Source organism: Streptomyces sp. NPDC054872 (genome assembly GCF_053610705.1).
The window spans coordinates 1-57002 of record NZ_JBSGYY010000001.1; the positions used below are offsets into that span (position 1 = coordinate 1).

Below are 57002 nucleotides of genomic sequence, written 5' to 3' on the forward strand. Positions count from 1 at the left end.
ACCTGGACCCGCGCGGTAGCCTCGGTGACGTCCAAGCCGGCCACCGTGGTCTCGGCGACGTCCGCCACATCACCGCCGACTCCTCGCGGCTGCGGGCCGAACTGGGGTGGCGGCCACGGGTCGGTTTCGCGGCGGGGATGCGGGAGTTCGCGCGGGCGGGGCTGCGCGGGGAGTGAGCACGGTACGTGGTCCGCAGTAAGTGGTCCGCGGTACGTGCCGAGCGGGCCGCGCCGGCCGGTTCACCCCTCCGGTGCCGGCAGCGTCACCTCGAAGCGGCAGCCGCCCGCGACATTGCGTACGGCCGCCCTGCCCTGGTGGGCCTCCACGATGCCGCGGACGATCGCGAGGCCGAGGCCCGCGCCTGCCGGGGGTGTGCGGGACTGGCTGCCGCGCCAGCCGGTGTCGAAGACACGCGACAGGTCCTCCTCGGGGATGCCGCCGCAGCCGTCCGTCACGGACAGGACCACGCCGTCCGGGGAGCGCTCAGCGGCCACCGCGACGGTCCCGTCGGCCGGAGTGCGGCGGATCGCGTTGATCAGGAGGTTGCCCAGGACGCGGCTCATCTCCTTGCTGTCGACCTCCACCGGGACGGCCTCGACGCTGTCGCCGACGAGCCGCACCCGGTGCTCGCGCGCCAGCGGGTCGACGCCCGCGAGCGCGTCGCCCACCAGGTCGTAGACCGAGATGCGCGATGTCGAGAGGGCCAGCGCGCCCGCGTGGATGCGAGAGAGCTCGAAGAGGTCTCCGACCATGGAGTTGAGGCGTTCGACCTCGGTGCGGATCTGGCGCAGGTAGCGGTCAGGCTCTGCGGCGACGCCGTCCTCCAGAGCCTCGGACATGGCCCGCAGGCCGGCCAGCGGGGTGCGCAGGTCGTGCGAGATCCAGGCGACCAGTTCGCGCCGGGAACGCTCCAACGCACGCTCGCGCTCCCGCGATTCGGCGAGCTTGGCGCTGGTCGCCTCCAATTCCCTTGTCAGCGCGGACAGTTCGGCACTGCCGGGTTCCGGCGGGGCCGCGAAGCTCCCGCCGTCGCCGAAGGAACGGGCCGCCAGGGTCAGGGCCTTGCTGCGGGCGACGATCCAGCGGCCGAGGAGCAGCGCGGTGGCGAGCGAGACCACGGCGGCCATCGCCACGACGATGGTGACCACGGTCAGGTCGTGCGGCGACAGGAACATCTCCCAGGCCACCGCGAGCGTCCCGGCCAGCATCGCGAGCACGGCGACGGCCGCCACGACGGTCATCGCCACCACGAGGGAACGGTGCCGCAGCAGGCGCAGCGTCAGGGCGCCCAGAAGTCCGGCGCTCGCGGCCCCCAGGAAGGCGAAGAGGGCGATGAGGAGGATGTCGCGCATGCGGGTCAGCCTTCGGCTCGGGGCGGTACGGGGTCTCGCCGGGGGGCGTGGGCCGGGGGCGGGTTCCGGACCGCCGGATCACCGGCACCGGCACCGGCACCGGCACCGTGCGGAGTTTCGCCGTCGGGTACGTCGAGGCGGTACCCCAGGCCCCACACCGTCTGGATCAGCCGCGGCCTGGCCGGGTCGTCCTCGACCTTGCCCCGCAGCCTGCGTACGTGGACCGTGACGGTGGACAGGTCACCGAACTCCCAGCCCCACACTTCCCGCATCAGCTCTTCCCGCCCGAACGCCTGCCCTGGATGGCGCAGCAGGAAGGACAGGAGGTCGAACTCCCTTATGGTGAGGGGAAGTTCGACGCCACCCTTGGTCGCTCGACGTGCCGCCGGGTCCACCCGGAGGCCTGCCGCGCCCAGCGTGGCGACACCCTCGGGAGCGCGCGCGGCGGCGCGGCTGCGGCGCAGCACCGACTCCACCCGCAGGACCAGTTCGCGCGGACTGAACGGCTTGGTGACGTAGTCGTCGGCCCCCACCTCCAGGCCCAGGATCCGGTCGTCCTCGTCGCCCCGGGCGGTGAGCATGATGACCGGCACCGGTCCCTTGTCGCGCAGGCGGCGGCACACCTCCAGACCGTCCATGCCGGGCAGCATCAGGTCGAGCACGACGAGGTCGGGCCGGACGATTCCGGCGCGTTCCAGCGCGCCGGGGCCGTCCTCGGCGCGGTCGACCGTGTAGCCGCCGCGCTCCAGATAGCCCGCGACGACCTCGGCGACGGTCGGGTCGTCGTCCACGACGAGCACTCGAAGCGGGCCGGGAGTCGCGGCCCCGGCGCCCACGGCGTTCCCGGCGGGCGGGTGGTCCTGCGGTGGTGGTGGCTGCATGCCGCAAGCCTCGCACTCGCAGCGCGTGGACCGGCCGGTCAGAGCTGCTTCCGGTTGCCGACGTCCCCGTTTCGTAAGAACCTCAAGTCCCATTTGTCCGGTTCGGATTCATAGGGTGAGTCACATGACCCCCTCCCCCTCCGCGGAACCCGATGTACCCGACGTACCCGGCCCCTCCGGCCCGCCCGGCCCCCACTCCCCTCGGGTGGACGTCGTCCTGCCCTGTCTCGACGAGGCCGCGGCGTTGCCCTGGGTCCTGGAACGCGTTCCCGCGGGCTGGCGGGCCATCGTCGTAGACAACGGCTCCACCGACGGTTCGGCGGACGTCGCCCGCTCCCTGGGCGCCACGGTCGTACGGGAGCCGCAGCGCGGCTTCGGGGCCGCCTGCCACGCGGGCCTCATGGCGTCCGACGCGGACGTGGTGTGTTTCTGCGACTGCGACGCCTCCCTGGATCCGGGGCTGCTGAGGCCCTTCGTACGCAGGGTGACGGACGGGACGGCCGACCTGGTCGTGGGACGGCGGCGCCCCCAGGGCCGCGGCGTCTGGCCGCCGCACGCGCGCGCGGGCAACCTGGCGCTCGCCCGGATGCTGCGGCGGCGTACCGGCGTACGGCTGCACGACCTGGGCCCGATGCGGGCGGCGCGGCGCGAGGAACTGCTCGGGCTGGGCCTGACCGACCGCCGCAGCGGATACCCGCTGCAGATGGTCGTGCGCGCGGCCGACGCAGGCTGGCGGATCGAGGAACGGGACGTCCCGTACCTGCCGCGCGAGGGCAAGTCGAAGGTCACCGGGACATGGCGCGGGACGTGGCACGCGGTACACGACATGCGAGCGGTACTCGCGGAACCACCACGACCGACCCCCACCGGAAACGGCCGATGCACGCCAGGCGGTGCCAAATGACCACGCACGGCACCACCCTCCTCGTCATCGCCAAAGAACCGCTCCCCGGACGCGTGAAGACCCGGCTCACCCCGCCCTACAGCCCCGATGAAGCCGCCCAGCTGGCCGCGGCCTCGCTTGCCGACACTCTTGGTGTCGTGCTCGCGGCGCCCGCACACCGGCGTGTCCTGGTGCTTGCCGGGCGGCCGGGGCCCTGGGTTCCCGCCGGGATCGAGGTGGTCCCGCAGTGCGCGGGGGGACTGGACGAACGACTCGCCGCGGCGTTCGCGGGGTGCGTCGGGCCCGCCCTCCTGATCGGCATGGACACCCCCCAGGTCACGCCGGGCCTGCTCGCCCCCGCCCTCGGCCCCGACGCCTGGCACGACTGCGACGCCTGGTTCGGCCCCGCGGTCGACGGTGGATTCTGGGCGCTCGGCCTGGCCGATCCCGACCCACGGCTGCTGCGCGGCGTCCCCATGTCGAGGCCCGACACCGGCACCCTGCAACGGGCCCGGCTCACCGGCGCCGGACTGAGGGTGCGCGACCTGCCCCCGCTGCGCGACGTCGACACGGCCGACGACGCCGGGAAGGTCGCCGCGGCCGCGCCCGGCAGCCGGTTCGCCGCCACGCTCGCCCGCCTGGCCGCGGCCGCCGGGCACCCGGGCCCGGGCGGTGGCCGATGAGCACAGCGCCACCGGCCACCGGCCTTCGCGACACGGCGCCCCCGCCCGCGGCCGCGCCCTGGCGCGCGGATCCGTACACCAATGCCCTGCGCAACGGCCACGGCCCGCTGTTCCTGCGCCGCAGCGACGGCTGGTTGCTGCCCCTCGACGTCGAACGCTGGTGCGCGAGTGCCGACGCGGCGGACCTCTCCGCGTTGCGCCGCTGCGAGGGCAGCGTCCTGGACATCGGCTGCGGCCCCGGCCGCCTGGTGGCCGGGGCCGCGGCCCTGGGCCACCGTGTCCTGGGCGTCGACGTCAGCCAGGCGGCCGTCGACCACACGCTCCGGCTCGGCGGCACCGCACTGCTCCGCTCCGTCTTCGACGCGCTCCCCGGCGAAGGCCGCTGGGGTACCGCCCTGCTCATGGACGGCAATGTGGGGATCGGCGGAAACCCTGACGCACTGCTCGCGCGAGTAGACCAACTCCTCATCCCCGGCGGCCTGTTGATCGCCGAGACCGCGCCGGTGGACGTCGACGAGCGGGTGGAGGTGCACGTCGACGACGGGCGCGGCACCCCGGGCGACTCCTTCCCCTGGGCCCGTCTCGGCACCCCCGCCCTGCTGCGCCACGCCCGTCCACTCGGCTGGAGCCCGGCCGCTCAGTGGACCACCGAGGGCCGTTCCTTCCTGGCGCTGCGCCGCGCTCGCCGCACCTGAAGCACCCGGCACAGAGCCGATCCCGTGAACAGCGCGGCCGTGACGATCAGCCACCGCGTCAGGAAGACACCGGCGGGGAGCCCGGTGGAGGACTCGTAGCGCTCCACCTGCCCGGCGACGAGCGGAAACCAGACGAGCAGAAGCAGCCCGGACAGGAACGCCGGAACGCGTACGAAGGTGATCCACTCCCTGCACCCCCGCCGCCCCACGGCGGCCCGCAGGGCACGGTCGGCGAGCGTGTACGCGGGCACGAACAGCAGATCGTGCACCAGGGCCGCGCCGACGAACCAGACGGCGACCAGCAGCCAGTCGCCGTCCAGGAGCCGCACCCCCGCGTACCCCGCGAGCGCGAACGAGGCAAGGAGCACGAGGAGTTGGAGAGGCCCCTCGCCGTACCACCGCCGGAGCCGATGCGTCAGAGCGGTCATCACAGCTCCCCGAAGGTCAGACGGGACACCCATTTGGTGTTGAGCACGCCGGGCGCGGCCGGAACGATGATCCGCGCCGGATAGCCGTGGTCCGGCGACAGATCCTCGCCGTTCACCCGGAGCGCGAGGAGGGAGCGCGGGTCGCGGACCTGGTTGTCGCGCAACGCGGCCTTGCGAAAGGCCCCGTGCCGCTGCAGGGACTCCACGAACACGCCCGGAGGGTCCTCCTCGAACCCGGCAAGGGCCGCGAGGTCGCGCAGCCGCACCCCACGCCACCACTGGTCCGACGTCGACCAGCCCTCCACGCAGGCGATGGGCAAGGCGGCACTGTGCAGCGGCAGTTGGAGCAGATCGTCGCGAGAAAGTCTGACCTCACCCCGTGGTCCGCCGACGACCAGACGCCACAGCTCACCCGTGTCCCGCTGCCCCACCCCCACCTTCGCGGCGGTCTTGTTGATCTGGAAGCCGTTCGGCCCGCTCCCCGGATCACCGCCGCCGTGCGGGGCGAACAGGGCGGTGTGGCGCAGGGGCCCGTCCACGTTCTGCCCCGCCGTCGTCACGAACAGCAGGGCGGAACCCGCGCCGACCATGCCGAGCGCTCCCCGCCGCGTCACGGTGGGTTCGGCGGGCGCTGGCGCGACGAGTCCCTCCGCGTCGGCGGGCTCGGGGCGCGGGTCCCGCAGCTGCTCGCGCCACCCCCGCTCCCGCAGCACCCGTACGACCTGGGGCAGGCGCAGCACGACATGGGCCACGAACGCGCCGAAGAACACCCAGGCGCCGTAGAAGTGGAGGGGGTAGAACGACCCGGGGAAGAGGTACTCCAGCTGGACGTTGAGTACGCCCGTGACGAACTCGAACAGCGCGCCGCCGACCAGCAGGAGCAGCGAGACCCGCTCAAGGGCGTGCCCCACGGATCGCGCCGGGGGCAGCGCGAAGAGCTTCGGGATCACCGACCACAGTTTCGCGAGCAGCACCGGGATGAGCGTGATGCCGACCGTGACGTGCAGGCCCTGATTGAGGCGGTAGAGCCAGTGCGGGTCAGTCGGCCAGTCGAAGAGGTAGAAGCCGAGGAGACCCTTGTCGGGTGTCTTGTCGTTGACGGGCGACAGGTTCGGGTTGTAAGCCGCGTACGACAGCAGGCCGGTCACGAACAGCACGGTGACACCGGCAAGCAGGACGACGCCGAGCACCGAGGTGAGCCAGGGCCCGCGCAGCGGGCTGCGCCAGAAACCGGGGTCGGCGGGAGAGGGGACGCGTTGTCCTGTGGGCATGGAGCGACCGTATGCCGGACCGTGTGCTCGAACCGGCCCGCGACTCATGACGAAACGCTGACGTCGTGCCGCGGGGCCCGTTCACTCCCGCCTCCTGCGCCTACGGTGCAGACGTGAGCACCACAGAACGCACCGGCCGCCGCCGTGACCTGGCCGCTGCCGGGATCGCGGCGCTGCTCGTCGCAGCGGCCGTCGTCATCGGCACGTCGATCGAGCACGCGGACGGCACCCTGCACCTCAATTGGCCGCCCCTGTACGCCCGATGGGATCCGCACATCGGGCCCGGCACACCCGCCGCGCTCGCCGTCGCCGTCGCGGTGATCGCGTACGCCCCCGTTCTCGCCGCCCGGCTCTCCTGGCGGGCGCTGCTCCTGACCGCGTGGACCGCCTCGACGGCCTGGATCTGGTCGCTCGCGCTGATCGACGGCTGGCACCGGGGCGTAGCCCGGCGGCTCACCACCAAGTACGAATACCTCCAGGTCATCGACCGCTTCGAGGACATCCCCGGAACGCTGCGGGACTTCACCCGGCACATCCTCATCGACTCCCCCGGCCACTGGCCCGCCCACACCGCGGGCCATCCGCCCGGCGCCACGCTCACCTTCGTCCTCCTCGACCGCGTCGGCCTCGGGGGCGGCGCCTGGGCCGGAGCCTTCTGCATCACGGTGGGCGGCACCGCCGTGGCGGCCGTCCTGATCACCCTGCGCGCGCTGGCCGACGAGGCGACGGCCCGCCGTGCGGCGCCCTTCCTCGTCCTGGCCCCGGCCGCGATCTGGGTCGGCGCCTCGGCGGACGGCTACTTCGCCGCCGTCACCGCCTGGATGATCGCCCTGCTCGCGCTGGCGGCGACGCGCGAAGCCCGTTCCCCCGTCGCCGCGGCACTCGGCTCCGGTCTCCTGTTCGGCCTCATCTGCTACCTCTCGTACGGCCTGACGCTCTTCGCGCTCGTCGCCGCGGCCGTCCTGCTGATCACCCGCACCCTGCGCCCCCTCCCGCTCTTCCTCGCGGGGGCGGCGGTGGCTCCGCTCGTCTTCACTCTGGCGGGCTTCGACTGGTGGGAGGCGTACCGCCTGCTCGGCGAGCGCTATCACCAGGGGGCGGGCGGCATCAGGCCGTACGCCTACTTCGTCTGGGCCAATCTGGCCTGCACGGTGCTCGTGGTCGGCCTCGCGACCGTCGCCGGCCTGCGCAGGACGATGATGTCGGCGCCCGGCGCGCTCATCCGTCTGTGGACCGGTCGCACCACACCGGCCGACCGTCTGACCGTCCTCGTCCTGGCCACCCTGCTCGCACTGCTTGCCGCCGACCTCTCGGGCATGAGCAAGGCGGAGACGGAACGCATCTGGCTGCCGTTCGCCACGTTCCTGCTCGCGGCGACCGCGTCTGTGCCGAAGGGCGATCAGCGCCTCTGGCTCACCGCGCAGGCCGTACTGGCGCTGCTGGTGAATCACCTGCTGTTCACGGGCTGGTGAGGGCGCGGCGCCCGTCGGCTTCGCCTCCGTCCCGCCATTTCCTAGGGTGCGGGTATGCACAGAACCACCACCCGCCCCGCCGCTCCACGGCCCCGCGCCGGCCGCCTCCCGGCATCCGCCCGCGAGGGAGGCGCCGCGTGACCCTCAACCAGCTGCGGGCGTTCGTCGAGGCCGAACGGCTCGGGTCCTTCACCGCCGCCGCGCAGGCCATGGACATCGCCCAGGCATCCGCATCCGAGCTGGTAAGGCGCCTCGAGGCGGAGCTGGACGCCGAGCTGTTCCTGCGCGGCAGCCGCACCCTGACCCTGACCGCCGCCGGGCGCGAACTCCTGCCGTACGCGCAGGAGTCGCTCGCCGCGGCGGACAGCGGGACCCGGGCCGTCCACTCCCTCGGGTCGCTCGGCGGAGGCACCGCCACCTTCGGAGTGCTGCGCAACGCCGACTACTACCTGCTCTCCAACCTCGTGCAGATGTTCCACGCCCGGTACCCGGCGGTCCGCGTACGGCTCGTGGGCCAGAACTCCGCCGAGACCGCGGCGGCCGTCGCGGAGGGGCGGATCGAGGCGGGTCTCGTCATCCTGCCCATCGACGACGAGGGGCTCGCCATCACTCCCCTCATGCGGGACGAGGTGCGTTACGTCAGCGCGAGCGCCGAGCGCACCGGCGCGCCCGTGAGCATCGAGGCGTTCTGCCGGGCGCCGCTCGTGCTGTACGACGCGCACTACGGCTGGAAGGACCCGACCCGACGTCAGCTCGCCGAGCGCGCCCAGCTCGCCGGAGCCCGTATCGATCCCCTCATCGAGCTCGAACACGTGGAAGCGGCACTGAAGTTGGCGGCGACGGGCGTCGGCGACACGATCGCGAGCCGGGCGGTGATCGACAGTCCCAGGTTCCCCGCCGGACTGCACACCGCTCCCTTCGCCGAACCCCTCTACGACACCATCGCGCTCGTCAGACGTCGGGGTCGCCCCCTGTCCCGCGCCACCCGGGAGCTCGCCCGCCTGGCCGAGGACACCATCCGCGAGATCGGGACCGGTCTGCTGTCCTGACCAGGGCGAACGCGCCTCTCGACGAGTCAGAGGACCCACAGGGAAACCCTGTGGGAGGCGCAGGAATCGCCCCTCTAGTCCTGTGACCCGGGCGCATCTACGGTCCCGGGTATGCAGATCACGCACGACGAACAGAAGACCCTCGCTCCCTTCCAGTGGCTCAAGAAGCCGGAGGTCGACGGTCCCCCCGCCCAGCGCGACCCCAAGGTGGTCGAGCGCGTCTCCCAGATGCTGAAGGAGATCGAGGGCAAGGGCATGGACGCGGTCCGTGCCTACGGGAAGGAGCTCGACGGCTGGTCCGGCGACCTGGAGATCAGCGCCACCGAGCTCAAGAAGTCGGGTGACGCCCTGCCCGCCGACGTCCGTACCGCCCTGGAGATGGGCTACGAGCGCACCCACCGCTTCGCCTCCGCGCAGCGCGAGCACCTGACCGACTTCGAGATCGAGCTCGCCCCCGGCGTGGCGGGCGGACAGCGCTACGTCCCGGTGTCCCGGGTCGGCGCCTACCTCCCGGCGGGCCGGTTCCCGCTGCTTGCCAGCGCCTTCATGACCGTGGGCGTCGCCAAGACGGCCGGTGTCCCCACCGTGGTGGCGTGCACCCCGCCGTCGGGTGAGCACGGCGCCCACCCGGCCGTGCTCTACGGCGCCTACCTGTCCAGGGCCGACCGGGTCTTCGCCGTGGGCGGCGTCCAGGCTCTCGGCGCGATGGCCTTCGGCCTCCTCGGTGAGGCCCCCGTCGACATGCTGGTCGGCGCCGGGAACGCCTTCGTCACGGAGGCCAAGCGGCAGCTCTTCGGGCAGGTCGGGATCGACCTCCTCGCAGGCCCCTCCGAGGTGGCCGTCCTCGCCGACGACACCGCCGACCCGGTCTGGGTCGCCGCGGACCTGCTCGGCCAGGCCGAGCACGGCCCGAACTCCCCCGCCGCCCTGATCACCACCTCGGAGAAGCTGGGCCGGGCGGTCGTCGCCGAGATGGACCGCCAGCTGGAGACCCTCGCCACCCGTGACATCGCCGGGCCCGCGTGGCGGGACTTCGGTTCCGTCATCGTCGTGCGCGACCGGGACCAGGCCGTCGCCGTGTCGGACATCCTCGGCCCGGAGCACCTGGAGATCCAGACGGAGGACGACGACTTCTACCTCCAGAACCTCACCAACTACGGCTCGGTCTTCCTGGGCCCCTGGTCCACCGTCGCCTACTCCGACAAGGGCATCGCCGGCACGAACCACGTGCTGCCGACCGGCAAGACCTCCCGCTACAACGCGGGGCTCTCCGTCTCGCGCTTCCTCAAGCCCCTCACGTACCAGCGGGCCGTCAAGGAGGGCACCGCTTCCCTGGCGCCCGCCGTCGAACGCATCTCCGCCTTCGAGGGCCTCGCCGCCCACGGCGCCACCGCCACGATCCGGATCGACCGGATCGGCCGCGCCTCCGGTGCCTTCGACGCGGTCCCCGAAGCGCTGCGCGAGCAGCTCTGATCCAGTCCCGCGCCTCGCCTCCGCGCCCCTCGCGGCCGGGGGCGAGGGGGTCCGGAGCCCGGAGCGTCATGCTCCGGGCGCGTCCGGTCCCCGGGCCGCCGCCGGCGTCACCTGCCCGGGACGAGTGAGTACCGTCCCGTACCAAGGGCACCCGCGCTCCCACTCCCCGAGGATCTCCGCATGCACCACCCCTCCCCGGACCCAGCCCCCACGGGCACGGGCCCCGCTCTGCAACAAGGGCTCAAGGGCCGCCAGATCACCATGATCTCCATCGGCGGTGTGATCGGGGCCGGCCTCTTCGTCGGCTCGTCCACCGCCGTCGCGGCCGCAGGACCCGCCGTACTGATCTCGTTCCTGCTGGCCGCCGCCCTGGTGGTGCTCGTCATGCAGATGCTCGGGGAGATGGCCGTCGCCCACCCCGACACCGGTTCGTTCTCCACGTACGCGGACCGCGCCCTCGGCCGGTGGGCGGGCTTCTCCATCGGGTGGCTCTACTGGTGGTTCTACATCCTCGTCATTCCCATCGAGGCCATCGCCGCGGGCGAGGTCATCGCCGGGCTCACCGCCATCCCGAGCTGGATCCCGGCGCTCGCCATGATCGCCCTGCTCGCGGGCAGCAACCTCCTCGCCGTCCGCAACTACGGTGAGTTCGAGTACTGGTTCGCGCTCCTGAAGGTCATCGCGATCGTCGCCTTCCTCGTGCTCGGCGCACTCGCGATCTTCGGGGTCCTGCCCGGATCGGACGCCCACGGCGTCTCGCACCTGTGGAGCGAGGGAGGCTTCGCGCCCAAGGGCGGGGTGGCCGTGCTCGCCGGACTGCTCACGGCGATGTTCAGTTTCCAGGGCAGCGAGATCGTCACGATCGCCGCCGCCGAATCCGAGGAACCGAAGAAGAACATCAAGAAGGCCGTCCGTGCCGTCGTGTGGCGCCTGGGGCTCTTCTACGTCGGCTCGATCTTCGTCGTGGTGAGCCTGGTCCCGTGGAACTCCGACGCCCTCGCCGACGGTTCCTATCAGGCGGTCCTGGACCGGATGAACATCCCGGGCGCCGGGCGGATCATGGACGTGGTCCTCGTCGTGGCCGTGAGCAGCTGCCTCAACTCGGCGATCTACACCGCATCGCGCATGGCCTTCTCGCTGGCCCGCCGCCAGGACGCCCCCGCGGCGCTCGCCGCCACATCGGCGTCCGGTGTGCCCCGTAACGCGGTGCTCGCCTCGACCGTCATCGGCGTCGCCGCGGTGATCGCCAACTACCTTCTGCCGAGCGTCTTCACGTATCTCATCGCGTCCAGCGGTGCGATCGCCCTGATGATGTACATGGTCATCGCCATCACCCAGTACGCCACCCGGCGCAAGGAACCGCGGCCGACCGAGGTGCGGATGTGGGCCTTCCCCTATCTGACCCTCGCCACGATCGCCTTCATCGCCGGAGTGCTGGTCCTCATGGCGGTCCTCCCCGGCCACCGCCTCGAACTCTGGCTGTCCCTCGCCCTTGCGGCGGTCCTGGTCACCGTGGGAGTCCTGCGTCAGCGGCGGCACGGCGACCGACACGCCGGTGATCCCGGCGATACCGGTGCCGGCACCGACGCCATGACAGCACAGCGGTAAGAGGTCAGGGGAGCCTGGCGTGCGTCGCCCGGGGCACGAACTCGGTCGGCAGGACGAGGCGTTCACCCTTGGGGTCGGCGTCGCCGTCGATGCGCCGCACCAGCAGCCGCGCCGCCTGCCGCGACAGCTCCCGCAGGTCGTGCCGGACCGTGGTCAGCCGGAACACCTCCCAGGCCGCCATGGGGAGGTCGTCGAAGCCGATCACGGTCAGGTCGTCGGGGACCCGGAGACCGGCCGCGAGCGCCGCGTTCAGGACACCGATGGCGACCACGTCGTTGCCGCAGAACACCGCGGTGGGCGTCTGTGCCGCGTCGAGCAGCCGGGGCAGCGCCTGATATCCCGTCTCGTACTCGAAGGCGCCGCGCGCCACCCGGTCCTCGGGAAGCCCGATGCCCGCGTCGGCCAGGGCGAGGCGGAAGCCCAGCTCGCGTTCGCGTCCGGTGGTCGTGTTGGCCGCGCCGAAGATGCCCGCGATGCGCCGGTGGCCGAGGTCGGCGAGCGTGTGGGCGACCAGACGTCCACCACCCTCGTTGTCGACGACCGAGGCGTAGTCGCCGCGGCCGCCCGTGTCGCGGTTGAGGAAGACGTAGGGCATGCCGCGCCGGTCGAGCTGCGCCGGAAGACCGGAGTCCGTGGTGGCCGTCGCGAGCACCACGCCGTCCAGGGACTGGTCGAGGAGTTTCTCCTCGGCCACCGCCTCGTCGGAGCGCTCGGTGAGCAGCATCATCCGGTAGCCGAGGAGTTGGAGCTCGTCGTGCAGCGGTGCGATGACGTGCGGGTAGAACGGGTTCGTCAGGTCGGTCACGATCACCCCGATACGCCGGGTGGACCGGGTGGACAGCGTGCGGCCCGCCTCGCTGGGCACGTAGTTCAGGGCCTGCGCCGCCTTGCGGACCTTCTCGCGGGTCGCCGCGGACACTCGGCTGTCGTCCCGCAGGGCCCGGGAGACGGTCGGCTGCGAGACGCCGGCCAGCCTCGCCACGTCGTGACTCGTGATCGCCATCGGCCCTCTCCTCGTCGCCCGGCGCGCCCCTCCGACGGCCTGCTTCTCACTATACGTATGCCATACCCCTTGACATTGGACGGCCCGGAACCTGTCATGGAATGCATACGTATTCCATTCCAAGGAGCAGCCATGAACGATGTCGTCGTGTCCACCGCCGAGCTGGGGCGTCGCACGGTTCGCCGCAGCGACTTCGTCTCCTGCAACCAGGCTTTCATCGACTGCCGCACACCGGGCTCGGACCGGAAGGAGAACTACGCGATGATCGGGCCCGGCGTCTCGCAGGCCGCGGGCCAGCACGTCAATCTCCGCCTTCCGCACGGCTACAACATCGGTGCGGCCGCCATGCCCCACGGCATCACCAACAATCTCCACCTCCACTACACCGCCGAGGTCTTCGTCTGCACCGAGGGCGAGTACCTGCTGCGCTGGGGCGCCGACGGCACCGAGGGCGAACTCCTGCTCAAGGCGGGGGACATCGCCTCCATCCCCACCTGGATCTTCCGCGGCTTCACCAACACCGGGCCCGACGACGGCTGGATGTTCACCGTCCTCGGCATGGACCACACCGGCGGCATCATCTGGGGCCCGTCGGTCCTGCGCGAGGCCGAGGGCCACGGCCTCTACCTGACCGCCGACAACAAGCTGATCGACACGGTCGCCGGCGACGAGATCCCGCCCGGCACCGAGCTGACCGAGCCGATGACCCAGGAGTACATCGACCGGCTGCGCCACTACGGCGTCGAGGAGATGAAGCGCCGAGTCGCTGCGGCGGACGAACTGGTCTGGTCCGAGCGGCCCTTCCTCGACAGCACCCTGCCGGGCGGCGGGGTACAGCTGAGCTGCGTCATCGGATACGGCATGACCGAGGACCTGCACCAGGAACCCCGCATCTTCAACCCGCACGGCCACAACGTCGCCTGGCTGCGCGCCGAACCGGGCCAGGGCGTGTCCCTGCACCGCCAGCACGAGACGCAGACGCTGATCGTCAAGGACGGGGAGTGGGAGATCACCCTCAACCGCGCCGACCCCGTCTCCGTACGCCTGGGCCCGCGGGACATGCTCTCCGTGCCGCAGGACGCCTGGCGCACCCTGCGCAACGTCGGCGACGGGCGCGGCGACCTCATGGTCGTCAACTCCGGCGACGGCCGCGTCCGCCTCGACTGGGACGACGAGGTCTCCAAGTGCGCCGCCGACGCGGGCCTCGGCATCGACCACAACGGATACGTCGCGCCGTACGCACTCCTCCCCCGCTCCGCGCGCCGCTGGTGACCGCCGTGCCCCGCGTCGAGCCGACGTCCGAACCGCTGCCGCTGGTGGTGGTCCCCGGCATGCTGTGCGACCCGAGCCTGTGGTCGGAGGTGGACTTCCCCGAAGGCCACCCGGTGCACCACGTCGAACTGGGCAAGCCGGACATCGGGGCCCTGGCCGACGACCTGCTGTCCTCGGTGTCCGCCGGCCCGTTCGTCGTGGTCGGGCTCAGCCTGGGCGCCATCGTCGCGTTCGAGGCGCTGCGGCGGTCCCCGGACCGGATCGCCGGGCTCTGTGTCATGTCGACGAACGCGGGAGCACCGCGCCCCGAGCAGTACGCGGCCTGGCGTGCGATGGACGGCCTGATCGCCGACGGCAGGTTCGCGGACGTCGTCGAGCAGACACTGCCCGGCATGTTCCCCGTCCCCCGGCCGCCGAGCGGGCCGGCCGAGCGCTACCGGCGCATGGCACACGCCGTGGGACCCGAGGCCGCGCGCGCCCAGCTGGCCTCCCAGGCGACGCGCCGGGACGCGGTCGACGCACTGCGCGGGGCCCGTTGCCCGGCCGTGGTCCTGTCGGGGGCCCGGGACGCGCTGTGCCCGCCGGACTTCCACCGGACGATCGCGCGGGCCCTGCCGGACGCCGAACTGCGCGAAGTACCCGGCGCCGGACACCTCCTGCCGTGGCAGCGGCCCGCCGCCGTCTCCGCCGCGCTGCGGGACCTGCTGGCGCGGGTGCCGGAGACCCGGCCGTAGGCCACCACGCCCGGCCGCACATCTGAATGAACGAACCTCCCCCCTTATCGAAGCCCGAGAAAGAGAGCCGTCATGCCCCGTTTCCTCAAGTCCCCCGTACCCGCGGGCACGGTGAGCGCCGCCCGCGCGGATGTCGCCGACCGTGTCAGCGCCATCCTCGACGACATCCGCGACCGGGGTGACGAAGCGGTCCGTCAGTACTCCGAGAAGTTCGACGACTGGAGCCCGGAGTCCTTCCGCCTGTCCCCGGACGAGATCAGGAAGATCGTCGCCGATGTTCCGGAGACGGTCCTCGATGACATCCGCTTCGTGCAGGAACAGGTACGTACGTTCGCCCAGGCCCAGCGCGACTCGCTGCACGACGTGGAGATCGAGACCCTGCCCGGTGTCCGCCTCGGGCATCGCCACGTCCCCGTGGCCGGCGCCGGCGCCTACGTGCCGGGTGGGCGCTACCCGCTGACCGCGTCCGCGCACATGACGATCGTGACGGCGAAGGTGGCCGGAGTGGAGCGCGTCGCCGCCTGCACCCCGCCGATCCGGGGCGAGATCCCCGCCGCGACGGTCGCCGCCATGCATCTGGCCGGGGCCGACGAGATCCACCTCCTCGGCGGCGTCCAGGCCGTGGCCGCCCTGGCCATCGGCACCGAGACGGTCGGCCGGGTGCCGCTGATCGCGGGACCGGGGAACGCGTACGTCGCCGAGGCCAAGCGGCAGTTGTTCGGCGAGGTGGGCATCGACCTGTTCGCGGGCCCGACGGAGATCCTGGTGATCGCCGACGAGAACGCCGACCCGTTCGTGGTGGCCGTCGACCTCCTCTCGCAGGCCGAGCACGGCCCGGACTCCCCCGCGGTGCTCGTCACCACGTCCGAGCAGCTGGGCCGCGCGGTGGAGGCCCACATCGAACGGCTCCTCCCCGGGATGCCGACGAAGGACTTCGCGGGGCCCGCCTGGCGCGACCACGGCGAGATCGTCGTGGCGGACTCCCTCGACGAGGCCTTCGAGATCGCGGACTCCTACGCCAGCGAACACGTCGAGGTCCTGACGGAGAACCCGCGTCAGGCCCTGGACAAGATGCGGGACTACGGCGCGCTGTTCCTCGGGGAAGGGACCTGCGTCTCGTACGGGGACAAGGTCATCGGCACCAACCACGTCCTGCCGACGCGGGGCGCCGCGCGCTACACCGGCGGCCTGTGGGTGGGGAAGTACCTCAAGACCGTCACCTACCAAGAGGTCACGGACACCGCGTCGTCGGCACTGCTCGGTGAGGTGTGCGGGCGCGCCGCGCGTGTCGAGCTGTTCGAGGGACACGCCCGCTCCGGCGACGTACGGGCGGCCAAGTACGGCGACGGCACGCTGCCGTGGAACGACGAGGCCGGCGCATGAGCGGCGCCACGGCACCGCTGGCCGGGCGCACCGCGCTGGTCAGCGGGGGCGGCAGCGGACTCGGCGCCGCCATCACCCGCGCCCTGCTCGCGGACGGGGCCCGGGTGGTGATCACCGGCCGCAACGAGCAGGCCCTGAAGGAGACCGCCGAGCGGCTCGGCCCTGGTGTGGTCCACCGGGTCTGCGACGTGTCCAGGCCCGAGGAGGTCGAGGCGCTCGCCGGGAGTCTCGCGGACGAGGAGATCTCGATCCTCGTCAACAACGCCGGGATCGCGGGGCCGGTTGCGCCCCTGACCGAGATCTCGGCCCGGGACTGGGACGAGGTGTTCGACGTCAACGTCCGCGGGGTGTTCCTGATGTGCCGGGCCTTCCTGCCCGCCATGACGGCGCGGGGCGCGGGCGACGTCGTGAACATCGCCTCGGTGTCGGGCAAGCGGCCGCTGCTGCGGCGTACGCCCTACTGCGCCTCGAAGATGGCGGTCATCGGCCTGACCACCACCCTGGCAGGCGAGGTCGGGCCCTCCGGGGTGAGCGTCAACTCCCTTTCCCCCGGGCCGGTTTCGGGCCCGCGCATGGAGCGGAACTTCCGCCTGGAGGCGGAACGTACCGGCGGCAGCTACGCGCAGGCCGAGGAGGCGTTCGTGTCGCGGTCGGCCCTCGGCCGGATGGTCACCGAGGACGAGGTCGGCGCGGCGGTCACCGCGATGCTCCGGATGCCGGGGCTGTGCGGCGCCGACATCGACCTCTCGGCGGGGATGGTGGCTCGGTGACGGCGGGCGAAGCCGTACACGCCGGAGAACCCGCGGCCGCCGGAGAGGCCGTTGCCGTCGGAGTTGGGCGGCGGTCCCTCAAAGAGCGGCTCGCGGCGGGCGAGCGGCTGTACGGCGCACTGCTGCGGCTGCCCTCGGAGACCTTGGTGGAGATGGCCGGGGTCGCGGGCCTGGACTACGTGGTCATCGACTGCGAGCACGGTCCCGCCGACACGGCGCTCCTCCAGCACCATCTGACGGCCGCGGCCGCGCAGGGCATCGCCGTCCTCGTGCGGGTGGGTACGTCCGAGCCCGCCCTCGCCCTGCGCTGCCTGGACCTGGGGGCGGCGGGGATCATCCATCCGCATGTCGACGACGCGCAGGACGCGCGGCGGGCGGTGGCCTCGGTCCACTACCCACCCCTGGGGAGACGGGGGTTCGCGACGTACAGCAGAGCGGGCCGCTTCGGCACGGTCTCCGCCGCCGACCACGTGGCCGCGTCGCGGGAGGCCCTGGTGGTGGTGATGATCGAGACGGAGCGGGCCTGCGCCGCCGCGCCGGAGATCGCCGCGACCCCGGGGGTGGACGCGGTCCTTGTGGGCCCGGCCGACCTGGCGGCGGACTGCGGTTTTCCGGGGCAGGACATGGTCGACGCGTTCGTCACGCGGGCCCACCGGGATGCCCGTGAGGCGGGCCGGTCGGTGATGTCGATCGTGCCGGACGTCGAGGGCGCGAGGGCCGCCGCGCGGTCGGGGGCACAGCTGGTGCTCTACAACATGGCCCAGGTCCTGATGGACACCTACCGGTCCCTCGCGACGCCCGCACCGGGCGAGGGTCGGGGCCCGCGCGCATGACGCCGCGCGGCCGGGTACGACTCCTCGGATCTCCGGATCTCCGGATCTCCTTTGAGGAGTTGTGCCCGGCCGCGCCCGGAGCAGCCGCTCGGGCCCTGCCCGGAATCCCCACCGGAACCGCCTCCTCCACACTCTTGACGGCCTCCGTCACGCTCCTTAGTGTTCGGCGGAAGTTCATACGTATGCATACCCCTGAAACCGCGCGAACGGAGAAGCCATGTCCGCTGTAGCGCCGCCCACCACCGCAGTCGGCCCCCAAGGGACCGAGGCGGAGAAGCGGAATGCGATACGCCGTGCCATCGGCGCGGGAAGCATCGGAAACTTCGTCGAACAGTTCGACTACGGCCTCTACGGCTACATGGCGCCGATCCTCGCGCCCGCGTTCTTCCCGCAGAGCGACCAGGCCGTCGCCGTGCTGAGCACGTACGCGATCATCGCCATCGCCTGCCTGTTCCGCCCGCTCGGCGGGACGCTCGTCGGCCGCTGGGGCGACCGGGTGGGCCGCAAGAAGACGCTGCTGTGCACCATCGTGTTCATGGGCGTGACCACCGCGATGATCGGCGCCCTGCCGACGTACCAGCAGATCGGGATCTTCGCGCCGCTGCTCCTCCTGCTCCTGCGCGTCGTCCAGGGGATGGTGTCGGGCGGGGAGTACGTCGGAGCGGTGGCCTTCATCGTGGAGTGGGCGGAGCCCGAGCGGCGCGGCTACTACGCCTCGTACGCCTCCAACAGCTGCTTCGCCGGCATCCTCGCGGGAGCCGGCACCGCCGCCCTGACCAGCTGGATCTTCGAGGGCCCGACGCTGGACTCGTGGGGATGGCGCATCCCGTTCCTGCTCGCGCTGCCGCTGAGCGCGGTCGGGATCTGGCTGCGCCGGCGCATCGACGAGTCACCCGAGTTCGTGCGTGCCACGGAAGGCGGCGTCGACGTCGTCAAGGCCCCGATCCGCGAGGCGCTGCGCACGCAGTGGCGCCCGATGCTCGTGTTCTGCGGCGTCTCCGTCATGCTCGCGATCCTGTCCTACACCTGGGTCACGTTCTATCCGGAGTACCTGACCGGCACCCTGGGCCTGCCGCGCTGGATGGCGCTGACGTCCAACGCCATCTCCGTCGCCGTGCTCATCCCGCTGCTGCCGCTGGCCGGCATGATCTCGGACCGGATCGGCCGCAAACCGATGCTGATCTCCGGTGCCGTGGCGTGCATCGTCCTGGTCCCGCTGGCCTTCCGGGTCGGCGAGTACGGCACCTTCGGCGCGGCCGTCGCCAGCCAACTGATCTACATCATCCCCGAGTTCTTCCTGACCGGCATCGTCACGGTGTGCACGGCCGAACTCTTCGCGACGCGCACCCGGTTCAGCGCCAGCGCCATCGCGTACAACAGCTCGTTCTCCATCTTCATGGGGATCACGCCGTTCGTCGCCGCCCTGCTCGTCACCAGCTTCGACACGATCTACGCCGTGTGGGTCTACCTCGCGGCCGCCGCGATCCTGGCCCTCGTGGTCGTCAGCGCGTTCATGACGGAGACGTACCGGAGCCACCTCGGGGCGGACAAGTTTGCCGCCTGAGCTACGGGCCGCCGGTCGCAAGGACGGCCCGTAGCCGGGCCACCCGAGCGACCACCTGCTGCATACACCGCATACGCATACACATTCAGATACCCAGAGATCGAAAAGAAGGTACCCACCATGTCGCTCGACCCCGTCGCCTACCTCCCCTACTCGGACCCGGACGACTTCATCCGTGAGGTCACCGACCGCATCTGGGTCGGCAGGGACATCTCCTACATCGTCGACAACTACGAGCCGGACTCGATCGTCCACACGAGCCTGGGCACCGTGGTGGGCCGCGACGGCGTGATCGAGGGCACGACGATGCGCATGGGCAGCACGCCCGGGCACATCGGCCAGGCGGAGGACGTGGTGTGGGAGGCGCGTGGGAACGACGCCTTCCTCAGCTCGCACCTCGTGTTCTCCAACGACGAGCACCTGGTCGACGGGCGGAACATCCGCATACGCAAGCGCACGGTCGCCAACTGCCTCTACCGCCGCGGCCGGATGGTCGAGGAGTGGGTGGTCCGCGATGAGCTGGCCACCTGTCTGCAGAGCGGCATCGACCCCGACGAGGCGGCCCGCGCCCTGCGGTTCCAGGGCTACAGCGGATCGATGACCGAGGAGCCGCCGAAGGACGTGCTGCTCACCGGTGTCAGCGGACCGCGGCCCGACGAGTTCCGGCCCGAGTGCGAGATGGTCCTCGAGTTCATCGACGAGGTGTGGACCCGGCGCAGGCTGCAGAAGGTCAACGACTTCATGACGCGTGACCTCTTCCTGCACACGATCGGCGACCGGACCGTCATCCGCCCCGAGCGCTACCAGAGCGACCTGATGGCCATGGTGGCCGCCTTCCCCGACGCCCGGTTCGAGGTACGGGACGTGCAGACCAACTACTCGCCGCGGTACGCGGGCCTGCGGGTGGCCGTCACCTGGACCATGCACGGCACCTACCGGGGCACGCCGGACTTCGGCCGGCTGACCGACAAGCCGGTGACCATGCTCGGCGTCTCCCAGTTCCTGGTCCAGGACGGCCGGATCGTACGGGAGTTCCGTGTGTACGACGAGATCTCGCTGCGGGCACAGATCAACAGCACGCGGGGCGACGGCCCGGAGGTGGAGGCCAACATCTACTGAAGGGGACGGTGAGGGGCTCCGGTGCGTCCCGGGGCCCCGGGGCCCCCTTCAGCGGGCCGCCCCCGTGCGTTGCGGCACGGGGTGTCCGGGTCCGGATCCGGGTTCGGGCAGGGTGCGGAACAGCAGCCAGCTCAGTACGGGCATCAGGATCAGGGGCGCCAGGGCGCCGCGCAGGGATGTCGCGTCGGCGAGGGCGCCGATCAAGGGGCTCACCAAGCCACCGACGCTGACGGTCAGGCCGAGCGTGATCCCGCTCGCGGTGCCGACGCGGGAAGGCAGGTAGTCCTGCCCGAGCGTGACCTGCAGCGAGAAGGGGACGTACAGGCCGGCCGAGGTCAGCGCCGCGCACGGATAGAACGCAGGGCCGGGCACGAACACCACACCCGCGACACAGACGGCCGTGAGCAGGTACGACCAGCGGGCCACGGTGACCCGGTCCCAGCGCTCGGCCAGCGCGCCGCCCAGCACCGAGCCCACCGCGCCACCGAGGTAGAGCACGAACAGCGCGGCTGTGCCCGCGGCCGTACTTCCGCCCATGCGCTCCTTGGCGAGCAGGGAGATGAAGGTGCTCAGGCCGATGTAGACGATCGACCGGCACACCACGGCCAGCGACAGCTTCACGAACGACGCCCTGTCGTCCTCCGCCGCTACCGCCGCCGTGCCGGCGCCACCCCCGTCGGCCTCTCGCTGCCGCTCCAGCGCACGCAGCACGGGCAGGCACAACACGGCGCCGACGAGCGCCGGGAGGACGAGCAGCGGAGTCAGCCGCAGGCCTCCCGCGGCGACCACGGCGGTGACCAGGAGCGGGGCGAGCGCGAAGCCGAGGTTCCCGCCGAGCGAGAACCACCCCATGCCCCGGTGACTGCCCTGACTCGCGAGCCGGGCGACCCGTGCGGACTCGGGGTGATAGGCGGCCACGCCCACCCCGGACACCGCCACGAAGACGAGGGTCAGCCCGTACGAGCCGCTCACCCCGCTCAAGGCGATGCCCAGACCGCCCAGCAGCGTGCTGACGGGGAGCAGCCACGGCATCGACCGGCGGTCCGTGAGGATGCCGAACAGCGGTTGCGCCACCGACGACAGGAGCGAGGCGGCGAGCACGATGCCCGAGACGGCGGCGTAACTGTAGGCGCGCTCGGCGACGAAGAACGGCACCAGGGACGCCACGGCGCCCTGATACACGTCGACGCAGGCGTGCCCGGCGGACAGGAGAGTGATGGACGTATTCCTTCGCACCCCGTCATCGTCGACGCCGGGACCCGTGTCGCACTTCCGATAATCTGCCAGAAGATGCCGATGATCCGCCATTACTCGACGGGTCACCGCTGCGGCTCGCGCCGCGCCCCACCGCATCCGTAGGGGCCCTCTTAGAAACTTCTTAAGCGCGGCCCCGACGCTCTCCCCTGTGAACTACGCGAAGAGCAACAGCAGTCAGCCCCGGAAAGCCCGGCACAGTGACGTCGCGGGGGCACGGCGCCGGCGTCGCGTCCGTACGTACGGCATCGCCGCGGCCGTGGCGCTGGCCGCGGGTACGGCGTCGGCGGGCTATCTGGCCATGGCCGAGCCGCCGTCCGGTGGCGGGTCGCCGCTGCCGCCTCAAGTGCACGGCAGCGCCGTGGACTTCGCCGTGCGGGGCGGCACCGCGCGGGTGGACACGGGGTCGCTGCGCGTCACGGGTCAGACCGGCGACGGGACCTCGCTCCCGGTGTCCGGCTCGGCGGGACAGCGGCTCGGGAAGCCGGGCGAGGTGACCGTGGACGGCGGCACGGCCCACTGGTCGTACCCCGACAAGCAGCTCACGGTCACGGCGAAGAGCGAGCGCGGCCGCCTGCGCATGACGGTGCACTCCACGACCGACCAGAATCTGTCCTGGCCCAGTACGACGCCGGGCGCCGACGCGGCCCTGCAGATCCCCCGCGGCGAGGGCCTGCGTGTCCCGGTGAGCGACACCTTCTGGAACTCCGGCGAGGCCGGTCTCAAGGACTCGGAGGCCGAGCTCTCGGGCGGCCTCACCCTTCCGGCCTGGGGCTACACCCAAGGTGAGCACGGTGTCGGCTACATCGTGCCGGAGGAGGTCGGCACGTCGCTCGCCTTCGTCTCGAAGGGCGGCCGGATCGGCTCCACCGCACGGCACGCGTTCTCGCAACGCGAGCGGACCCGCGACTACACGGTGCACTTCTCCCTCACCGACTCGTCCCCGGTCTCCTCCGCCGTCGACTACCGCGACTATCTCGACGAACACGGCGAGCTGCGCTCGCTGAAGCAGAAAATCCACGAGAACCCGGAAGTGAAGCGCCTGTTGGGGGCCGTGCACGCCTACGCCTGGGGCAGCGCACGTACCGCGAAGGGCGTGCACCAGCTGCGTGAGCTCGGTGTCTCGCGGCTCTGGCTCGGTTACGACGCGGACGACCGGCCGATGGACGAGCAGGCCGTGCGGGCGGCGAAGCGCAACGGCTATCTGGTCGCCCCGTACGACTCCTACGCCAACGGCCAGCCCTCCGAAACCGCCGACAACCCGTCATCGAAATGGCCCGGCTCGGTCTACCCGGACTTCTGCGTGAGGGACTGGAAGGGTGAGATCAAGGAAGGCTTCGGTGGCCGGGGCTGCTATGTCAGCACTCAGGCCTTCAAGCAGGCCGAGCCCGGCAAGCACTACCTGGCCGACCGGGCGAAGAAGATGACGGCCAATGGCGCCGACAGCTATTTCCTGGATGTCGACGCGGCGGGCGAGCTGTTCACCGACAGCAGCGAGGGTCATCGCATGAACAAGAAGCAGGATCGCGCCAATCGCCTGGAGCGCATGCGGAAACTGGCCTCCGACGACAAGTTCGTCCTCGGCTCCGAGTCGGCGGGCGCGTGGGCCGCCCCCGTGCTCGCCTTCAACCACGGTGCCCAGACACCGGTCGCCGACGGCTTGTGGAAGCTGGAGAAGAACAAGGAGAAGTGGGGCGGTTACGCGCCGCAGGGCGAGCCCGCGTTCTTCTTCAAGGAGGCCGAACTGCCGCCCGCTCTGGCAAAGGCGATGTACGACCCGCGCTATCGCGTCCCCCTGTACGAGACCGCGCTGCACGATTCCGTCATCAACACCGACCGCTGGGAAATGCCGTACAACAAACTCCCGGAGCAGAAGACCGACCGAGCGCTGATGTCCGCGCTCTACAACACCCCGCTCAACTTCACGCTCGGGGAGAAGAACTTGAGGTCCACGGGCAGGGAAATGGCCGCGCTGCAACGCTCTTTCGCACCTCTCCACCAGGCCGCGGGCACCGAGCGGATGACCGACTACCGGCGGCTCACCGCTGACGGGACGGTGCAGCGCTCGGAGTTCGGCGACGGCAAACTGACGGTGACGGCCAACTTCGGCACGACGGCGTACGGGTCGCTGCCGGGCGGCTGCGCGGACGCCAGGCTCAAGGGCGAGCCGAAGCCCCACCGTCTCTGTCCCGCACGGCTGCCCTGACCTTCACCGCTGCCCTGACCTGTACCGCTCAAGCTGTTTCGCTCACGGGGTGGATGGTGAAGACCTGGTCCAGGCCGACGATCCGCAGGATGCGCAACGTGTTGGCGGGGATGCCGACCAGGATCAACTCGGCCTCCGCGGCCTGGGCGCGCTGGCGGGCTGCGAGCAGGACGCTGATGCCGGTGGAGTCGCAGAACTCCAGGCGGGACAGGTCGATGGTCAGGTTCTGCCCCCGGGACAGGGCCAGGCAGTCGACCTGTTCGCGCAGGGCGGTGGCCCGCTCGTAGTCGAGTTCGCCGGCCACGTGCAGGACGGGTCCGGTGACAGTGCTGCGGTAGGTGATGTTCAGAGGGCTCATCGTGCGTGATCCGTTGCCGGGTGGGCGGTGGGGACGCCCAGTGCGAGCAGTGCGGTGTCGTCGTCCAGGCCGTCACCGAAGCTCTCCAGCAGCCCGGTCAGCGCGGCGATCATCTCGTGGGGTGTGGTGGGGGCGTGTTCGGCGGCGAAGTCCTGGAGCGCCTCGTCGCCGAAGAGGCTCCGGCGAGTGGAGCCGGTACGGGCCTCGGTGAGCCCGTCGGTGTAGAGCAACAGCGTGTCACCGGCGGCGAGGGTGGTCTCCGCGGTGGTGAACCGGGCCTCGGGCAGCACGCCGACGAGCAGCCCTCCGGGGGTGGGGAGGTAGTCGGCGGTGCCGTCGGCCCGCAGGACCAGCGCCGGCGGGTGCCCGCCGGAGGCGAGGCGCACGGTGATGTCGCCGTCCTCGGCGCCCGGCTGGACGACGCCGAAGATGACCGTGCAGTAGCGGGGGTCGCCACTGGCTCCGTAGCGCTCCTGGAGGACGGCGTTCAGCGTGCTCAGGGCCGCGGTGGGCTCGGGATCGTGCAGTGCCGCGGCCCGCAGGGTGTACCGCGTGAGTGAGGTGAGTGACGCCGCCTGGGGGCCCTTGCCGCAGACGTCCCCGAGGAAGAAGGCCCACCGGCCGTCGCCCAGGGCGAACAGGTCGTAGAAGTCGCCGCCGAGGCGGTCCGGAGAGGCCGTGTGGTAGTAGACGGCTGCCTCGAGCCCCGGCACGGCGGGCAGCGAGGAGGGCACGAGGGACTGCTGCAGCACCGCGAGCGAGTCCGCGAGGCGTTGCCGGTCGGCCTCGGCCTGCCGACGGGCCTCCTCCGCCTCCGCACGCGCCCGCTCCGCCTCGGCACGCGCCCGCTCCGCCTCCTGGCGGCGGTGCAGGAGCTCCTGCTCGTAGGCCCGCCGGTCGGAGGCGTCGAAGAGAGTCGTACGGATCAGCAGCGGGTCGCCCTCCCCACCGTGCTTGATCACGGAGGAGACCAGCACCGGCAGCCGGCTCCCGTCGGCGCCCTTCATCTCCAGTGCGACGCCCCGCAGTTCGCCCTGCATGCGCAGCAATGGTGCGAAGTGCGTCTCGTGGTAGAGCTTCCCGCCGACGGTGAGGAGATCGGCGAAACGGACCTGCCCCACCACGGCCTCGCGCTTCATGCCGAGCCAGTCGAGCAGCGTGGTGTTGACCTTGGCGATGGTTCCGTCCATCAGCGTCGACAGGTAGCCGCAGGGAGCCGCCTCGTACAGGTCCTCGGCGCTGTCCTCCAACAGTGCGGTGAACGCCGCGTCCGTTCCCGCGGCGTCCCCGATCTCAGCCGGTTCCGGCTCGTCGCCTCCGCGGCTCATCAACGCCGGGCCCCCAGGAAGTCGAGAATGGCTTCGTTGGTGGCCTCCGGCGCGCTCAGCTGCGGGCAGTGCCCGGTGGCGTCCAGGGTGACCAGGCGTGACGAGGGGATCGCGGCGTGCACGTACGCGCCGACCTCGCGCGGCGCGATCATGTCCTGGGAGCATTCGAGCACCAGGGTGGGCACCGTCACGCTCTTCAGGTCCTCGCGGCTGTCGGACAGGAACGTGGTGCGGGCGAAGACGCGGGCGATGTCCGGGTCGGTGGCGCAGAAACTGTTGGTCAGTTCCTGACCCAGCTCCGGCCGCTCCGGGTTGCCCATGATCACCGGCGCCATCGCGGACGACCAGCCCAGATAGTTCGAGTCGAGCGAGGCCAGCAGCTCGTCGATGTCCTCCGCGGTGAAGCCGCCCCGGTAGCCGTCGTCGTCGACGTAGCGGGGGGACGGCGCCACCATGACCAGCGAACCGATGCGCTCCGGTGCCATCCGCGCGGCGAGCACCCCGACCATGGCGCTGACCGAATGCCCGACGAAGGCCGCCTGCTCCAGGCCGAGTTCCGCGCAGACGTCGACGACGTCCTGGGCGTAGCCATCGAGTGACGAGTACCGCTCCTGGCTCCAGGCCGACAGATCCGAACCACCGGAGCCGACGTAGTCGAAGAGCACCACGCGGTACCGCTCCGCCAGGGCCGGCACAGCCAGTCGCCACATGTTCTGGTCACAGCCGAAGCCGTGCGCGAGGACCACGGCGGGCCCCTCGGCCGGCCCCATGACCGTCACATTGTTCCTGGCTCGAATATCCATGCCGTCCATACTCCCACCTGCCACAAGAGCCCCGGGAGCGGAGTCCGTCCCCACGGTCACCCCAGGGCGCGAAGAACGAGGCAGCGAGGCGGCAACCTCGGGCACCGCCGTGACCACTACGGCGTGCGGGACAGCGACACCCCGGATTCAACGACGAACAGGGAGCCGACCATGAGCCGAGCACGTTCACGAAGACTGCACGTCACGCTGGCCACGCTGGTCGCCACGGCCGCGACCGGTGCGGCGCTGACGCTGCCGGAGGCCTACGCGCAGCCTGACGCCTCCGCGCGGGCGGGGGCCTCGGCCGCGGTCGGCAGCGCCACCGGCTACGCGACGCAGAACGGCGGGACCACCGGCGGCGCGGGCGGGAAGACGGTGCGGGCCACGACGGGCACCGCGATCCACACGGCACTGTGCGGCCGCGCCGCCGACGACACTCCGATCACCATCGAGGTGGAGGGGACGATCAACCACGGCAACACCACGAAGGTGTCGGGCGACAGCTGCAACACCGCCGCCGGTGTGATCGAACTCAAGCAGATCAGCAACGTCACGATCGTCGGCGTCGGAAATGGTGCTGTCTTCGACCAACTGGGCATCCACATAAGGGATTCCAGCAACATCATCATCCAGAACGTGACCGTCAAGAACGTCAAGAAGTCCGGCTCCCCCACGTCGAACGGCGGCGACGCCATCGGCATGGAGAGCGACGTCCGCAACGTCTGGGTCGACCACACGACCCTGGAGGCGTCGGGCGGGGAGTCGGAGGGCTACGACGGCCTGTTCGACATGAAGAACAACACGCAGTACGTGACCTTGTCGTACAGCGTCCTGCGCAACTCGGGGCGCGGCGGCCTCGTCGGGTCCAGCGAGAGCGACGTCTCGAACGGCTTCGTCACGTACGACCACAACAAGTACGAGAACATCGACTCGCGCACGCCCCTGCTCCGCGGCGGCACGGCCCACATCTACAACAACTACTACGTGGGCCTGAACGAGTCCGGCATCAACTCCCGCGCCGGAGCCAAGGCCAAGGTGGACAACAACTACTTCAAGGACTCCAAGGACGTCCTCGGCACGTTCTACACCGACGCGGCCGGCTCCTGGCAGGTCAGCGGCAACACCTTCGACAAGGTGACCTGGTCCCCCGCCGACGACGAGTACAAGCCGGCGGGCCCGAACCCGACGTCCAACACCACGGTGAGCATCCCCTACACGTACAAGCTCGACAGCGCCGCCTGCGTACCGGCCATCGTGGCGAGGACGGCGGGAGCGAACACCGGCCTCAAGGTGTCGGACGGCACATGCTAGGCACAGCGGCCGCCCTGCCCCCGCCTGCGCAAACAATCTTGAGGCGGAAAAGCCGCTGGCCAAGGCCGGTATTCGGCCCAACTTCAGCTCCGTATACGAACTTTGGAGGAATCAGACCCCCCAGTCTTGGATAGCAATCCGCTCACACCACGCGGCTCCCCAGGCCTGCGGCATGCGCCGGCCTGGGCTGCCGTGCCGGGCAGGATTCCTCAAGGCTGAAGGGTCCCCATCATCGTGCAACCGGCTCAAGAGTTCGGCGACAACCCTGTCGAAGTACGCGAAACCGGGCACTACACGGAGGAGTACGTCCCCAGCTTCGTAGAGAAATGGGACTCCCTCATAGATTGGGAGAAAAGGGAGGAGAGCGAAGGGAACTTCTTCATCGACCTGCTGCGCAAGTGGGGGGTGAGGAGCGTGCTCGACGTCGCGACGGGCACGGGATTCCATTCCGTACGGCTGCTGGCCGCCGGATTCGAGACCGTGAGCGCGGACGGCAGCGCGGAAATGCTGGCGAGGGCGTTCGAGAACGGCACGAAGCAGGGAGGGCACATCCTGCGGGTCGTTCAGGCGGACTGGCGATGGCTCAACAGAGACGTCCACGGGGAGTACGACGCCATCGTCTGCCTCGGCAACTCCTTCACGCATCTCTTCTCGGAGCGGGACCGGCGCAAGGCACTGGCCGAGTTCTACGCGATGCTCAAGCACGACGGAATTCTCGTCCTGGACCAGCGCAATTACGACGCGGTCCTGGACGACGGGTACACCAGCAAGCACAGGTACTACTACTGCGGTGAGGACGTCATCGTGGAGCCGGAGTACGTCGACGAAGGCCTGTGCCGCATGCGGTACAGCTTCCCGGACGACTCCATCTACCACCTCAACATGTTCCCGCTGCGAAAGGACTACACCCGGCGGCTGATGTCCGAGGTGGGTTTCCAGCACATCGAGACCTACGGCGACTTCCAGCACACCTACCGTGGCGAGCAGCCGGACTTCTTCGTGCACGTGGCGGAGAAGGAGTACCGGATAGAGGACGAAGGACAGTACAAGGGCGCGGTCGGCACCGCCCGCAGTTACTACAACTCGCCCGACGCCGACACCTTCTACGCCTCGGTGTGGGGCGGCGAGGACATTCATATCGGCCTGTACGAAAGCCCCGTCGAACCCATCGCGGCCGCGAGCAGGCGGACCGTGGAGCGGATGGCGTCGCAGCTGGAACTGACCCGGGAATCCGTGGTGCTCGACCTCGGTTCGGGGTTCGGCGGCTCGGCGCGGTATCTGGCGGAGACGTACGGCTGCCGGGTCCTCGCCCTCAACCTCAGCGAGGTGGAGAACCAGCGCCACAAGGAGTTGAACTCGGCCCGCTCGCTCACCGACAGGATCGAGGTCGTGGACGGGTCCTTCGAGGACATCCCGTACGCGGACGACCAGGTGGACGTCATCTGGTCCCAGGACGCCTTCCTGCACAGCGGGAACCGGGTCCAGGTCCTGGAGGAGATCGCGCGGGTGCTGCGGCCGGGCGGCCATCTCATCTTCACCGACCCGATGGCGGCGGACGGCGGCCGCACGGACGTGCTGCAGCCGATCCTCGACCGGATCCATCTGGACGACATGGGCTCGCCCGGCTTCTACACACGTGAGCTGGACCGGCTCGGCTTCACCGCTGTCGACGGTGGCTTCCAGGAGCACCGCGAGCAGTTGGTGAACCACTACACGCGGGTCCTTGAGGAAACCGAGCGGCAGGAGGCCGAGGGGCTGGCCAGAAGGATCAGCCACGACTACCTCGCCCAGATGAAGAAGGGTCTTGGCCACTGGATCGACGGCGGCCGCGACGCCCACCTGACCTGGGGAATCTTCCACTTCAGGCTCGGCGTCGGTGACTGAGCGGGCTATTGAACGAGTCGGCTGAGCGGGGCACCCGAGCAGCCCTCGGGGCCCGGGCGCCATCTGGCGCCCGGGCCCTCAGTACGTTCTCAGGTCAGTACGCTCTCAGGTCAGTGCGTCGGCGGATGAGCAGATCAGCGGCAGTGGATTCAGTGATCGGAGTAGCTGAAGTCGCCGATGGTCCAGGCGCTGACGTCCTCGATCGCCACGCGGTACATTCCGCCGGTCTCCGGGATCCCCACCGTGCCCTGCAGAATGCGCGCCACATGGAAGTGCAGATGCCTCGGCGGCCCCTCCTTGTCCGTCCCGGCGGTGAACATGGCGGAGAAATCGCTCAGGCGGTCCGAGTCGGCCAGAACCTCCGAGACCCGCTGCCTCCAGACGGATTCGGGAGCCAGCCTGCCCGTGATGACAGCACCACAGGCGACCACGGTCAGAGACATCTGATTGCTGTGCCCGGACTCCACCAGGGCGGCGACGTCAACGAGCAGTTCGTCAGGCTTCGACATGAGAGAAGATTCTAATCACCGGCCGCCCGCTCAGCTCACGCAGTGGTGCACCGGCGGCATCGCACACCCGTCACGAGCGTGAGGCAGTGCCGCATCCCTCTCTGTCGGACTCACGCATGCGCGCGTCCATCGACTCGCTGCGGTCGTACGGGTCGACTTCGGGGCCGTCCTGCGCGTTCGGAGCGGCACGCTCGGCACCGAATTCGGGGGTGAGGTAGCCGGTGTAGGTGTCGCAGCCGCCGTTGGTGGTGTCGACCTTGTACGAGACAAAGGAGAACGTCCCCTTCTTGGTGACCACCTTCGCCGGATCGTCCCAGCTCATCACGGTCTCGCGGCGCACGATGGTACGTACGACGTCCTCGCTGCCCGCTTCGGCGCTCACGACCGGATAGACGTACGTGACATCGGCGGTCACCTCGACGGCGCCGCGCTTGCCTTCGCCGAAGGTGATCCGGCCCCGCGTCTTGACCACGTCCCCGACGAGTCGCACCTTCGACTTCTCGAACCGGCTGAACATCAGCAGGGGGTCGTTCTCGCGGCTGGGCGCGCTGAACGCGGCGGACAGGAAGTCCTTGACGTCGGCCTGATGAGGATTGATGAGTTCGATCGCCTTGCCGGGCCGCTCCCCGCGCAGCACCCCGGGGTCCAGACTGGACGCCACAAGGAAATCCCGGGACCTCTCGAGGGTGTGTGTGACCTGCTCCCGGCTCATCCAGCCCGTCGCCCGCGCTTCAGGCAGATGAATCCCCGCCGCTCCGTCACGCCACCGTGCCGCGGGCGACCCTCTGAACGGCTCGTCCACCGTGGGCCGTTGGGCCGCGGCCTCCGTCGCCGGCGCCTGCTCCGGACGCGCCGACTCCGCGGCGGCCTGCGGGGCGTCCCCGCCACCACCACCGAACCATCCCGTCAGGCTTCCCGGCGCAACCGCCACCGCCAGGACGAGTGCGACCGCGACCAGACCGACCACATACCAGCCCTTGCCCCGTCGCCGCCGGACCGGTTGATGGGTCCGCCACCCCTCCGGCCGGCCGGGCTCCTCCCGCAACCGCCGCGCCACCATGCGGGCCCGCGCCGACGGCTCCTCGGGAGCGCTCTCCGCGCCGGCCTCGGCATCCCGCAGGAAGCGCGCCCACTCCTCGTCCGATATGGACCCATCCTTGCCCACGCCGCGTCCCCACCCCTTCGCACGCACCCGGCCTCTCCCCAGGGCCGACCGTCATCCGCGTATCTTCACACACGGCTCGGCCGGCGCCGTTCCGCGGCTCTGACGGGGCGAACCCGGCTTGAGTGGCGTGAGATGCGCCATGCCGCGCCCCACACCAACGATGCTCGGTAGCAGTGCGCCGTGCCGGATACAGGGCGAGCGAACCAACCAAAAATCACCACGAATCACTAAAGAATCACTCACCCTACGAAGACGCCTAGTAAAGGCCTCTCATTGCCTGCACACACAATCCTCCTGAGAATGTCCTGGAACTGGGGGGCCGGGGTCGAAAAGGACGCGAATTGAAGCGAAAGCTGGCAACGATCATCGCCATGGCCGGGGTTATCCTCACGACCATGGCCATGCCTTCCGAAGGTGCCGCCGTCCCCCCTCGCCTGGGTGTCTACGCCGGGCCGGGCAAGACCGATGCCGTGAACGATTCGCGGACGTGGCTCGGGCGGTCGCAGATGGACGCCACGGACTATCTGGACCCGTCCGAGAACGACGGGTGGAATCAGTACGCGGCCAAGTACTGGGGCGACTGGAAGAAGGCCGGGGACGGCCGGCAGTTCGTGCTCGGGCTGCCGATGCTGCCCAAGGGCGGAAACTTCAAGGACGCGCTCGCCGGCACGTACGACAGCCAGTTCCGGGACCTCGCCGACCTGCTGGTCAGGAATGGCCTCGCCGATTCCGTCATCCGCCTCGGATACGAGGGCAATAACAAGACCATCGGCGCGTGGCAGGGAACTGACGATCCGGCGGCTTATCGAGAGATGTTCCGCCGGGTGGTGACCCTCATGCGTGCCCGAACCGGGACGCATTTCCGCTTCGACTACAACATGGCTGTCGGCACCTCGGGCAAGGTCACATCGTTCGAGACGCTGTATCCCGGCGACGACTACGTCGACATCGTGGGTCTGAACATCTATGACGTGTGGTGGGAGCACCCGGACGCGACGCCCGCCCAGCGATGGGACCACACCCTCACCACCCCCATGGGCGTGAACGACTTCAAGGCGTTCGCCGCCGCACACCGCAAGCCGAAGTCCTATCCCGAATGGGGCCTCTACGGGAGGGGCGACTCCTACATGGGCGGCGGCGACTCCCCGTACTTCATCGACCGCATGGCCGACCTGGTGAAGGACTCGACGTACCAGGCGTACTTCGACTTCGACTGGGGCGGCGGAACACTGGCCGACTACCCCAAGGGCAAGGCGCAGTACAAGCTCCGCTTCGGCGGCTAGAGATCGCCGGAAAGCTCGAAGCGCCACCGAGCGGCCCCCCGCTCCCAGATTCGCTCCCAAAACGAAGTAGGGGCCATCCGAAGATGGCCCCTACCTGCGACGTTTCCGTCGGGACGACAGGATTTGAACCTGCGACCCCTTGACCCCCAGTCAAGTGCGCTACCAAGCTGCGCCACGTCCCGGTGCCCGTGTGACCTGGGGTTTCCCCTGGCCGAACGTGCACCGAAACAATACCGCACTCGGAGCCGTGATCGCTCACGCCTTTCGTGGGCGGTTGACCTCAAGCGAACTTGAGGTTGCACTCTCTGTGGCATGACGACGACAACGGAACGCGCGCTCGGGCGTGCGGACGGATACGGATACGCAGACCTCTCCCGCCTCATGGGGCGGGTGACGGGGGACGAGAAGCACGGTCCCGCCGCGACGTCCACCCTTGACGCGCTCTGGGTCCTCTATGACCGGGTGCTCAGGGTCACACCCGAGCAGATGGAGGAGGCGGGGCGCGACCGGTTCCTGCTGTCCAAGGGGCACGGCCCCATGGCGTACTACGCCGTCCTCGCCGCCAAGGGCTTCATCCCCGTCGACTGGCTGGAGGGGTTCGGGTCCTACGACTCGCCACTGGGGCACCATCCGGACCGGGTGCTCGTGCCGGGGGTCGAGATCGGGAGCGGATCGCTCGGGCATGGGCTGCCGATCGCGGTCGGGACCGCGCTGGGGCTCAGCGCGCGGAAGATCGTGGACGCCCGGGTGTGGGTGCTCGTCGGGGACGCGGAGCTGGACGAGGGCAGCAATCACGAGGCCATCGCCTTCGCCGGGCCCGCCGGACTGGAACGGCTGCACACCGTCGTGATCGACAACGCCTCCGCCCGGCACGCCAGGCCCGGCGGGATCGCCGCTCGCTTCGAAGCCGCCGGGTGGTCCACCGCGACCGTCGACGGGCGCGATCACGACGCGTTGTACGCGGCCTTCACCGCGCCGCACCCCGGGCAGCCACGCGTCGTCGTCGCCCGGGTCGAGCCGAAGGGCCTGTAGTCCGTCTGTAGTTCGTCTGTAGTCCGTAGGAGCTCGGCCACACGGCCGGTTGCTCTGCCTCAGGCCCGTCGATCCGTTCGCCTGCCTTTTTCGCCCACCCTCGGAGGTACTTCTCATGGACACCATGCGTGACCGCTTCGCGCCCACCCTGTCGCGCCTGCTCGACGAGGATCCGCGCGTCGCCGTCGTTCTCGCCGTGATCGGCGCGGACGGGTTCGCGGAGGCTCGGCGCAAGCACCCGGACCGGGTGATCGATGTCGGGATCCGGGAGCAGTTGCTCGTCGGGGCAGGGTCCGGGCTCGCCTTGGCCGGGATGCGGCCCGTCATGCACACCTTCGCCAGCTTTCTCGTGGAGCGGCCGTTCGAGCAGGTGAAGCTGGACTTCGGGCATCAGGGCGTCGGGGGCGTCCTGGTCAGCGCCGCCGCATCCTTCGACTGGCCCGCCGGCGGCTACACGCACATGTCGCCCGGCGATGTGGCGTTGCTCGACACGCTCGACGGTTGGACCGTGCACGTGCCCGGGCACCCGGACGAGGCGGAGACGCTGCTGCGGCACGCGGTCGCCGCGGGCGACGACAAGGTGTACGTACGACTCTCCGCGCAGTCGAACGCTCGGGCTCTGCCGGTCGACGGGGCCCGCTTCCACACCGTGCGCGAGGGCCGCGGTGGGGTGGTCGTCGCTGTCGGAGCCATGCTGGACAACGTCCTCGCCGCCGCTGAAGGCCTCGATCTCACCGTGCTGTACGCGTCCACCGTGCGGCCCTTCGACATGGAGGCGCTGCGCCGCGCGACGGGGGCGGGCACCGTCGCCGACGTCGTGGTGGTCGAGCCCTATCTGGCCGGGACCTCCACCGCTGCCGCGAACGACGCGCTCGCCGATGTTCCGCACCGGGTACTCGGGCTCGGCGTCGGCCGCGCCGAGCTGCGCCGCTACGGGCAGGTCGACGAGCACATGGCCGCGCACGGGCTCGACGTCCGCTCGCTGCGGGAGCGGATCAGCGGCTTTCTGGGGGCGTCCGCGCAGGTTCTCGCGTAGCTCCCGGACGCGCCGGTCCCGCCCGCCCGCTCTCCGTCATCTCCGGGCGCCGGGGCCTGGCTGCAGTGTCTGTCCGGGGCGGCCGCTCCCCGCCGCTCCCCCGCTCTGGACCGGCGCTCTGCCGTCCACCCGCACCAACCCGCGTATCGCGGGCACGGAGAGCAGGGCCAGGCAGACGACGACCGTCGTCACGGCGCCCGTGATCAGCACCTGTTCCGCGCCGAACGCGCTCGCGGCGGGTCCGGCGAGGGCCTGGCCGACCGGCAGCAGGGCGATCGATCCCGCGACGTCGTAGGCGTGGATGCGGTTGAGGACGTCGGGCGGCACCTGCGTCTGGACGCTCGTCGCCCACATGACTCCCCAGAAGGAGACCCCCGCGCCCGCGACCGCGGCGCCCGCCGCCATCAGCGGGACACCCAGCTGGGCGCCGACGGACGCCGGGAACGCGCAGTAGCCGATCAGGGCGAAGGAACCGGCGCGGAGCATGCGGCGAGGGCGCAGACGCAGGGCGACCAGGCCGCCGAGTACAGTGCCGGCACCCAGGGCGGAGTTCACCAGGCCGTACGCCCCCGAGCCGTGCTCCTGGACGACGAGCGTGGCGACGAGGGGGGTCAGGGGGCCCGTGGTCGTGATCATCAGGACGCAGAAGATGGCGATGACGCCCCACAGCCAGGTGCGGGACCTGAACTCCCGCCAGCCCTGCACCAGGTCGGCCCGGAAGCCGTCGCTGTGCGGCAGCGAGCCGGGCAGCGCGGGCGGCAGCCGGAGCAGGACCAGGCACAGGGCGCTCAGTCCGTACGTCCCCGCGTGCGCGGCGAAGACCGCGCCGGGCGAGGCGAAGGCGACGAGGACACCGGCCACGGCCGGTCCCGCCAGGGCCGCGGCGGACTCGGCCACGCGTATCGCGCCGTTGGCCTTCTGGACGTCGGTGGCCAGGCGGGGGACCGTGCTGGCGACGCCGGGCTGGAAGAGGGCTCCCGCGGCGCCGTTGACCGCTCCGATCACGCAGATCTGCCAGAGCACGACGTGGCCGGTGAAGAAGAGGGCCGCCGCGACCGTCTGCGTGCCGAGCCGGGCCACGTCCGCGCCGATCATCAGCAGACGGGTGCTGAACCGGTCGGCGAAGACCCCGCCGAAGATCACCAGGCCCGCGAAGCAGACCGTCGTGGCGGCCATGGCAAGACCTACGGCGCCCGCGCCGTGCCCGTGCTGGAGCAGCCCCGCGGCGAGGGCGACGGGCAGCATCGTGTCGCCGAGCTTGGCGACGGTCCGCGCGCCGAAGAAGAAACCGAAGTCCCGCGACCAGATGCTCTTCTCCGGGGGCGCCACTTGTTCGGTCAGAGGCATGGCCGTGCGCGTGGGCCGGGGTTTGCGGCCGATCGTGGCCTTGGGGCTGCGCATGGCCTTGCGCTTGCGCGTGGGGCGCTCGCCCTGCTCGCCCTGCCCGTCCGGCCCGCCTCGCCTCCCTGCCGGGAACCGCGCACGCTCACCGTCGCCGGTACCGCCCTCGGCAGCCCCGCCCTCGCCCATCCCGTCCCCTGACGGCACCGCAGTCCCCTCCCCGGGCAGCGGCACCCCGTCCGTCGTCCCACGAACCCCGTCCGCCACTCCTGCCGGGATCATGCCACGGGGCACTGACAGCGGCCGATCCCTTTTAGTCCGTCGGCGGAAGCCCCAACTCCGGGTACGCGTCCAGGAGTCGGGTGGGGGCCGCCTGGCGCCAGGAGTCGGCGAGGATGTCGCTCAGTTCGCCCTTGTCGAGCGCCGAGAGCCGTGCGCGCACCCAGGCGAACATCGCCTCGTGGTCGGCGATCCAGAACTTGTCCGGCTCAGCGAGGACCAACTCGTCGCGCTCCTCCTTCGGGCACCGCACGGCGATGGACGTCTCGTCCTCGGGGAGCGTGGCGAACATCTTTCCGGCCACCCGGAAGGTGGGCATGCTCCAGGCGATCTTCTCCGCCGTATCCGGCAGGGCCAGTGCGATGCGGCGTACGTCGTCGCCCGTGACGTGGGCTTTGGCATGAGGTCGAGACATGCCACGAACGGTAGCCAACACCACTGACAGCGCCCACCACCTTTGAGGTGGCGGGCGCTGCGATACCGCGAAGAGAAGAGGGTTAGGCCGCGAGAGCCCAAACCGGGAGGTCACCCGGCATGCCGCCCGGCGAGGTTCGACCCTCGCACTGATCACAGACGCCGTGCTGCGCACAAGCCTGTGGTTGCGCCGGCTCGCCGTGGGCCTTGCGTGCGGTCAGCCAGACCGCGATGTAGGCAGGCCCGGTCGTAATCACGGCTACGGCAATCTCGGTGAAGGCCATGCGTCTCACCCCCAGGCACGCTGTCGAATCCGTATCACCATACGGACAGGGGGCGTTGACGGGAAGCGGCTCACTCCGAGCAGGCGCAACTGAGGCCGGATCAGGTCCTGTGCATGGCTGGATGCGGGTGCGGGGGTGCGGGTGCGGGTGCGGGTACAGACCGTGGCACGGCTCCGGCCCTGCCACGTCCTCACAGCACGTGCTTGTCCAGCCAGTTCCGCAGGTCCTCCTGCACCTCGTCCCTGTTGGTCTCGTTGAGGATCTCGTGGCGCGCCCCCTCGTAGCCCCTCCACGTGAGGTCGTCGAGGCCCACGTACCGGTAGTCCTCCACGAGTTCGTGGACCAGCGTCATGCCCTGGTTGCACGGGTCCTCGGTACCGACGGCGATGTGGACGGGCAGGTCGGCGGGGACCCGGGCGAGGTTCCGCGGGTCGTTCATCTTGCGCACGGCACGCACCCAGTCCAGGCAGAGCCCGGCGGAGAAGGGGAAGCCGCAGCGCTCGTCGGCCACGTACGCGTCGACCTCGGACTCGTCGCGGGAGAGCCATTCGAAGCCGGTGCGGTGGGGGTACGGGTCGTTGAAGGCGGCGAAGAGTTCGGGGAGGTAGGAGGAGAGTTTCTCGCGGCCGTCCTCGGCGATCTCGCGCTCCAGCCGGGTGATCGACTCCTCGATCCCGACCCCGGGCAGGGAGCGGAAGGTTCCGGAGAGGATCAGGCCGGCGAGGTCGTCCGGGTACTCCTGGGCGTAGTCCCTGGCCAGGTGCGAGCCCATGCTGTGGCCGAGCAGGAAGTGCGGGGTTCCCGGGTACAGGGTGCGTACCTGGTCGCCGATCGCCTTGAGGTCGTCGACGATGGCGCGCCAGCTGTCGAACGCGGCGGACTCCCCGGACGCGTCGGACGGCCCGTCGGACGACGAACCCGTCACCCCGTACCCCCCGGTCGCCTGCGCCGTCGCGCCATGGCCCCGGTGGTCGGAGGCGATCACCCCGTAGCCGTGCGCCGTCAGATGGCGCGCGAACCGGTCGTAGCGCAGGCCGTGTTCACCCGCGCCGTGCGCGATCTGCACGAAGGCGCGCGGCCTGCCGCCCTCGGGCAGCCAGGTGTACGTGGCGACGGGGACACCGTCGGCCGCGTTCACGAGTCCGGCGGTGTACGCGGCGGGGGCGGGCGTCGAGGCGTGGTCAGGCATTGCGGAGGACTCCCCTGGTGCGGCTTCTTTGTGGCTTCCGTACGGCAGCCGTGCGTCTCGGTTCCTTTGCACGGCTCCTGCACGGCTGCGATTCCTGGCCCTGAAACCCTCCCCCGCACACGCGCCCTCATACCAGCGCCGCGCGGTGACTCCCTTCTCACTCCGGTCGACGTCAGGCCCTTCCGACCCATTGACCCCCCGTCAGAGCGGAACCTACGCTGAACAACGCGCGGGAGAAAGCGCTTTCTAACCCGCGCGCCCCACACCCCCACATCCGCGCACCACACACCCGCGCAACTCACACTCACGCAACTCGCACTCACCGCACACCCGGCTACCGGCAGCCGTCCACCCGCCCAGCCCAGGGAGCGCCATGAGTTCCACGAGTCCCACCGCGCCCGGACGCGGCCCCACCCCATCGAGACCGGGCCCCACCACGCCGAGCCCCTGGCTCGCGCTCATCGCCCTGCTGGCCCTCGTCATCGGCCTCGGGCTCACCGCGCCGCCCCGCGCGGCGGCGAAAACGGAAGCACCGCCGAAGGCCGCAGCGGCAGCGGAAGCCGCGGACGACCCCTTCCGCGTCCTCGTCTTCTCCAAGGTCACGAACTTCCCCCACGACTCGATCCCCGCGGGCGTCGAGGCCATCAAGAAGCTCGGCAGCGAGAACGGCTTCGAGGTCGAGGCCACCGACGACGCGGCGGCCTTCACCGACGCCAATCTCGCCCGCTTCCAGGCCATCGTCTTCAACAACACCAACTCGACGCCGGAGAAGGGCGACCTGCTCGACGCCGACCAGCGTGCGGCCTTCCAGAAGTACGTTCGCGGGGGCGGCGGCTGGGTCGGTCTGCACGCGGCGTCGGCCAGTGAGCGGGACTGGTCCTGGTACGAGGGTTTGGTCGGGGCGATCTTCGACAAGCACCCCGAGGTGCAGACCGGGCGCGTCAAGGTCCTCGATCACGCGCACCCCTCCACGAAGGGCCTTCCCGAGCTCTGGGAGCGCACGGAGGAGTGGTACAACTGGCGCGCCAATCCGACCGGCAAGGTGCACACCCTCGCCCAGGTCAAGGTGCGCGACGGCGTCACCGGGCTCGACGAGGGTGTGGACCAGCCGTGGTCCTGGTGCCAGAACTACGACGGCGGCCGCTCCTGGTACACCGCGGGCGGACACGACAAGGCGGCCTACCAGGAAGAGGGCTTCCTCCAGCACATTCTCGGTGGCATCGAGTGGGCCGCGGGCAACAAGCCGGGCGACTGCACCGCCACCAAGACCGGCGCCTTCCAGCGCACCCCGCTCGCCACGAACGATCTGGCCGACCCCTTCGAGCTGGCCGTCGCGCCCGACCGCCGGGTGTTCTTCATCCAGCGCACCGGCAAGCTGAAGATCATCGACCAGGAGACGCTGAAGGTCTCCACGGCGCTCGACTTCGACTACACCCCCGAGATGACGAGCCAGTCGGACGGGCTGCTCGGTCTCGCGCTCGACCCGAAGTTCGATGACAACCACTGGGTCTATCTCCTGAACTCCGACAAGACCGAGAAACACATCAATCTCTCCCGCTTCACCGAAGCGGGAGGAAAGGTCGATCCCGCGACGGAGAAGCGGCTCCTGACCATTCCCACCTGGCGTGGCGAGGGCCGGGCGAACTCGCACATGGCGGGTTCCATCGCCTTCGACAAGAAGGGTGACCTGTACATCGCGACGGGTGACAACACCGATCCGTTCGCCTCGGACGGATTCAGCCCGATCGACGAGCGCGACGGCCGCCGCGCCTGGGACGCCCAGGGCACCTCCGGCAATACGAACGATCTGCGGGGCAAGGTTCTGCGCGTCACGCCGAAGGACGACGGGACCTATTCCGTGCCCGAGGGAAATCTCTTCGCTCCGGGGACGGACAAGACCCGCTCCGAGATCTACGCGATGGGCATGCGCAACCCCTTCCGCATCACCACGGACCCGCTGAGCGGCGCCCTGCTGATGGCGGACTACGGGCCCGACGCGAAGAACGCCGTCGCCGACCGGGGCCCGGAGGGAACCGTCGAGTTCAACCGCATCACCAAGGCGGGTAACTACGGCTGGCCGTACTGCGTCGGCGACAACACCCCGTTCAACGACTACGACTTCGCGACGAAGAAGTCGGGCGCGACATTCGACTGCGCGAAGATCGTGAACGATTCGCCGAACAACACGGGCCTGCGGGAGCTGCCTCCGGCCAAGGCCGCGGATGTCTGGTACGCCTACTCCGCCTCGGAGAAGTTCCCCGAGCTCGGCACGGGCGGCGGCGGCCCGATGAGCGGTCCCGTCTATGACTACGACGCCGCCAACACGTACAAGACGAAGTTCCCCGAGTACTTCGAGGGGAAGTGGTTCAACTACGAGCTGACGCGGCAGTGGTTCAAGGTCTTCTCGATGCAGGAGAAGGACCAGGCGTTCACCGATCCGCGTTTCGAGCCCGCCAAGGCGGGCGATCTCCAGTCGATCAACTCCATTTTCGGCGACATGAAGTGGAATCAGCCTTTCGATGCCGATTTCGGTCCTGACGGTGCCATGTACGTCATCGACTTCGGGCTCGGCAGCGGCACGGGCCGCGGCGGCGGCAACGAAGGCGCGGGCATCTACCGCATCGACTACGTGGCGGACGGACGGCTGCCCGACGCCCGCGTCACGGCCACGCCGGACAACGGCAGCACCCCTCTCGAGGTGAAGTTCTCCAGCGCGGGTTCGGGGCTGCCCGGCGGCAAGCCCGTCACGTACGCATGGGACTTCGACGGCAACGGCACGACCGACTCGACCGAGGCGAACCCGACCCACACGTACACCGAGAAGGGGCAGTTCAGCGCGCGCCTGAAGGTCACCGGGCCCGACGAGCTCAGCAGCCTGGCCGTGCAGGAGATCACCGTCGGGAACACCCGGCCCGCGGTCAGCATCCAACAGCCGCCCAACGGCGGGACGTTCAGCTTCGGCGACACCATTCCGTTCAAGATCAAGGTGACGGACAAGGAGGACGGGAAGATCGACTGCAAGCGGGTCGTCGTCCAGTCCCAGCTCGGGCACGACACCCATCTGCATCCGCTGGACAACTACACGGGCTGCGCGGGCGAGATCGTGACGGACGCCGGCGACAGCCATGGTCCCGGTCAGAATCTGTACTACGGGATCACGGCCCAGTACGAGGACAAGGGCGCGTCCGGTGTACCGGCCCTGACGGGGTCCTCCTCGCTGACGCTGCGGACCTCCTTCCGGGAGGCCGAGCACCGTACCGCCACCGGCGGAGCGCACGGCGGAGCGGACATCGGTGACCGCGCGGACGCGTCCGGCGGCAAGCGCCTCATCGAGATCGAGGACGGCGACTGGGTGTCCTTCGACCCGGTGAACCTCAAGGGCGTCGACTCCGTGACGGTGGGCGCGGCTTCGGCCGGGCTCGGCGGTGACATCGAGTTCCGCGCCGGCTCTCCCACGGGCACGCTGCTGGGCAAGGTGAGCGTGCCGAACACCGGCGGCTGGGGCAACTTCATCTCACCGACCACCCCACTGGCCGACCACGACGGCACCACGAAGCTGTACGCCGTCTTCACCAACCCCGAGTGGTCGTCCGAGAAAGCCGATCTCCTCACGCTCGACTGGCTGCACTTCAACGGCCCCGGAGTCGAGAAGAAGGCCGGTGCGAAGGTGACGGTCAAGGCGGCTCCGGCCGACGGCACCGCGCCTCTCGCCGTCAAGCTGACGAGCACGGTGAAGCTCCCCGCGGGCCGCACGGCGGCCTCCTACCACTGGGACTTCGGCGACAACGTCAAGCCGACCGGCACGGAGAGCGCGACCGCCGAGCACACGTACGCGCGCAAGGGCTCGTACACGGCACATCTGAGCGTCACGGACGACAAGGGCGACACGACGACCGGCGCGGTCCGGATCACGGCGAAGTGAGGGGACGGCCATGACCATGAAGAGAACCGGTCCGAACGGGACCAGCCGCGATGGGTCCGGGCTCACCGGATCCAGTCTCGACGGGACCAGGCGCGCCTTCCTCGGTACGTCGCTGGGGCTTGCGGCAGCGGTCGGTACCGCACTGCCCGCGCGCGCGGGTGAAGCGTCAGGGCGCCGGCGGCGCATTCCGCGCGGCGGGATCGGCATGCATCTCTACACGATGCGCGATGCCCTCGCACGGGACTTCGCGGGCACGCTGGAGCAGCTCGCCGACATCGGTTACGCGACGGTGGGCGTGAGCGGCAGGCACGGGAACGGCGCGGCCGACATCCGGCGAATGCTCGACGCGGTGAACCTGCGCGCGGTCCTCGAACACGTCTCGTACGACATCCTCAAGGGCAGCGGTCTCCCGCAGGCGCTGGAGGATCTGCACACCCTCGGCGCGAAGTGGCCGGTGGTGCCGAGTCTGCCCGGCGCGCTGCATACCCCGGACGGATTCCGGGAGGCCGCACGGCAGTTCAACCGTATCGGGCAGGCCTCGCGCGACGCGGGGCTCGGTCCGGTGCTCTTCCACAACCACGGCTCGGACCATGTGGTGGTGGACGGCACGAGCCTGTACGACATCCTCGTCACCGAGACCGATCCGCATCTGGTCGGCTTCGAACTGGACGTGTACTGGGCGGCGAAGGGCGGCGCGGATCCGGCGACGTACTTCGTGCGGCACCGGCGGCGCTTCCCCGCGCTCCATGTGAAGGACATGGCACCGGACGGCGGCTTCGCCGACGTCGGCTCGGGGACGCTGGACTTCGCCGCGATGTTCGACGACGCGCACGCGGGCGGCGTCAAGCAGTGGCTGGTGGAGCACGACAGCCCCGCCGATCCGTTCGCCACGGCCCGCAACAGCTACGCGTATCTGGCCGCGCTGCGGTACTGATGCGCCGCGTCCGGCCGGGGTGCGCCCGAACGAACCTCTTCTTAAGGAAGGCTCGAACCACCCACCTTCTTAAAGAAGAGAGTCGTCGGGTGGAGCGCCCCGGCCGGATCGGCCGCGTAGTCCGGAATGACCCCGGCAGCCGTCCAACCACCGTTCCGGTACAGGGACTCGGCGGGGCTGCCGGTCTCCGTGTCCAGGACCAGGAGGGTCACGCCCGCGTCGGCCGCCGCTCGTTCCGCCGTGGCCAGGAGGGTGCGGGCGAGGCCGCGGCCGCGTGCGGAGCCATGGACCATCAGCTTGAGGATCTCGGCGCGGTGCCTGCCGTTGGGCTTGTCCACGAAGCCGACGGTTACGGTCCCGGTGACCCGCCCGGCGTCGCGCACCACCCAGATCGCGAGCCGTCCGTCGGCCACCGCGGGGGCCAGGCTCCGCCACCAGTCGGCGGCGGCCGTCCTGTCCAGGGGCGCGAGGAAGCCGAGAGATGATCCGCCGTCGACGACATCGGCGAGCAGCGTCGCCAAATCGTCGGCGGCTTCGCGGAGTTGATCGGCGGAGAGGCGCGTCGGCACCTGTGCGGCTCGCCGGGAGCTCATCGCGCGACCACCACCAGGGCGTACCGCACGGCTCGCTCCCCGAGGCACCGGAACCGCGTCGGCCCCCACAGACGGAAGCGCAGACAGTCCCCGGCGTCCAAAGCGTGTGTCTCGCCCTGCACGGTCACTTCAAGGCCGCCGTCGAGCACCCAGATGTGCTGCTCGAGCCCGGGTACGGGAGGCCGGTCGTACGCCACGTCGGCGCCCGGTTCGAGCCGGCCCTCGACGAGTTCGCCGCGCAGTCCGGCGTGCGGCGGCGACACCGACCGGCGCACGAAGCCGGACGCGCCGTCGGTCCACACGCTCTGCTCGGCGGCGCGCACCAGTTGCGCGGGCTCGGCCTCCACCTCGCTCAGGAGCTGCGACATGGTGCGCTCATAGACGGCACAGAGGCGGTTCAGAAGGGACGCGGTGGGGCTGATCTCCGCGCGTTCGGCCCGCGACAGGGTGGAGCGGCTCACGCCGCTGCGGTCCGCCAGATCGCCCAGGGACCAGCCGCGCTCCGCCCGCAGTTCGGCGAGGCGGGCGGCGAGCCGGTCGTCGACGCCATCGTGTTCCATATTCGGCATGTTATCCCGAATATGGGACGGACGCCAAACGCCCGCCTCCGCGGCTACGGCCGCGACGACTTCGACGGCCGCGACCGCCTCGACGGTTACGACAACTGCGACCAGTCTCTACTCGTGCGCCGACACCGCCCCCAGCAGCTCGCGGATACGCCCGGTGGCCTCGCGGAACTCGGCTGTCGCCAGCGTGGTGGCGTACGAACGCTCGGCGGGGAGGCCGACGTCGATGATCTCCTCCACCGTGCCGGGGCGCGGACTCATCACGACCACGCGGTCCGCCAGATAGACGGCCTCCGGGATCGAGTGGGTCACCAGGAGCACCGTGGTCCCCGTCTCGCGCCAGATCCGGTTCAGCTCGACGTTCATCTGCTCACGCGTGAGCGCGTCCAGTGCCCCGAAGGGCTCATCCATGAGCAGCACCGGAGGCTCGTGAAGCAGCGCCCGGCAGAGCGCGACACGCTGCTGCATGCCGCCGGACAGCTCGTGCGGATAGGCGTCATCGAAGCCGCCGAGCCCGGTCATGCGGATCAACTCGTCGGTACGCGCGCGTGCCTCGGCTCCCGGGATCCCGCGCATCTCCGCCTGGAGGAGGATGTTGCGGCGTGCCGTGCGCCAGTCCAGGAGGGCGGCGCGCTGGAAGACGTATCCGATGTCGCGGCGCGGCCCGCGCACCCGCTCGCCACCGAGCAGCACATCGCCCGACGAGGGCGCGAGCAACCCCGCGATCAGCTTCAGGAGGGTGGACTTGCCGCAGCCCGATGGCCCGACGATCGCCACGAATTCGCCCGGGCGGATGTTCAGCGAGACGGCCTCCAGCGCGGTGACATCCTTCTTCTTCGTACGGAAGCGGACGGCCACGTCATCGAGGCGTACGGCGGACGGTGCCGCCTTCTGTGACGGCGCGCGTGGCTCGTCGCTCATCTTGAGAGTCGCGTCCTTCGCCATTGCCTGCCGCCCCTCAGCCCTTGATTCCCTTGGCCGCGTCCCAGTACTCGGCGACAGGCTTGGCCTCCTTGACCAGGCCCGCCTCGGAGAAGACGTCGATGGTCTGCTGCCAGTCCGCCTCGGTGTTGGCGCCCGGCGCCTTGCCCTGTGTCGCGTCGGTGTGCAGCAGGGTCAGCGTCGTCTTGAACTGCTCGGACAGCACGTCCTTGGGCGGCAGTTGCTCGGACGCGCCCTCCATCGAGGTGACCGCGGGCTCCGTGCTCTTCTCGGCGGCCGCCCATGACTCGCTCACCGCGGCGGTCATGCGCTTGGCCAGATCGCCCCTGCCCTGGAGGGTCTTGGGCCCGGCGATGAGGCCGTTGGAGTAGAAGTTCAGGCCGTTCTCCGAGAAGCGCAGATACGAGACGCCCTTCTTGGCCTTGTTCTGCATGGTGGGGCCCTGGTCGCTCGCGTATCCAAGGAGGGCGTCCGTCTTGCCGGAGATCACCGCGGCGATCTTGCCCGCCGGGTCGGTGTTCTGGACCTTGACGTCGGAGAGCTCCATGTCGTTCTTCGCCAGGAAGATCGGGAAGGTCTTGGTGAGCGCGTCGCCCGCCGTACCCGCGATCGTCTTGCCCTTGAGGTCGGCGGGCGACTTGATGCCCTGGGCCTCGAAATACTGCACCGAAGCGGGCGTCGTCTGCAGGAAGACACCCAGGCTCTTCACCTTCACGCCCTGGTCCACGCCCGCGAGCACCGCGGGGGTGTCCGCCCAGCCGAAGTCGGTCTGCCCGGCACCGGTGGCCTGCACGGTCTTCTGCGACCCCTGGCCCGCCCTGATGTCGAGGTCGATGCCGTGCTTCTCGAAGATCTTCTGCTGCTTGCCGTAGTAGAACGGCGCGTGTTCGCCGTACGGATACCAGTTGAGCGTCAGCGTCACCTTGTCGAGCTTCTTGCCCGAGTCACTGGTGCTCGTCTTGTCGTCATCGCCGCCACAGGCCGTCGCGGTCACCGCGACGAGGGCCAGGGGGACGAGGCCGGTGAGCAGTCTGCGCGCGTGCATGGGACGGCCCTTCTCGCGTACGTCGGACATCGGACTTGGCGGGGTGGGTGCGCCGGCACCGCGTGGTGGGTCTCGGTAGGCCGTGGGGGTCTCAGTAGCCGTGGGGGGTCTCAGTAGGCCGTGGTGGCGGCCACGTCCCTGCGGCTCGCGTGCCACGGGAGCAGCAGCTTCTCGGCGATCTCGACGAGCACGAAGAGGACGACGCCGATCAGCGACATGACGAGCAGGCCCGCGAAGAGCATCGGGGTGTCGAGGTTCCCGTTGGCCTGGAGGATCACGTATCCGAGCCCTTCGTTCGCGCCGACGAACTCGCCCACGACGGCGCCGGTCACGGCGAGCGTGACGGCCACCTTGAGGCCGGAGAAGAGGTGCGGCAGCGACGCGGGGAAGCGGATCTTGAGGAAGGTCTGCCAGGGCCGCGCGCCCATGGTGGCGGAGAGCTGGAGCATCTCCGGGTCGACGGCCTTCAGCCCGGTCACCATCGAGATGACGACGGGAAAGAAGGCGATGAGCACGGCGATGAGGATCTTCGGCGCGATGCCGAAGCCGAGCCAGACGACGAACAGCGGGGCGATCGCGATCTTCGGTACGACCTGGGCGAAGAGGAGGATCGGATAGAGCGTCTTCTCCACGGTCGTCGAATAGACCATGAGGACCGCGGCGAGGATGCCGACGACCACGGCGATGACGAAGCCGAGCAGGGTCTCGTAGGTGGTGACCCAGGTGTGCTGCCACAGGTAGTCGGGCTTGTCGAGAATCACGTCGAAGGTCGCGCCCGGCGAGGGCACGAGATACGCCTCGACCATCTCGGTGGCGGCGATCAGCCACCAGACGCCGAAGCAGACGAGCAACAGGACGAGCGGACGCCAGCTCTTCTCGGCCGCTTCAGCGACGCGTTGGCGCGGGGTGGGGCGGCTGCGGTCGACAACGCCTGCCGTTTTCACGGGAGTTGCCTGCAGTGCGCTCTGGCTCACGGTGAACTCCCCTGGCGAACGACGAACAGCGAACAGCGAACGGCAAACTTCGGAGGCAGTTGCGGAGCGGTGGTGCGGCGGAATGTCGGTGCGGAAACCGCTTTCAGAAAGCGCTTTCTGATAGGGTGTCCGCCACGCTAATGACTGGCTGACCGCAGGGTCAAGAGGTCGGCTCGAAGTTTCGCGGCGCGAGACGAGGGGGGCGCGGTGCGGGCGTTGGGGCGCGAGCAGGGGTCTGGAGCTGGGCGACGGCAGGGACAGGCGCAGGGGCAAAGGCAGGGACAGGAACAGGCGCTAAGGCAGGGGCAGGGGCCGGCGCAAGGGCAGGATCCGCAAGCCGCCGCGCCCGGGCGGGGACGCGAGCGCGGGCCCCATGTCACCCTCCATGCGGTGGCCCGGACCGCCGGGGTCTCCCCGGCCACCGCGTCCCGGGCCCTGAACGGCACGACGCGTGTACGCGAGGATCTGCGACGCAGGGTGCTCGAGGCGGCGGACCTCCTCGGATATATCCCCAACGCTCACGCGCAGGCGCTCGCCAGTTCCTCGAACAACACCGTCGGCGTCATCTGTCACGACGTCGGCGACCCCTACTTCGCGGCGATCGCGAGCGGGGTGATGGCGGCGGCGGCCGAACAGGACGTGCTGGTCATGCTGGCCAGCACCTTCCGCGCACCGGCGCGGGAGATCGCTTACGTCTCGATGCTGCGGGCGCAGCGGGCGCGCGCGATCCTGCTGATCGGTTCGGGCTTCCAGGACCCCGCGTGGGAAAGGGCGTTGGAGTCGGAACTCACGCCCTATATGCGTGACGGGGGCCGCGTCGCCGTGGTCAGTCGGCACCGCAGCCTTCGCGTGGACACGGTGCAGCCGGAGAACCGGGAGGGGGCGGGTGCGCTGGCGCGGGCTCTACTGGCTCTGGGGCACCGGGAGTTCGCCGTCCTCACCGGCCCCGAACGGCTCACCACGGTGGCGGACCGCCTGGCCGGGTTCCGCGCGGCGCTGGCCGACGCGGGGGTCGGCCTCCCCCCGGAGCGGATCGTCGAGGGCGCCTTCACCCGCGACGGGGGCCATGCGGCGGCGGTCGAACTGCTGCGGCGTGGGCAGCGGCCGACGTGCGTCTTCGCGGTGACGGACGTGATGGCCGTGGGGGCGTTGGGCGCGCTGCGGGAGCGGGGGCTCCGGGTGCCGGACGACGTGTCGCTCGCGGGCTTCGACGACATCCCCCTCATCGGCGAACTCACACCCCCGCTGACCACGGTGGCGCTGCCGCTGACACAAATGGGCCGGGACGTACTGGCCCTCGCCCTCCGCGAACGGGGCGCGAGGTCACGGGTGGAGCGGGTGAGGGGCGAGGTGGTACTGCGGGCCAGCACGGGACGGCGTACGGGCTGAGGATCCCCGACGCCGGACGGCACGCCCACGAACCGGGGCCCCCAACAAACCGCACGCCTACGAACCGAGGATCGCCGCCAGCGCACCGCACACCTACGAGCACCATTGACGCCACCTGGGGGCACCCCCACACCTGACCGCCCCAACTCCCCTTGAACCAAGTCCCCTTGACCGAGGGGGCAACAAGTGCACACCCAACGAAGCTGTTCAAGGCCCAGCGGCCCCAAGCCCTCCCCGGGCCCGTCAAACCACCCGCTACCCCGCCGCTTCCCCCAGTGCGTCGAGCACCGGGCGGATCAGCGGATGCTCCTCCGCCCCGCACCGCACCGCCGCGAAGACCCGGCGGGTGGGAGCGACGCCCTCCACCGGGCGGATGACCACTCCCGAGACGTCCATCCCCCGCAGCGCGGAGCGGGGCACGAGCGCCACGCCCGCCCCCGCCGATGCCAGGGCCACCACCGCGCGGAAATCGTCCGACCAGTGTTCGAGCAGGGGCTGGAAGCCCGCCGCCTCGCAGGCGAGTATCACCACGTCATGGCAGGGGTTTCCGGCGAAGGGCCCGATCCACGCGTCCTTGGCGAGCTCCGCGAGCGGCACCCGCTCCGCCGCCGCCAAGCGATGCGTCTCCGGGAGCACCGCGTCGAACGGCTCCGCGTAGAGCGGGACGCGCGTCAGCCGCGGGTCGTCCGCGCCCGGCGCGCCCCGGTACTCCACCGCCACGGCGACATCCACCTGCCGGTCGAGCACCATCGGCAGGCTCGCGTCGCCCTCCGCGTCCTGGACCCGCACCCTGATCCCGGGCGCGAGGGTCGAAAGGCGCTCGAGGGCGGGACCGACGACCAGGGCGATCCCCGTGGCGAAGGACGCCACGGTCACCGTCCCCGCCGCGCCCGAGCTGTACGCGGCGAGCTCCGCCTCGGCCCGTTCCAGCTGGGCGAGGACCGCGTTGGTGTGGGAGAGCAGGATCTCGCCCGCCGGGGTCAGCCGGACCCCGCGGGCGCCCCGCTCGACCAGGCGGTGGCCCGTCTCCTGCTCCAGGGCGGTCAGCTGCTGGGAGACCGCGGACGGCGTGAGATAGAGCGCGGCGGCAGCGGCAGTGACCGTGCGGTGGTCGGCCACCGCACGGAGGATGTGCAGCCGCCGCGCTTCGATCATGGGGTCGATTGTCCCAAACCGCGGACCTCGCCGACACCAGCGGTCCGGCCAAGCCCCATGGGGCCCTCATGCGCCCGGGGACAATCAGGCACCCAGAGGCACTCAGGCACCCGTGGGCAATCAGGCACCCGCGGCGTCCAGCTCCGCCCGTGCCGCCACGAAAGCGTCCACCGCACGGTTCACGTCATCCGTGGAGTGCGCGGCCGACAGCTGGACGCGGATACGGGCCGCGCCCTGCGGCACCACCGGGTACGAGAAGCCGATCACGTACACGCCGCGCTCCAGGAGCAGCTCGGCCATGCGACCCGCGACCGAGGCGTCGCCGATCATCACTGGGGCGATCGCGTGGTCGCCCGGCAGGATGTCGAAACCCTCCTCGGTCATCCGCGAGCGGAAGAGTGCCGTGTTCGCGGCGAGCCGTTCGCGCAGGTCGCCCGCCGACTCCAGGAGGTCGAGGACCTTGAGCGAGGCCGCGGCGATGACCGGGGCGAGCGTGTTCGAGAAGAGGTACGGGCGCGAGCGCTGGCGGAGCAGCGCGACGATCTCCGCGCGGGCGGCGACATAGCCGCCGGAGGCCCCGCCGAGCGCCTTGCCCAGCGTGCCCGTGATGATGTCGACGCGGTCCATGACCCCGTGCAGCTCGGGCGTGCCGCGGCCGCCGGGGCCGACGAAGCCGACGGCGTGCGAGTCGTCGACCATCACCATGGCGTCGTAGCGGTCGGCGAGGTCGCAGATCTCCCGCAGCGGGGCGACGTATCCGTCCATGGAGAAGACGCCGTCGGTGACGATCAGCTTCCGGCGTGCGCCGCCCTCGGCGGCCTCCTTCAGCTGCTGCTCCAGGTCGGCCATGTCGCGGTTGGCGTACCGGAAGCGGCGGGCCTTGCTCAGCCGGATGCCGTCGATGATCGACGCGTGGTTGAGGGCGTCGGAGATGACCGCGTCCTCGGCGCCGAGCAGCGTCTCGAAGACGCCGCCGTTGGCGTCGAAGCAGGACGAGTAGAGGATCGTGTCCTCCTGGCCGAGGAACGCGGACAGGCGTCCTTCCAGTTCCTTGTGCACCTCCTGCGTGCCGCAGATGAAGCGCACGGACGCCATGCCGTAGCCCCAGCGGTCGAGGGCCTCGTGTGCGGCGGCGACCACCTCGGGGTGGTCGGCGAGGCCGAGGTAGTTGTTCGCGCAGAAGTTCAGCACCTCGCCGGGGCGGCCCCCCGAAGTGACGGCGACCGTGGCGGATTGCGGGGTGCCGATGACGCGCTCGGGCTTGTGCAGTCCGGCGGCGCGGATCTCGTCGAGGGTGGTGCGCAGGTCGTCGCGTACGGAGTCGAACATGCTTGATTCCTTTGGGAGTTGAGCAGTGCGGCCAAGAGGGTTCAGGAGGTCCAGTCGAGGATGACCTTGCCGCCGCGGCCGCTCGCCGCGTCGTCGAAGGCCGCCTCGAAGTCACGGTGGCCGTAGCGCCCGGTGATCACGGGGGCGAGGTCGAGGCCTCCTTCGAGCAACACGGACATCGCGTACCAGGTCTCGAACATCTCGCGGCCGTAGATGCCCTTGATCGTGATCATGGAGGTGACGATCCGGGACCAGTCGACGGCGAATTCCTCGGCCGGCAGGCCGAGCATGGCGATCTTGCCGCCGTGGGTCATATTGGCGAGCATGTCGCGCATCGCGACGGGGTTGCCGGACATCTCCAGGCCGACGTCGAAGCCCTCGCGCAGACCCAGTTCGCGCTGTCCCTCGGCGATCGAGGTCTCGGCGACGTTCAGGGCGAGGCTCGCGCCGACCTTGCGGGCGAGCTCCAGGCGCTCCTCGCTGACGTCGGTGACGACGACGTTGCGGGCGCCCGCGTGCCGGGCCACGGCCGCGGCCATCAGGCCGATCGGTCCCGCCCCGGTGATCAGGACGTCCTCGCCGACCAGCGGGAAGGACAGCGCGGTGTGCACCGCGTTGCCGAACGGGTCGAAGATCGCGGCCACGTCGAGGTCCACGGGAACGCGGTGCACCCACACGTTGGCGGCGGGCAGCGCGACGTACTCCGCGAACGCCCCGTCCCTGCCGACACCGAGCCCCACGGTCGCCCGGCACAGGTGCCGGCGGCCCGCCTGGCAGTTACGGCACTTGCCGCAGACCAGATGGCCCTCGCCGCTGACCCGGTCGCCGATCGTGATGTCGGCGACGTCGCGCCCGGTCTCCACGACCTCGCCGACGAACTCGTGGCCGACGACCAGCGGCGCCTCGATCGCCTGCTGCGCCCAGCCGTCCCAGGCCCGGATGTGCAGGTCGGTGCCGCAGATCCCGGTGCGCAGCACCTTGATCAGGACGTCCCCGTGGCCGATGACCGGCTCCGGTACGTCCATCAGCCTCAGACCCGGCTCCGCCTTCTCCTTGACCAGCGCCTTCAACGCAACGGCTCCTGTCGTACGTCGCTTCTTCCCCCGACGACACAGGAATCTTCCCTACGGCGGCGCCCTGGTCCATCGAGGATTTCTTAAGCGCCGCCGCAGCTTTCCTTCAGGCCCGCGTCAGGGCCCTGTCCCTCAGCGGGTCTGACCCCGCTCGAAGTACGCGACGAGCTCGGGATCCAGGTCCGGCACCTCGCGCGGCGTGCCCCCGTCGCGCAGCGACTGCGTGGCGCGCACACCGGCCGCCACCGCCATCCGGGCCGCGACGGGTGAGGTGTCGGTGCGTCCTCCCTCGCGCGCGAAACGTACGAACTCCTCGATGAGCAGCGGGTCGGAGCCGCCGTGCCCGCCCTCGTCCTGGGCGTCCGGCACCGCGTACTCGGCGTCGGCTTCGGGGCGGTAGGTCGAGCGGCCCGCGTTCCAGACCTTCACGACTCCGCCGGGGCCGTCGCCGAAGTTCTCCAGGCGGCCCGCGTCTCCGATGACGGTGTAGTTGCGCCAGTAGTCGGGCGTGAAGTGGCACTGCTGGTAGGAGGCCAACACCCCGTTGTCGAGGCGCATGTTGACCAGGGAGACGTCTTCGACGTCGATGACGGGGTTGAGGTCGCGCTGGGTGCGCGGCGGCCAGTGGCCGTCCTTGGTGTACCAGTCGTCCGTCTTGGGCTCGCCCGGCTCGCGGCGCGGGTTGTCCCCGTAGACCATGAGGTCGCCGAGTGCCTGCACCTGTCGGGTGTAGCCGTCGGCGAGCCAGTGCAGGACGTCGATGTCGTGGGCGGCCTTCTGGAGCAACAGGCTGGTGGTGTGCTGCCGTTCGGCGTGCCAGTCCTTGAAGTACCAGTCGCCTCCGTAGGCGACGAAGTGGCGTACCCAGACCGTCTTGACCCGGCCGATCTCGCCACGCCTGATGATGTCGCGCATCAGCCTGACCACGGGCATGTGGCGCATGTTGTGGCCCACGTAGAGGCGCGTTCCCGTTTCGTACGCGGTCCGCAGGATCTCGTCGCAGGTTTCGATGCCGATGTCGAGGGGCTTCTCCACGAAGACGGGCTTCCTGGCGCGCAACGCCTCGCAGGCGAGCTCCGCGTGCGTGTGGTCGGGGGTGAGGATGACGACGGCGTCCACGTCCGGGTCCTCGACGACCTTGCGGTGGTCGGTGGATATCAGGGCGCCGGGGAAGGCCACGGCCGCCTCCGTCCGCGCGGTGACGTCATGGTCGGCGAGCGCGGCGACGCGGGAGCCCGCGCCCGGCCGGTGTGCGGTGCGGGCGAGTGAACCGCGCAGGCCGTAGCCGAGGACGCCGAGACGGAGGTCGGTCATGGTGTGCCTTTCCGTACCAATACCTGTGCACAAATGCCTGTGCGAGTGCGGGTGTTGCTATGTACGTGCAGGGTGCACGAGTACGTGGGCGAGCGCCACGCTTCCCGTGCCGGTGAGCTTGATCCTTATGTATCTGGCTTCCGCGTCCGTGTCGAGGAGTGTGGGCCGGAGCGCCCGTCCGCCGACCCGCAGGGTCGTCGCGTCGGAGAAGTCCGCGGTTCGGGCGAGTCGCACCTCGAAGCCGGCCGTGGTCATGGACGCGTTGTTCCAGACCTCGATCTGTCCCACGTGCCGTGTCTCGCCGAGGTCGACCTGCCACCAGGCGCCCGGTTCGGACAGCGTGCGGGTGTCGGTGGAGGTGTCCCCGTCGGTCGCGTTCGCCGCCGGGGCCGCGCCGTCCGTGGAGGACTGGGACGTGGTGCCCGCGCGGGCGAGGTCGGGGCGCAGCTGCTCGGCCGGCGCTCCGTGCGCCCCCGAACGGGCCGCCACGGCGAGTGCCCGCGAAGGCAGCCGGTCGAGCTTGGTGTGGTTGCCCTCCATCGTCGATCCTGTGCCGGTGAGGGCGGGTGCGTCGGTGTCGGTCCAGTTGCCGGTCGCGTGGTTCTGGATGCCGTATTCGGCCCAGTTGGAGACCCACTTGTAGCCGACGCGGGTGATGACGTTGTCTTCGACGCGGATGTACGAGGACTGCTCGTCGAGGTAGATGCCGTTGCCGTCGCGCTCGGTGTTCCCGTAGGCGGAGCGGTTGATGTAGTTGCCGGAGACGATCGTGCCGGGCTGGGCTCCCTGGGTGTAGATGGCGCCGCCGTCGTGCTGGGCGTGCTCGACGCGCATCACGTTCGTGATGCGGTTGTCCGTGACCCTGTTGTCCCGCAGGACGGACCTCTGGGCCTCGGGCTGGTTCCATCCCCAGCCGACCGAGATCCCCGAGTAGGGCAGGTCGTCGAGGGTGTTGTGGTCGACGGTCAGCTCGGCCTCGTACCCGGCCCAGATGCCGACCGCGTCGGTGTACTCGACTCCGGCGCGGCGGATCGTGTTGTACGCGACGGTGTTCCGCTCGCCCGCGAGTTCCGCCTCCGGCTTCGGCTCGGTGTCGCCGACGTACACGGCGCCGGACGACAGGTCCGTGAAGCGGGAGCGGGTGACCGAAGAGTCCTTGGTGCCCGCTTCGAGGATGACTCCGGCCCCGCCCAGATGCGTGAACTCGGCCCCCGAGACGGCCACATGACGCCCGCCGCGGACCGTCAGCGCCGCGCTCGGCTTGGTGTAGTGACGGCCCGCGTGGTCGACAGGGCCGCTCGCTCCGGTGAGGGTGAGACCGGCCTGGGTGCCCGCATAGCCCTCGTCGGTGGACGGCTGACCGTACGCGGCGTGGGCGAAGCCGATGCTCTCGATGCGTACATCGTGGGCGCCGTCGACGGTCATGAGGTTCTCGGTCACTGGGGTGAGCACGCGCGCGTGGCGCATGTCCTCACCTTTGCGCGGGAGGTAGGTGACGGTGCGGTCGTCGGCGTCCCAAACGAACTCGCCCGGTGTGTCCAGGAGTTCGCGGGCGTTCTCGAAGAAGGCGACTTGGGAGTAGCGCGCCGAGTCGACGGTGGTGGAGTCCCACGCCGGTCCCGTACGGTCCGTGCCGCTCGCGGAGTTGGTCCAGCAGGGCTGCGCGAAGGTCATGCGGTCGCCGTCCACGGAGGCGATCCGGCAGTGATAGTCCCGCCAGCGGACCTTGATGACGGCCTCCGCCCCGGTGGGACGCCGCCACTTGTCGATGCCGGTGGCGGTGGCACCCGTCATGCCGGTCTTCGTCGCGTCGCAGGTGGTCGCCGCACACGCCTCGCCCCGCGCGCGCACGGCCCGCTTCCCGTCCACGAAGAGCTGGCGCGGGGTGACCTCTTCGGGGACGTCGGCCGTCCAGGTGCCGTCGGCGCTCCTGTCCCACCCAGTCAGCGCCTTGCTGCCGGACAGGACGGGGTGGGCGCCGCGCGCGGCGGTCCAGGTGACGGTGTGCCCGTCGCGTCCGGAGTCGGCCGCGCCCAGCTTCAGCGGCTCGCTCAACTCGTACGTACCGTCGGCGAGTTCGATCCGTATATCCCTGTCCCGTCCGCTCACGGTTCGGGCCGCGTCGCGGGCGGCCTGCGGTGTGCAGGGGTGGGTGGCGGTACAGGACTCCCCCGACCCGTTCGGGGCCGCGTGGATGACCTTGGGACCCGGGGCGGCCTGGGCCGCACCCTGCGGGGCGATGACGGCCCCGAGGGCGGCGAGGGCCACAGCCGCCGCGGTGAAGTGCGGCCGCCTCACTTCGCGACTCCCCAGTCCGGGTGGCCCGGCATGGGCGGGTTGTCGAGGTCGAACAACCAGTGGTTCAGGAAGGTGCCGACCGAGTCGTCGCCGGTGACCTCGACGGCATGGCCGACGAAGTCCTGGGTGCTGGCGTTGCCGTGCCGGTGCTCGGTCAGCCACGCCTTCATGACGGCATCGAACTTGCCTTGTCCTATCTGCTGGTTGAGGGCGTAGAGGGTGACCGCCGCGCCGTCGTAGATGTTGAAGCCGCCGAGTCCGGTGGGCTTTCCGGGCGGGCCGTCGGCCTTGCGGACCGCGTCGAGCTTGGCGTACGCGGCCCGCATCTTCTCCTCGATGGGCTGGAAGCCCTTCTGGTCCGCCCACACCGCCGCGTAGTAGACGGCGGGACCTTCGTTCAGCCAGGCGTCCTGCCAGGTCGCGGGGGTGACGGAGTCGCCGAACCACTGGTGGGTCAGTTCGTGGACCATGGTCGTCGAGTAGGTGGGCCGGTCGAACCACGAAGGACCGAACAGCGACAGGGTCTGGTTCTCCAACGCGTCGCTGTAGCCGTCCCGCACGATCTGCACGCCGTACGTGTCGAACGGGTAGCGCACACCGAGGGTCTTCTCCAGCCACGCCAGTTGGCCGCCGGTCTCCTCGGCGATGGGCTTGTACTTGGCCTGCTGGTCCTCGGGGACGAGGTGGCGCAGCTTCACGCCGTGCGGACCGCGGCCGTAGAGGTAGGTCTGCTTGTTGACGGAGATCCCCAACAGCTCGGGCGCCATGGGTGACTTGAGGGAAAAGTCCCAGGTCTTCCTGGACCCGGAGGCCTTGGATCCGGCGGCTTCGCGGGTTCCGGTGAGGTTGCCGTTGGCGCCCGGTGTCCAGCCGTCGGGGGCGGTGAGGTGGAAGGACCAGGTGGCCTTGTCCGACGGGTGGTCGTTGACCGGGGCGAAGGTGTCGGCGCGGGAGGCCTGGGCGGCGGAGGCGAAGCCGCCGTCGGACATGTACCGCCAGCCGGGCTGGCCGATCGGCTTGGTCCTGCCGTTGCCGTGGTAGGTCAGTTCGACGTCGAAGGTCCGGTGGTCGCGCAGGGCGCTCACCGGGGTGACGGTGAGCTCCTGGCCGCTTTGGCCGGGCGCGATCGCCCAGCCGGCCTTCTTGCCGTTGACCTTGACCGCGTCGATGGACAGGGAGTCGACGTCGAGGTTGAAGGACGACAGGTCCTGGGTGGCTCTCGCCCTGATCTTCATGGTGCCGGTGAAGTCGTACGTCACCGGCGTGAAGTCGAAGGAGAGGTCGTAGTGGCGGACGTCGTAGCCGCCGTTGCCGAGCGT

At 70.3% G+C, this 57002-nt stretch carries 47 protein-coding genes, 1 tRNA gene and 1 pseudogene (1 of these 49 running past the window's edge); 23 read left to right on the forward strand and 26 right to left on the reverse strand.

Features of this window, described 5'->3' with window-relative positions; all coding sequences use genetic code 11:
* Nucleotides 1–239: 239 nt before the first annotated feature.
* Together ACWGIH_RS00005 and ACWGIH_RS00010 are read right to left on the reverse strand one after the other, a co-directional pair.
* Nucleotides 240–1352 (reverse strand): sensor histidine kinase, encoded by a 1113-nt coding sequence (locus ACWGIH_RS00005; protein ID WP_453691567.1) that lies wholly within the window; start codon nucleotides 1350–1352, stop codon nucleotides 240–242.
* 5 nt (nucleotides 1353–1357) lie between these two features.
* The gene (locus ACWGIH_RS00010; RefSeq protein ID WP_453447470.1) at nucleotides 1358–2233 is read right to left on the reverse strand and encodes a response regulator transcription factor; all 876 of its coding nucleotides are present in this window, start codon (nucleotides 2231–2233) and stop codon (nucleotides 1358–1360) included.
* Nucleotides 2234–2357: 124 nt separating this feature from the next.
* Between ACWGIH_RS00010 and ACWGIH_RS00015 the strand changes: the two genes are divergently transcribed.
* From ACWGIH_RS00015 to ACWGIH_RS00025, 3 genes are read left to right on the forward strand one after another with little or no spacing between them, the layout of a single operon-like run.
* Nucleotides 2358–3137: a glycosyltransferase family 2 protein gene (locus ACWGIH_RS00015; protein WP_453447469.1), complete on the forward strand. Its 780-nt coding sequence runs from the start codon at nucleotides 2358–2360 to the stop codon at nucleotides 3135–3137.
* Nucleotides 3134–3799, forward strand: a complete 666-nt coding sequence (locus tag ACWGIH_RS00020) for a TIGR04282 family arsenosugar biosynthesis glycosyltransferase (RefSeq protein WP_453447467.1) — start codon at nucleotides 3134–3136, stop codon at nucleotides 3797–3799. The genes ACWGIH_RS00015 and ACWGIH_RS00020 overlap by 4 nt, the downstream gene beginning before the upstream one ends.
* Nucleotides 3796–4494: a class I SAM-dependent methyltransferase gene (locus ACWGIH_RS00025; protein ID WP_453447466.1), complete on the forward strand. Its 699-nt coding sequence runs from the start codon at nucleotides 3796–3798 to the stop codon at nucleotides 4492–4494. The genes ACWGIH_RS00020 and ACWGIH_RS00025 overlap by 4 nt, the downstream gene beginning before the upstream one ends.
* On the opposite strand, the gene ACWGIH_RS00030 is transcribed toward ACWGIH_RS00025, so the two are convergent.
* A complete protein-coding gene (locus ACWGIH_RS00030; RefSeq protein WP_453447464.1) occupies nucleotides 4437–4922 on the reverse strand; it encodes a hypothetical protein in 486 nt (161 codons plus the stop codon). The two genes, ACWGIH_RS00025 and ACWGIH_RS00030, sit on opposite strands and share 58 nt — an antisense overlap.
* On the reverse strand, nucleotides 4922–6193 hold the full coding sequence (locus ACWGIH_RS00035) for a molybdopterin-dependent oxidoreductase (protein WP_453447463.1): 1272 nt from the start codon (nucleotides 6191–6193) through the stop codon (nucleotides 4922–4924). The genes ACWGIH_RS00030 and ACWGIH_RS00035 overlap by 1 nt, the downstream gene beginning before the upstream one ends.
* A gap of 113 nt (nucleotides 6194–6306) precedes the next feature.
* Between ACWGIH_RS00035 and ACWGIH_RS00040 the strand changes: the two genes are divergently transcribed.
* The 4 genes from ACWGIH_RS00040 (at nucleotide 6307) to ACWGIH_RS00055 (ending at nucleotide 11795) form a co-directional block, all read left to right on the forward strand.
* Nucleotides 6307–7665, forward strand: a complete 1359-nt coding sequence (locus tag ACWGIH_RS00040; protein WP_453447461.1) for a hypothetical protein — start codon at nucleotides 6307–6309, stop codon at nucleotides 7663–7665.
* A 137-nt stretch (nucleotides 7666–7802) separates the two neighbouring features.
* Nucleotides 7803–8714: a LysR family transcriptional regulator gene (locus ACWGIH_RS00045; protein ID WP_453447459.1), complete on the forward strand. Its 912-nt coding sequence runs from the start codon at nucleotides 7803–7805 to the stop codon at nucleotides 8712–8714.
* A 111-nt stretch (nucleotides 8715–8825) separates the two neighbouring features.
* Nucleotides 8826–10187, forward strand: a complete 1362-nt coding sequence (gene hisD / locus ACWGIH_RS00050; RefSeq protein ID WP_453447458.1) for a histidinol dehydrogenase — start codon at nucleotides 8826–8828, stop codon at nucleotides 10185–10187.
* 180 nt (nucleotides 10188–10367) lie between these two features.
* Nucleotides 10368–11795 carry an amino acid permease gene (locus tag ACWGIH_RS00055; RefSeq protein WP_453447456.1) on the forward strand — a complete coding sequence of 476 codons (1428 nt, stop codon included), beginning with the start codon at nucleotides 10368–10370 and terminating at the stop codon, nucleotides 11793–11795.
* A gap of 4 nt (nucleotides 11796–11799) precedes the next feature.
* Here ACWGIH_RS00055 and ACWGIH_RS00060 read toward each other — a convergent pair whose 3' ends face one another.
* The gene (locus tag ACWGIH_RS00060; RefSeq protein WP_453447454.1) at nucleotides 11800–12798 is read right to left on the reverse strand and encodes a LacI family DNA-binding transcriptional regulator; all 999 of its coding nucleotides are present in this window, start codon (nucleotides 12796–12798) and stop codon (nucleotides 11800–11802) included.
* A gap of 132 nt (nucleotides 12799–12930) precedes the next feature.
* Between ACWGIH_RS00060 and ACWGIH_RS00065 the strand changes: the two genes are divergently transcribed.
* The 7 genes from ACWGIH_RS00065 to ACWGIH_RS00095 all read left to right on the forward strand — a co-directional run bounded on the left by ACWGIH_RS00065 (nucleotide 12931) and on the right by ACWGIH_RS00095 (nucleotide 20473).
* Nucleotides 12931–14070, forward strand: a complete 1140-nt coding sequence (locus ACWGIH_RS00065) for a cupin domain-containing protein (protein ID WP_453447453.1) — start codon at nucleotides 12931–12933, stop codon at nucleotides 14068–14070.
* A 5-nt stretch (nucleotides 14071–14075) separates the two neighbouring features.
* Nucleotides 14076–14804, forward strand: coding sequence for an alpha/beta fold hydrolase (locus ACWGIH_RS00070; protein ID WP_453447452.1), 729 nt, complete (start codon nucleotides 14076–14078; stop codon nucleotides 14802–14804).
* Between the two features lie 72 nt (nucleotides 14805–14876).
* Nucleotides 14877–16187, forward strand: a complete 1311-nt coding sequence (gene hisD, locus ACWGIH_RS00075; protein WP_453447450.1) for a histidinol dehydrogenase — start codon at nucleotides 14877–14879, stop codon at nucleotides 16185–16187.
* Entirely contained in the window at nucleotides 16184–16957 is a 774-nt protein-coding gene (locus ACWGIH_RS00080; RefSeq protein ID WP_453447448.1) for an SDR family NAD(P)-dependent oxidoreductase, read from the forward strand. Before hisD (ACWGIH_RS00075) ends, ACWGIH_RS00080 begins: the two co-directional genes overlap by 4 nt.
* Nucleotides 16954–17790 carry an HpcH/HpaI aldolase family protein gene (locus ACWGIH_RS00085; protein WP_453447447.1) on the forward strand — a complete coding sequence of 279 codons (837 nt, stop codon included), beginning with the start codon at nucleotides 16954–16956 and terminating at the stop codon, nucleotides 17788–17790. The genes ACWGIH_RS00080 and ACWGIH_RS00085 overlap by 4 nt, the downstream gene beginning before the upstream one ends.
* A 217-nt stretch (nucleotides 17791–18007) precedes the next feature.
* Complete coding sequence (locus ACWGIH_RS00090; RefSeq protein ID WP_453447445.1) at nucleotides 18008–19354, forward strand: MFS transporter; 1347 nt, start codon at nucleotides 18008–18010, stop codon at nucleotides 19352–19354.
* A gap of 120 nt (nucleotides 19355–19474) precedes the next feature.
* Entirely contained in the window at nucleotides 19475–20473 is a 999-nt protein-coding gene (locus ACWGIH_RS00095) for an ester cyclase (RefSeq protein ID WP_453447443.1), read from the forward strand.
* 48 nt (nucleotides 20474–20521) lie between these two features.
* On the opposite strand, the gene ACWGIH_RS00100 is transcribed toward ACWGIH_RS00095, so the two are convergent.
* Nucleotides 20522–21709, reverse strand: coding sequence for an MFS transporter (locus ACWGIH_RS00100; RefSeq protein ID WP_453447441.1), 1188 nt, complete (start codon nucleotides 21707–21709; stop codon nucleotides 20522–20524).
* A gap of 169 nt (nucleotides 21710–21878) precedes the next feature.
* Between ACWGIH_RS00100 and ACWGIH_RS00105 the strand changes: the two genes are divergently transcribed.
* On the forward strand, nucleotides 21879–23933 hold the full coding sequence (locus ACWGIH_RS00105) for a glycoside hydrolase (RefSeq protein ID WP_453447440.1): 2055 nt from the start codon (nucleotides 21879–21881) through the stop codon (nucleotides 23931–23933).
* Between the two features lie 28 nt (nucleotides 23934–23961).
* On the opposite strand, the gene ACWGIH_RS00110 is transcribed toward ACWGIH_RS00105, so the two are convergent.
* The 3 genes from ACWGIH_RS00110 to ACWGIH_RS00120 are packed head-to-tail and all read right to left on the reverse strand — an operon-like array spanning nucleotide 23962 to nucleotide 26422.
* Nucleotides 23962–24291, reverse strand: coding sequence for an STAS domain-containing protein (locus ACWGIH_RS00110; protein ID WP_453447439.1), 330 nt, complete (start codon nucleotides 24289–24291; stop codon nucleotides 23962–23964).
* Nucleotides 24288–25619 (reverse strand): PP2C family protein-serine/threonine phosphatase, encoded by a 1332-nt coding sequence (locus ACWGIH_RS00115; protein WP_453447438.1) that lies wholly within the window; start codon nucleotides 25617–25619, stop codon nucleotides 24288–24290. The genes ACWGIH_RS00110 and ACWGIH_RS00115 overlap by 4 nt, the downstream gene beginning before the upstream one ends.
* Nucleotides 25619–26422, reverse strand: a complete 804-nt coding sequence (locus ACWGIH_RS00120) for an alpha/beta fold hydrolase (protein WP_453447436.1) — start codon at nucleotides 26420–26422, stop codon at nucleotides 25619–25621. Before ACWGIH_RS00120 ends, ACWGIH_RS00115 begins: the two co-directional genes overlap by 1 nt.
* A 171-nt stretch (nucleotides 26423–26593) precedes the next feature.
* Here ACWGIH_RS00120 and ACWGIH_RS00125 point away from each other — a divergent pair.
* Nucleotides 26594–27730: pseudogene (locus ACWGIH_RS00125) on the forward strand (pectate lyase family protein); the annotation flags it as partial.
* A 237-nt stretch (nucleotides 27731–27967) separates the two neighbouring features.
* Nucleotides 27968–29617, forward strand: a complete 1650-nt coding sequence (locus ACWGIH_RS00130; protein ID WP_453447435.1) for a glycine/sarcosine N-methyltransferase — start codon at nucleotides 27968–27970, stop codon at nucleotides 29615–29617.
* Nucleotides 29618–29766: 149 nt separating this feature from the next.
* Here ACWGIH_RS00130 and ACWGIH_RS00135 read toward each other — a convergent pair whose 3' ends face one another.
* Nucleotides 29767–30126, reverse strand: coding sequence for a hypothetical protein (locus ACWGIH_RS00135; RefSeq protein ID WP_453447434.1), 360 nt, complete (start codon nucleotides 30124–30126; stop codon nucleotides 29767–29769).
* Nucleotides 30127–30196: 70 nt separating this feature from the next.
* A complete protein-coding gene (locus tag ACWGIH_RS00140) occupies nucleotides 30197–31291 on the reverse strand; it encodes a hypothetical protein (protein ID WP_453447432.1) in 1095 nt (364 codons plus the stop codon).
* A 395-nt stretch (nucleotides 31292–31686) separates the two neighbouring features.
* Between ACWGIH_RS00140 and ACWGIH_RS00145 the strand changes: the two genes are divergently transcribed.
* Nucleotides 31687–32574 (forward strand): glycosyl hydrolase, encoded by an 888-nt coding sequence (locus ACWGIH_RS00145; RefSeq protein ID WP_453447431.1) that lies wholly within the window; start codon nucleotides 31687–31689, stop codon nucleotides 32572–32574.
* A 108-nt stretch (nucleotides 32575–32682) separates the two neighbouring features.
* Here the strand turns inward: ACWGIH_RS00145 and ACWGIH_RS00150 are convergent.
* Nucleotides 32683–32756, reverse strand: a tRNA-Pro gene (locus tag ACWGIH_RS00150).
* Between the two features lie 130 nt (nucleotides 32757–32886).
* Here ACWGIH_RS00150 and ACWGIH_RS00155 point away from each other — a divergent pair.
* Nucleotides 32887–33606, forward strand: coding sequence for a transketolase (locus tag ACWGIH_RS00155; RefSeq protein WP_453447429.1), 720 nt, complete (start codon nucleotides 32887–32889; stop codon nucleotides 33604–33606).
* A 115-nt stretch (nucleotides 33607–33721) separates the two neighbouring features.
* Nucleotides 33722–34642 (forward strand): transketolase family protein, encoded by a 921-nt coding sequence (locus ACWGIH_RS00160; RefSeq protein WP_453447427.1) that lies wholly within the window; start codon nucleotides 33722–33724, stop codon nucleotides 34640–34642.
* Between the two features lie 36 nt (nucleotides 34643–34678).
* On the opposite strand, the gene ACWGIH_RS00165 is transcribed toward ACWGIH_RS00160, so the two are convergent.
* From ACWGIH_RS00165 to ACWGIH_RS00175, 3 genes are all read right to left on the reverse strand, one after another.
* A complete protein-coding gene (locus ACWGIH_RS00165) occupies nucleotides 34679–35989 on the reverse strand; it encodes an MFS transporter (protein ID WP_453447487.1) in 1311 nt (436 codons plus the stop codon).
* 307 nt (nucleotides 35990–36296) lie between these two features.
* Nucleotides 36297–36677, reverse strand: a complete 381-nt coding sequence (locus tag ACWGIH_RS00170) for an MmcQ/YjbR family DNA-binding protein (RefSeq protein WP_453447425.1) — start codon at nucleotides 36675–36677, stop codon at nucleotides 36297–36299.
* Between the two features lie 473 nt (nucleotides 36678–37150).
* Nucleotides 37151–38149: an alpha/beta fold hydrolase gene (locus tag ACWGIH_RS00175; protein ID WP_453447424.1), complete on the reverse strand. Its 999-nt coding sequence runs from the start codon at nucleotides 38147–38149 to the stop codon at nucleotides 37151–37153.
* 373 nt (nucleotides 38150–38522) lie between these two features.
* Here ACWGIH_RS00175 and ACWGIH_RS00180 point away from each other — a divergent pair, with 373 nt between their 5' ends.
* On the forward strand, nucleotides 38523–42071 hold the full coding sequence (locus ACWGIH_RS00180) for a ThuA domain-containing protein (protein ID WP_453447423.1): 3549 nt from the start codon (nucleotides 38523–38525) through the stop codon (nucleotides 42069–42071).
* Nucleotides 42072–42183: 112 nt separating this feature from the next.
* Nucleotides 42184–43005 (forward strand): sugar phosphate isomerase/epimerase family protein, encoded by an 822-nt coding sequence (locus ACWGIH_RS00185; protein ID WP_453447486.1) that lies wholly within the window; start codon nucleotides 42184–42186, stop codon nucleotides 43003–43005.
* 41 nt (nucleotides 43006–43046) lie between these two features.
* Here the strand turns inward: ACWGIH_RS00185 and ACWGIH_RS00190 are convergent, their stop codons facing one another.
* The 5 genes from ACWGIH_RS00190 to ACWGIH_RS00210 form a co-directional block, all read right to left on the reverse strand.
* The gene (locus ACWGIH_RS00190; RefSeq protein WP_453447421.1) at nucleotides 43047–43598 is read right to left on the reverse strand and encodes an N-acetyltransferase family protein; all 552 of its coding nucleotides are present in this window, start codon (nucleotides 43596–43598) and stop codon (nucleotides 43047–43049) included.
* On the reverse strand, nucleotides 43595–44158 hold the full coding sequence (locus ACWGIH_RS00195) for a helix-turn-helix domain-containing protein (protein ID WP_453447420.1): 564 nt from the start codon (nucleotides 44156–44158) through the stop codon (nucleotides 43595–43597). The genes ACWGIH_RS00190 and ACWGIH_RS00195 overlap by 4 nt, the downstream gene beginning before the upstream one ends.
* 117 nt (nucleotides 44159–44275) lie before the next feature.
* The gene (locus tag ACWGIH_RS00200; RefSeq protein ID WP_453447418.1) at nucleotides 44276–45085 is read right to left on the reverse strand and encodes an ABC transporter ATP-binding protein; all 810 of its coding nucleotides are present in this window, start codon (nucleotides 45083–45085) and stop codon (nucleotides 44276–44278) included.
* Between the two features lie 37 nt (nucleotides 45086–45122).
* Nucleotides 45123–46151, reverse strand: a complete 1029-nt coding sequence (locus ACWGIH_RS00205) for an ABC transporter substrate-binding protein (protein WP_453447417.1) — start codon at nucleotides 46149–46151, stop codon at nucleotides 45123–45125.
* A gap of 110 nt (nucleotides 46152–46261) precedes the next feature.
* Nucleotides 46262–47125 carry an ABC transporter permease gene (locus ACWGIH_RS00210; protein WP_453447415.1) on the reverse strand — a complete coding sequence of 288 codons (864 nt, stop codon included), beginning with the start codon at nucleotides 47123–47125 and terminating at the stop codon, nucleotides 46262–46264.
* A gap of 390 nt (nucleotides 47126–47515) precedes the next feature.
* Here ACWGIH_RS00210 and ACWGIH_RS00215 point away from each other — a divergent pair, with 390 nt between their 5' ends.
* Nucleotides 47516–48514, forward strand: a complete 999-nt coding sequence (locus ACWGIH_RS00215) for a LacI family DNA-binding transcriptional regulator (RefSeq protein WP_453447413.1) — start codon at nucleotides 47516–47518, stop codon at nucleotides 48512–48514.
* 255 nt (nucleotides 48515–48769) lie between these two features.
* On the opposite strand, the gene ACWGIH_RS00220 is transcribed toward ACWGIH_RS00215, so the two are convergent.
* The 6 genes from ACWGIH_RS00220 to ACWGIH_RS00245 form a co-directional block, all read right to left on the reverse strand.
* Nucleotides 48770–49669, reverse strand: a complete 900-nt coding sequence (locus ACWGIH_RS00220) for a LysR family transcriptional regulator (protein WP_453447411.1) — start codon at nucleotides 49667–49669, stop codon at nucleotides 48770–48772.
* Nucleotides 49670–49789: 120 nt separating this feature from the next.
* Nucleotides 49790–50998 carry a glycine C-acetyltransferase gene (locus tag ACWGIH_RS00225; RefSeq protein ID WP_453447410.1) on the reverse strand — a complete coding sequence of 403 codons (1209 nt, stop codon included), beginning with the start codon at nucleotides 50996–50998 and terminating at the stop codon, nucleotides 49790–49792.
* Nucleotides 50999–51039: 41 nt separating this feature from the next.
* Nucleotides 51040–52068 carry an L-threonine 3-dehydrogenase gene (gene tdh, locus ACWGIH_RS00230; protein WP_453447409.1) on the reverse strand — a complete coding sequence of 343 codons (1029 nt, stop codon included), beginning with the start codon at nucleotides 52066–52068 and terminating at the stop codon, nucleotides 51040–51042.
* A gap of 135 nt (nucleotides 52069–52203) precedes the next feature.
* The gene (locus tag ACWGIH_RS00235; RefSeq protein ID WP_453447407.1) at nucleotides 52204–53385 is read right to left on the reverse strand and encodes a Gfo/Idh/MocA family protein; all 1182 of its coding nucleotides are present in this window, start codon (nucleotides 53383–53385) and stop codon (nucleotides 52204–52206) included.
* Nucleotides 53386–53442: 57 nt separating this feature from the next.
* Complete coding sequence (locus tag ACWGIH_RS00240; RefSeq protein WP_453447406.1) at nucleotides 53443–55683, reverse strand: discoidin domain-containing protein; 2241 nt, start codon at nucleotides 55681–55683, stop codon at nucleotides 53443–53445.
* Nucleotides 55680–57002, reverse strand: partial view of a M1 family metallopeptidase gene (locus tag ACWGIH_RS00245; protein ID WP_453447404.1) — the 3' portion only. Its footprint extends 171 nt past the window's final position; the window shows 1323 of its 1494 coding nt (coding positions 172–1494); its start codon lies off the right edge, out of view; the stop codon is at nucleotides 55680–55682. Before ACWGIH_RS00245 ends, ACWGIH_RS00240 begins: the two co-directional genes overlap by 4 nt.

Bases quoted from the DNA above. Each gene is read 5' to 3' on its own strand.
- ACWGIH_RS00005 (WP_453691567.1), bottom strand. From the start codon at position 1,352: ATGCGCGACATCCTCCTCATCGCCCTCTTCGCCTTCCTGGGGGCCGCG.
- ACWGIH_RS00010 (WP_453447470.1), bottom strand. From the start codon at position 2,233: ATGCAGCCACCACCACCGCAGGACCACCCGCCCGCCGGGAACGCCGTG.
- ACWGIH_RS00015 (WP_453447469.1), top strand. From the start codon at position 2,358: ATGACCCCCTCCCCCTCCGCGGAACCCGATGTACCCGACGTACCCGGC.
- ACWGIH_RS00020 (WP_453447467.1), top strand. From the start codon at position 3,134: ATGACCACGCACGGCACCACCCTCCTCGTCATCGCCAAAGAACCGCTC.
- ACWGIH_RS00025 (WP_453447466.1), top strand. From the start codon at position 3,796: ATGAGCACAGCGCCACCGGCCACCGGCCTTCGCGACACGGCGCCCCCG.
- ACWGIH_RS00030 (WP_453447464.1), bottom strand. From the start codon at position 4,922: ATGACCGCTCTGACGCATCGGCTCCGGCGGTGGTACGGCGAGGGGCCT.
- ACWGIH_RS00035 (WP_453447463.1), bottom strand. From the start codon at position 6,193: ATGCCCACAGGACAACGCGTCCCCTCTCCCGCCGACCCCGGTTTCTGG.
- hisD (WP_453447458.1), top strand. From the start codon at position 8,826: ATGCAGATCACGCACGACGAACAGAAGACCCTCGCTCCCTTCCAGTGG.
- ACWGIH_RS00055 (WP_453447456.1), top strand. From the start codon at position 10,368: ATGCACCACCCCTCCCCGGACCCAGCCCCCACGGGCACGGGCCCCGCT.
- ACWGIH_RS00060 (WP_453447454.1), bottom strand. From the start codon at position 12,798: ATGGCGATCACGAGTCACGACGTGGCGAGGCTGGCCGGCGTCTCGCAG.
- ACWGIH_RS00065 (WP_453447453.1), top strand. From the start codon at position 12,931: ATGAACGATGTCGTCGTGTCCACCGCCGAGCTGGGGCGTCGCACGGTT.
- hisD (WP_453447450.1), top strand. From the start codon at position 14,877: ATGCCCCGTTTCCTCAAGTCCCCCGTACCCGCGGGCACGGTGAGCGCC.
- ACWGIH_RS00080 (WP_453447448.1), top strand. From the start codon at position 16,184: ATGAGCGGCGCCACGGCACCGCTGGCCGGGCGCACCGCGCTGGTCAGC.
- ACWGIH_RS00090 (WP_453447445.1), top strand. From the start codon at position 18,008: ATGTCCGCTGTAGCGCCGCCCACCACCGCAGTCGGCCCCCAAGGGACC.
- ACWGIH_RS00095 (WP_453447443.1), top strand. From the start codon at position 19,475: ATGTCGCTCGACCCCGTCGCCTACCTCCCCTACTCGGACCCGGACGAC.
- ACWGIH_RS00110 (WP_453447439.1), bottom strand. From the start codon at position 24,291: ATGAGCCCTCTGAACATCACCTACCGCAGCACTGTCACCGGACCCGTC.
- ACWGIH_RS00115 (WP_453447438.1), bottom strand. From the start codon at position 25,619: ATGAGCCGCGGAGGCGACGAGCCGGAACCGGCTGAGATCGGGGACGCC.
- ACWGIH_RS00120 (WP_453447436.1), bottom strand. From the start codon at position 26,422: ATGGATATTCGAGCCAGGAACAATGTGACGGTCATGGGGCCGGCCGAG.
- ACWGIH_RS00135 (WP_453447434.1), bottom strand. From the start codon at position 30,126: ATGTCGAAGCCTGACGAACTGCTCGTTGACGTCGCCGCCCTGGTGGAG.
- ACWGIH_RS00145 (WP_453447431.1), top strand. From the start codon at position 31,687: ATGGCCATGCCTTCCGAAGGTGCCGCCGTCCCCCCTCGCCTGGGTGTC.
- ACWGIH_RS00155 (WP_453447429.1), top strand. From the start codon at position 32,887: ATGACGACGACAACGGAACGCGCGCTCGGGCGTGCGGACGGATACGGA.
- ACWGIH_RS00160 (WP_453447427.1), top strand. From the start codon at position 33,722: ATGGACACCATGCGTGACCGCTTCGCGCCCACCCTGTCGCGCCTGCTC.
- ACWGIH_RS00165 (WP_453447487.1), bottom strand. From the start codon at position 35,989: ATGCCTCTGACCGAACAAGTGGCGCCCCCGGAGAAGAGCATCTGGTCG.
- ACWGIH_RS00170 (WP_453447425.1), bottom strand. From the start codon at position 36,677: ATGTCTCGACCTCATGCCAAAGCCCACGTCACGGGCGACGACGTACGC.
- ACWGIH_RS00175 (WP_453447424.1), bottom strand. From the start codon at position 38,149: ATGCCTGACCACGCCTCGACGCCCGCCCCCGCCGCGTACACCGCCGGA.
- ACWGIH_RS00180 (WP_453447423.1), top strand. From the start codon at position 38,523: ATGAGTTCCACGAGTCCCACCGCGCCCGGACGCGGCCCCACCCCATCG.
- ACWGIH_RS00190 (WP_453447421.1), bottom strand. From the start codon at position 43,598: ATGAGCTCCCGGCGAGCCGCACAGGTGCCGACGCGCCTCTCCGCCGAT.
- ACWGIH_RS00195 (WP_453447420.1), bottom strand. From the start codon at position 44,158: ATGGAACACGATGGCGTCGACGACCGGCTCGCCGCCCGCCTCGCCGAA.
- ACWGIH_RS00200 (WP_453447418.1), bottom strand. From the start codon at position 45,085: ATGAGCGACGAGCCACGCGCGCCGTCACAGAAGGCGGCACCGTCCGCC.
- ACWGIH_RS00205 (WP_453447417.1), bottom strand. From the start codon at position 46,151: ATGCACGCGCGCAGACTGCTCACCGGCCTCGTCCCCCTGGCCCTCGTC.
- ACWGIH_RS00220 (WP_453447411.1), bottom strand. From the start codon at position 49,669: ATGATCGAAGCGCGGCGGCTGCACATCCTCCGTGCGGTGGCCGACCAC.
- ACWGIH_RS00225 (WP_453447410.1), bottom strand. From the start codon at position 50,998: ATGTTCGACTCCGTACGCGACGACCTGCGCACCACCCTCGACGAGATC.
- ACWGIH_RS00235 (WP_453447407.1), bottom strand. From the start codon at position 53,385: ATGACCGACCTCCGTCTCGGCGTCCTCGGCTACGGCCTGCGCGGTTCA.